Below are 57437 nucleotides of genomic sequence, written 5' to 3' on the forward strand. Positions count from 1 at the left end.
ACGTTAAAAATCAATTTTGAAGGTAATCCTGCAGAATGTAGGTGTATTAATGATGTATGGTTCAATATTGATCCATTGGATGCCGATATCAAGTATTTGGTATATCAGAATGCTGTTTATGAAGTCGTGGCGGGACCGCTTCCTGTACAGTCTTCTTCGAGTGATTTTTTGACGCCGTCCTCATCTTCAATTGAGGTGGCTTCCTCTTCGGATGTGGCGCAGTCTTCGTCGTCTGAGGTTTCGTCTTCTTCTGCAGCGGAGGATCCGTCCCGTGTGATTGTTACGGATGCAGTGGCGCAGTGCGAAGACCGTCGTACGTTTGATGACCCGATGCTCGATGGTTCTGCGTCTGCAGAGTCGTTTACGCGTGAAAAAAGTGATGCCGCGCTCCCGCCGGTCGCTTACCGCTATGTGTCTACAGAAAATGTTGGTTTTACGATAAAGAATGTTACGATGACTTGCAATGTTTCCATTGACAGCCTTGAAATCACAACGGCTGATAATACAATTTATGTCAATGCGAAATACGACTTCACAAATGCGCAGAGGTGCTTGTGCCGTTCGGAAATTACATTCAGCGTGAAAATTGACCCTCCTTATAATACGGCTGAATATCTTGTTCTAAATGATGGCAGTAGCACCAATTTCGACAATAAAATGGAAGTTGTCGATTTAGATGTTATTCGCGTTGACGATATTTCTAATAGTGATTTTTAAACAAAGATAGCAGTGCTAAAAAGCCTCCCTTCGGGGAGGCTTTCATGCTTTTAAACTTTGGATGAATTTTTGATTTCCATTTTCTTGTGGTACATGATTTCGTCGGCTCGCTTGAATACGTTGTCGACTGTATCGCCGGGCTTGTATTCTGCCATACCAAAAGCGACAGAATAGCGCTCCCACGGCTTTCGTGAATTGTTATTTTGTGCCTTTTTAAATTCCGACTCGATGACTTTGATTAACTTGTCTCTATTCTTGTAATCACTGTTTTGCAGCAGGACTACAAATTCATCGCCACCGACTCTGTAAATGGGGGATTGCTTATAAATGTTGCAGAATATATGGCAGCAACCTAAGATGTATTTGTCTCCGCAGTCGTGGCCATAGTGGTCGTTGACTTCCTTGAGATCGTTGAGGTCAATCATGACAAATCCAAATATGGCGCCACCCTTTTCGATTTGTTCTTGCAAAGATTCCTTCATCTTGTCGTAAGCGACCTTGCTGTTGACGTGGGTCAAGGCATCCTTGAAGGCTAGTTGAGTCATGTCTTCGGCTTGTTCCTGGGCAGAGCGCGCCTGTTCTTCAGCTTCTAGAAGACCTTGGACGTAAGTGCGCATGTCCTGCGACATCTGCGATATAGCGTTCGAGAGCGATTCGACTTCGTTGTTTGTGTGGATGTTTGGGGCGTCGAATATAAGTTCGTCGGGCGACTTTTTGCCGCGGCTCTTTTCGGCAAAATTGCGGGCGCTCTTTTCGAGTTCAAGAATCGGTCCTGTTACGTTGCGGCGCAACCAGGCTAATAGAATCAGTGCGAAGAGTAATCCGAGACCCAGTGTCAGTGTAACGTTGTATAAAACGTAATTGTTGACGGTCTTGTGAAGCTCAGAAATGGATATGTCTGCGCAGATGACGCCGAAATGGACACCCAACGAATTGACGTACGGTTTACAGGCGGTGTAGGCGGGTCCCCATTCGGAATCTTCTTCGAAGTATGAAATTTCATCCTTGGTCATTGCCTTGGCGAATTTTCGAATTTCAGAAAGTTCATACGCGTCTGTGGGTTCCAGTAACTTCATGTCTTCTTCGCCACGTTCGCGTTCTGCCTTGCTTGTGGCGGAGCAGATATTGTACATGGAATCGTTACGCACGAAAAGGGAGTAGAGGTAGAACAGCTCGAAATCGTCGACCATGCCGTTGAGCAACTGTTGCACGTCGTTGTACTTTTCAGTCTTTTGGCCCGTTATGGTGTTCTGGTAAAGGTCGTCCATGTCTATGCGGTTGGTGGCATAGTTTAGGATGTTGCTGAGCTTGTCGTCGTAGCGTTTATAAAGCGACTGGGAGTAGGTGAGGTACGCCTGGATCGAAAGTAGAAAGCACATGAATGCGATAAAGACGGCGCTACCCAGAATAAGACTTCTATGAATCGTTTTCTTATGAGTCATTTCGTTCTCCTTCAAGGTAAAAATAAATCTTTAGGGACGAAATGTAAATCTTATTGTACAAAAACGGCGCTTTTTACAGGAAATGTAAACTATAGTGTGATTTTTGTCGTTCTCGACCGGTGTAACCCTATTTTTGTGAATTTTCGACAGGCGTGTTTATACGACTTTATTTGTCGCGTGCGCTTTCTATATATGAGTCATCGAAAGATTGATTTAATCTCTTTACATATTTAGTGTAGAAAACGATATATAATTGCGGCTTAAAATGAGATTGCCGTTTGAAAGGAGGTTTTATGAGAGATAATTACTTCGGTCGTGTCTTAAATTCCCTGAATACCGAATGCACCCGCAAAAACTTTGAACTCGATTTCGTGACGCTCAAGAGCTATGAATACTGGATTCGCATGATGCGAATTTGCAAAAGCTACCCGGATGCCGACGACTGCATTGCAATCATCTCCAAAGAACGCGCCTCCCGCGTGCTGAAAGACCTCTCGGAACATTTCGAAAAGCTTAACGCCGAAGAAGACCGCCTCCCGCTTCATGCAAAAAAGCGCTTTATCAAGGAATCGAACGGGAATTATGCCGGCAAGAGGCTCCGCTGCAACGAAGAGAGCGAAGAAATGAGCGTTGCCTACCAGCGCCGCCAAATGGCTGTCGTGCGTTTCAACGACGTCATTGACCGTTCCTGCTCTGTCCGCGAAATTACGGATTTCGTGCGCAATTACCTGTGCGGCGAAGGCATTTTCGACCAGCAGTCGCAAAAGGTTTTCTACGATAGCATTGTCCGTGAACTGCTCGGTTTTCTGGAAGAGAACAGAGACGTGCATGACGCTTATTACAAGCGCCTTGAAATCGTGCAGAAGTCGTTCAATTTGACCGATGACGAAATGGAAATCATGATGTTCTCGTGGATTTTCTTCAACAAGGAACAGTGCAGTTCGCTTTTGGAGATGATCGGCTCCCGCAGGTTCAGAGGTGCAGTGCTTCCGGACATTTTCCCGCAGCTTTATCCAGACGTGGACTTCGAAAACGCTGTTTCGAACAAGGGTACGCTCAAGCAGATGGGCATTCTTGACGAAGACCTCGATATTTCCAAGCGCATCGGCATGTTCCTGGACGGTCATTCCGGTAACGATTTGGACAGCCTCTATTTTAGAGTCTATGAAGGCGATGCTGTTCCGTTCAAGAAACTCTGCAACGGCAATCCGAAAGTGGAACTGGCATTTAACATGCTCAAACATGCCAATGTTGGTGAAGGCTTGAACCTTTTCTTCTATGGTGTCGAAGGTACGGGCAAAACTGAACTTGCCAAAGCTATCGCGAAAAAACTCAATCGCCCGCTCGTGCTTACGAACATTAGCATTGTCGGTGAACATCGCGAAAGCAAGGAAAACTCTGTCGTCCGCAGTCGCATGGGGAGTATTCTTTATGCTGCCACAAAGTTCCAGAAAAAGAAGGCGATTCTCCTCGTGGATGAATCTGACGTCATTCTCAACTGTTGCGAAAAAGGTAGTCTCAACTTTTTCCTCGAACAGATCAAGGTTCCCGTCATCTGGATTTCGAATACCACGCGCTGGATTGAAAACAGCACGCTCCGCAGGTTTAATTACTCCATCCATTTCGACCGCCCCGATGCCGAAAAGCGTTTACAGGTTTGGGAATCTGTGGTAAGCGAACATGGTGCATCGTCCATCATTCCGCAAGATGTTGTGAAGCGATTCTCCGAAGAATTACAAATTACCGCAGGCGGCATCACGCAAGCCATTGTCGGTGCTAAAAAACTCGTAGAATCTGGTTGCAAGATTGATCCCATCAAGGCAATCCGTACCATTGCCGAAGCGCAATCGGAGCTGTTGGACTTGGACATGGTTTATGCCAACCGCGACAAGGAAAGCCGTTCGCCCACGTACCTGCTCGATGCGCTGAACATCGATGCAGACATGAAGAACGTGCTGAAAGTCATGAGCGCGTTTGACGAAAAGTGGAAACAGATGCAAGATGGTGACCGCCCGGATAGTCTTAACATGCTCCTCTACGGCGCTCCTGGCACCGGCAAGACGGAATTCGCCAAGCACATCGCTCGTACGCTCGGTCGCAAGCTCATCATCAAGCGCACAAGCGACTTGCTGAACAGCTACGTCGGTGAAACCGAAAAAGCCATCCGCAAGATGTTCAAGGAAGCCGAAGAAGCTAAGGCAATCCTCTTCCTCGATGAAGCCGATAGCTTGATTCGTGACCGCAGCGGTGCATCGCGCAATTGGGAAGTGACCCAGGTGAACGAAATGCTCACGCAAATGGAAAATTTCAAGGGAATCTTCATTGCCGCCACCAACTTCGAAGGCGAACTCGACACTGCATCGCGCAGACGCTTTGCGCTCAAAGTCAAGTTCGGCTACCTCAAGCCGGAAGGCATTGAATCGTTGTGGAGCGGATTCTTCCCGAGCGTACAAATGCCTGAAGCAGCCCGCAACTTGCGCATGCTCACTCCGGGTGATTTCAACGCTGTCTACAGCACGCTCCGTTTCTACGACGAAAGCGAACTCACTGCAGACCGCATCATGGACGCTCTAAAGGCGGAAATCGCCTACAAGGACAGTCGCGAAGGTCGAACGATGGGACTGTAGAAAAAATGGGGGACATTCATTACCGTGAATGTCCCCACAAATTTATAGTTGCCGTTCGTTATGATTCAAGTCCAAGCTCTTCCATAAGTTTCTTGGTTATCTGCGAAATCATGTATTTGCCCATATTATTCCGCCCTTCCCAAGAATCAAGGCAAAGCTGCATTGTTCTCTTTAATTCGTCATTGTCCTTAAAATGCAATGGCGTGCTCGACTGGCTAAATGTTTGCTGCAAAATTTCAGTCAGCGGAATGTTTTCCACAAAACGACCGACTGATTCTCGTTGCTTGTTGTCAATATCGACATGTTCCCTGAACGCATTTTGCGAAGCAGCTTCCTTGACGATAATAGATTTTTGATTAAACGCCTTGGCGAGTTTCTGTACATTCTTGAAGAAGTCAGGCTTACTGTTTGTATTGATAAATACATAGCAGTCATTGCATGTTGCTATGACATAACGCAACTTGAGTGCCACCGCATAGAGCTTGCGATCCCAATAGCGCCGGTACATCAGCGGGACAAAACCGATATTTTTGTATTCTTCGCTCTCTGCGTACTCTCGAATTTTGCTAAAAATACCGTCGTTTACGCTTTCAATGTTTTGGGGGAATCTGCTGATAATAGCGCATTCGAATGGTTCGAAATATTTTGAGATATTATCGACAGCGGCGCCATCGATGGCAATTGGGATTTGCTTCTGCGGCTGGTCTTGAATGCTTACTAAATAATGCTTGTGCTGATTCAAGTCGTTGACCAAAAGTTCCTTATCACGGGTTTGACCTCGTTGATTGTCAAGAATACATTTTGCCAGGGTGAGGAGTTCTTTCGACGAAAGTTCGTTTATTTCTAAAGTTGCGGAATGGTTGTCGTACATTTCGCCCGATTCTTGGTTTATAAAATGCCCCTTGAAAATACCATCGTTGCTGAAATCGTTGTAGTCTATAACGACTTCATCACGTTTCTTGCCGAAGAGTCGCGCCCAGAAACTGCGATGAAAAATCTGTGCTCGGTTGTATCTCAAGAAACTTGATACAACGGACAAATCTGGCTTGAATTGCAAATCCGCCGGGTAGGTAATCACTCCGCCAAGATTGTCGATTTGTTGACGTTCAGTCTCTGGATGAATGGTTTTATCGAATTCGTAGGCGTTAGCTGCGCCTATTCCCTTGATTTCTTTGATGACGAACTTTTTCGGTTTTAAATCTATTTTTAGCGTGTATCTCATATTAGCTCCTTACTTTTTCGCTGATCTTATAAACTTTTTGAGCTGTTTATCACTTATTTTGAGAAAATCTGGCACAGGGATCGGAGCTAACCTTAGTTCTATCACAGGCTCCTGAAGTAAATTTTCCCCCATTTCGATTAGCCATTTTTCTTCAGATTCCCTTTCGAGAATCGGAACGGCTTTTTCAAGTACGGCCTTCCACTGCGGCAGCAGCTCGTTTGAAAATCCGTAATAGATATTCTCGTCTATTTCCGCGATACAGCTCCGAAACCAATCAGCTTTACCGCTCTGTTCATCGGTTACATCCCACTTTTTTACAACATTCTCAAATTCTTCTCTGGAATCGAATCCAAAGATTCGCATCGAAGATGGCTCTTCAAGATATTCGTAAATCCGCTTGTAGTGGAAGACGTCTACGTCAAGCGACTCATTTTTCTGCGAAATAAAATCCATCGCACAAATATTTGGAATCGGGAATGCTCCACTTTTTACGAAAAACTTTTCGGAACCGCTCACCTCGACCCAATAGGGTTTGCCACATTTTTCAATTAATTCGTGAGGGCTTAGATTTTTCAGTTCTATTTTCAGTTGTTCACGTTCATTTTTCAAAGGCTCAAGATGCTCGTCAATTTGCCTTTTCAACAACGTAGCCTGATCTTTGAACAGCTTTGTTAAAGCGCGCCTGAGTTCCTGCACATCGTGACTAGCTGTTGCTCTATCTGCTTCCATCAATAAATTTGTCAGTTTGGTTCTGCCATCGGCGGCAAAGCCTAACCATAGAGTACACTCGACACCGACTGCGGGAAAGATATCCCGAATCTTCTGGAAACCCTTGAGGGCTTGATGTCTTTTTTCCTCAGAATCGTTTTCGTTTTTCGTGAAGGATTCGAGTTCTTCTTGCTTGTTGGCAAAAGTCTTTTCATAATCATCCGAAGCCATGTGTTGCAGGCGTTCCATGATTCCGATTGTCCGATTAATCATATCAATAGCGATTATCGCTGCCTTGACTTTGTTATCAATACTATCAAGATTCGGGCTGGTCGTTGGCTCAGAATCGTGATCAAATTCCATCCCATCGAACCAACAAAAAGAAACCAGCTCAAGGTGCGCCTTGTGTAACATCGCGCGCTTGTCTTCAAAAAACGCCAGTTCTTTCTGAACGGCTATGATGTCATTTTTTATTTGCTGTAGCGTTCTCATTGAAAACCTCATTCCTTAATGGAATCTATTGAGCTTTTACCGTAAATCCGCTTTTGTGCGTGAAGTGCAGAGGAATCTTTTTTGTGGAATTGTCTGCAATTTTGATGATTGTTAGGAAGGCTCGGTCGAGCAACCAAACGTTATTTGATTCTTGTGCAATTCCTGTGACTTCATTAAGGTCGGACTGTTGAACGGGGGACTGTTCGGCAGATTTTATGCGGCTTAGCGGGCAAAGAAGTAAAATGGAAATGTTCAATTCCATAGCGAGATTTTTCAGCGCCCAAGTCGCCATCTTTAATGATTCCGCCTTGTTTGAACCAGAACGAATTTTCAGCAAATGCAGGTAATCTATGATTAACACATCTAATGATTTTAGTTGTTTATAGAGTCTTGCTTTCTGGGCAAGTTCTGTAAGGCTCATATCGGTAGCGTCTTCAATTCGTAGATGCGAATGCATAATTTTACCCACCGCCGTCACGAGCATTTGAGTCTCGGTTTTATCAAGGGCTTCTTCGCAAATTTTACAATAGTCTACATTGGCGTACTGGCAAAGGAGCTGATCGCCACGCCGCATTCCACAGTTATCCAAGTTGAAATAGACAACGCCTTTGCCGTCATCCAGTGCCGCGCTCGCTGCAACGTTCAATGCGAATGTCCTGATTCCGACACCTGGGCGCGATGCCAGAATCGTCAATTCACCCTTGCGAAGACGATTTGCCCAATCTGCCTTACCCGTGTAAGAGCGTTCCATTTCGGCTTGCAACTTTTTCAGATTATCGATTTTTTGCGGCAGAATTTTTTCGAGGCATTTCTTTTGCTTCACAAAAATTTTATGAATTGCATCTTCGAGCGAAAGCGGCTCCAACAGCAATGCGGCGCATTGTGCGTTACCCGAATATTCGTTTAGTTGTTTTTGTGCAGGCTCGTCAAATTCACGCCAAATGCTAGGATTCGGGAACCACTGTGCAATACTTGTAAGCGCGAACTTGTGCGTGTCCTGTAGCATTCCTCGATTTTTTGCAGCATTTTCTATGCAATCTTTGTCGAATGCACCAACGATTGTCTGCATTGTTTCGTAGGCGCGAATAGCTCGCGTCATCTTGTCTAGCGATTTAGCTTTGTCAGTGGAGCTTTCGTCAATTCCGTCGGCGGACGGAAATTCCTTTTCGGCTGGGGCGTATGCCGGGTCGAATTCATTGCAATCGTCTTCAAAGACCAAGTCCAGCGAATCGCATAGATAACCGTAAAATTCTCGCACGTAATTGTAGTAGCGGAAAGCTTTGTTGATTTCATTTTCTGCTAACGATTCAAAACTATCTGTCATCTTGTCTTCGAACATAAAAACTCCTTTGCTTGCTTGTAAATATATTATGCCTATACGACAATTGCTGACGTATGAAACGGGCGGACAATTACCCACTCGTAGGAATATATGTGACGCGATTCCGTTTTAACTTCTTAATCCACTTGGAGTTTTCTTCGTAACTTCTTTTTCCGCTGAGCACCCAGAGTACATCGATTGGGCGCTTGGTGTTGAATTTGGGCGGCGCGGCGTAACCATCGCTAAAGTAGATGACTCCGTCATATTCGGGGTGTGCGCAGTAATAATCAGCTGCAGGCTGAAAACTTGTTCCTCCTCGGCCCCTGATTTTTATGGACTTGCGCGCCTTTTTTAATGGTTCGGGTTCGCCTTGAATTTTCGCATCGAATTGCAAAACGTCGAGCTTTTCGATGCCGTATTTGAAGAGCCTATTTATTACCGAGAAAAAGTTTTGCAAGCTCTTATCGGTGACGGATCCGCTTACGTCAACTGCAATCAGCAGGTTTGTCGAAAGCTCGTATCGGCTGCCCATGGCGTTAAAGCTGAAACGTCGATTGGGGCGCATGCGGGTAAGGCGTCGCTTGCTAGAAATTACCGAAGTCTTAAACAGGCTCAGCATTTTGCGGTAGTCCATATCGACTTTCATGCTTGCCTTGATAATGCCTTGCATCTTTCCGGAAATTGAACCCCAGTTGTTGCTGGCTTCGGCGACTTCAATAAATCCGTTTATGTCGCAACAGGCTTCCTCATTTTCTTCCCAAAGTTCCGAAATTTGCGCATCTAGTTTTTCTTGCGTGCCGCAAGAATCGCCGCCATTTTCACTTGGCTCTCCAGATATGCTGTTGCCCTGCGCGGAACTGATTGCATTACACTCTTCGCCCTGCTTACCTGAATCTCCGCCATCGTACTGTTTTCCATCGCCGTTGTTTGGCTCCCCGCAAATTCCCGAAAATGGCACTGCAGTTTCCTTAAGCAAGTTGTAATACTCTTCGAAACATAGTCCGCGAGGCAAATTCAATTCCGTTCCACTCATTTGTTTTTTGAGTATCGGCGGGATTTCATAGACATCGGCGATAGTGATATCGCTTGCTCGAGTGAGTAGGGGCTTCGATGCAAACGGAGGCTGTCGCTGGTAGGGGTGCTTCAGCAAAATGCGGAACATTTCAATTTTCAAAAATTCCGCTAGCGTGGCATTCTGCACACTTTTTAAAAGCTTCGGAGCGAATTCGACCTTTCTATTGCCGGTTCGCATGGCCACATCTAACGAATCATTCTCGTAGAATTCGTGACTGCAGTACACCGCAAACAAGAGCGGCTCAGTCAAGAACCACCGTTCGCCAATTTTCTTTATTCTATCCAGTACTGTCATATTATATTAACATTTTGGCGCGCACTCTGCCTTTAAATCGACTTGACGAATGCCGTTATCTTCTTATACAATTCAGGGCATTGCACTATGATGAACATCATTGTTGACGGGTACAGCGAAGACGAATACAAGTTTGCGAAATGAGCCTGCGCTTCACGGAATTTTTCGCCTGAAAGAAACTCAAAATATGCGGCAAAGTTCGTCGCCACTTTATTCACCTTTGCGGTATCTTTCTCATCGTAGTTTTTCGTTTCTATAAAGCGGAAAACGGATTCGTTCACGGCGGCAAGTTCCGGTGTAGAGCATTTTTTGAGTGTGGTCTTTTGCTTTGCAAAATCATCAAGCAAAATTTCCTTCGCGCTTGGCAAGCGTTTTTGGTTGATTGTCGCAAAGAACTTGGTTGCGGCAGGCATGCCGATGATGCCTGCAATGATGGTTCTCAAAAGCGGAGAGACCTCGTTCGTCTGCAATATCTTCGAAACACGTTCCCATCCGCGACGGTCTGGCGACTTTTCGAGTCCTTGATCCTCGCGAGTAAACGCAGCACCGTCAAGCATTTCTGGATTTTCAGAGATGAAATCAATCACGCGGCTGTCGAGCCCTACCTTCGAAGCCCACAATAGCCATTCCTGTGCGGTTGGCTTAAATTCGTAGATGTTGAATCTGCTCACAAGCGCCGGATCCAAATCCGTCAACTGGTATTCTTCGCCGTCGTTCACCGCGCTAATCACACGCGAACCCTCTGGCAACTTGCGACCCGCAAGCGTTCGATTCAGAGTCAAGTCCATAATGGTCTGCAGCACTTCAGGGCGGGCGCGGTTCAGTTCATCTAAAAACAGCACTACAGGTTTGCCATCGGTCGGGAACCAATACGGCGGCATAAAAATCGTTTTGCCCGTAGCTTCGTCAAGTCGCGGGAGTCCGATTAAATCGCCAGGATCGCTCATTTGCCCCAAAAACAGAATTACCACACGTTCGCCACGTGCCGTAAAGAATTTCTCTAGAATCTGCGATTTTCCGATACCATGCTTGCCTGTGAGCATGATATTCTGCGATGTGGGCGTCGCCGCCAATAAATTTTCCAATTCTTGTGCATTTATACGTACTGACATGCTTACCTCTATTTTTTTAAGAATTCCTTTGTCATCGAAATGTCTATTGGGAACGGTAGCGTATTAAGCAAATTTTCGATATTCTTGAGTATCTCGGGTATAACAGGAATTCTTTTAGTGAAATTTTTTTCGTTTAGCGATATTTCAATTATTCTCTTTTCGCTAATTTTAATTTGGAGTGAAAAATATTTTCCTTTGTCTGTTAAATTCCATTCATAGCCCAATGGCGATAGCATCTGCGAAACGCACGCTTTTAAGCTTGATTTTGCCATTTCCTTAAGCTTGATTTTTTTTGCAAATTCAACTTTTTTAGTTTCGAGAGCGGCAAAATATGCGGAAAAATTGTTGATAAAATTCTCAATGTTCTTCATGGTCAGCGACAAATCACAAGTGTCGATCCTGTGAGTATATGGGTCAATTCCTTCGGTGCTAAAATGCATATAGTACAGCGAATCCGACAAAATGAATTCAACGGACGCTGATGCGTCAAGCGTAAAGATAACCCTGATGCCACATATTTTATCGCCTTGCTGGAACATATCCCGTTGGAGCGCATTACCTTGACTTCTGCCCGACCTTACTATATTGCATTTGCATTCTGGAAAGCGGTTTTTCATCTCATTGTACGCGCAAAGGATCTCGCCTTCAGAAGGCGCACACCCACGCTCTCCAGAAACAAGAAGCCCGCAAACCAGTTTTTCCCAATACTTGCGGGCAAACTGTTCAAAACTTTCTTTTTTGATAATCTTGCTACTCATACGTTTATCCAACGTATAATATAGAACTCGTATGCGTCAAATATTGACGTATTTGAAAGTGTTAAGAATGTTCACCGGCATTGCTGCCGACTTCTTTTAACTTTAATTCTTGTATCAGCGTTTCTATGCGGCAGGGGGCATCATCGTCACGAAGCATATTCACCGGTTGAGTACGAGGGTTACGGTTTTCGTTTTTAAGGTTTTCCTGATACTTTTCGTTCGCGACCTTCCACTTGTCTAAAAAATTTTCAACGAATCTTTTGGCATCTGCGGTAAAGGCGTCGGTAACGATGTGGTAATACCTCCAGGGGGGACGATTCTTGATGTTGTGGATTTCTTGCTTGCAATGGGGGCAGAATGCCGATGCGTAGCTCATTCCCGAGCCGTGCGAACCTCCGAATCTGTAGATGTACGCTGTTGCGCCACAGCCGCACTCGACTTGGAACTGTTCTTCCTCCCAAATTTTCAGGAGTGAGGCTAGCCTCAAGTTTATTGTCACTCGGGCACTACCGAAATTCAGATCCTTCCAGGTCAACGCCTTGGCAAAACCCACGAAACCACTCAACGCGTAATGGACATCGATATCCGCATATCGGGGCGTCGCGAGAATTTTATTCTTGTGGCGAAGAATTAGGTCAAGTTCCTGGTACAGCAACTTGCGCTTACGATTTTGCCGCCTTTCGAGCCACTCGGAGTAAAACTTCTGCTCCGATTCCTCTTGGTTAACGGCATCCGTCACAAGTGAGACGCCTTTTTGCTGGCGTCTGCTGAACTGTGTGAACCCTTCTTTGATGGTTTGGGACATAAAAATCTCCTTTTTGCCGTCTTTAGCATTTTGTGCGTGTTTTGATGTTATGCATGTATTTGAATGTATGCATGATTGTTATCGTGAAACAAGGAGATTTTGTAAAAAGATTGTCTTAGATTTTTTTGACAATCCTAATCATTTTTGTGAAAGAGCAGTCTATTCTTTAATAAAAGAATTAGATTACTTGTTAAATAATTAACAGAACTTAGAATGGATTTCTGCTTATGAACATCTTTAAGATTTTATCATCCAATGATGGAACATTAAAAGAGCCGAACGTTTCGTCTTTTTTGGCCTATCTATTGGATCCCAATGAAGACCATGGTTTAGGAGATTCCCTTTTAAAAAGTATTCTTTCCGACTTCGAATCTTTAAAGGATAAAGATTTTTCAGATTACGATGTGGAAGTAAATCCAGAATACAAAGTGGACATTGATGATGCTGTCCTCAAAACAGATAAAGAATCGAATAAAAAACATCGAGATATAGATATAGTCATTCTTTTTTGGAAAAAAGAAAAAAAATCAAAAACTGAACAAAAAAACAAGCTCAATGCTCCCGAATTAATTTTATGTCTCGAAAACAAAATCAAGGATGCGTCTATTGAAAAAAATCAACTAAATGATGAATCAAAAGGAATAACAAAACAGTTTCAAAAGGGGACTGATATATACTTTTGTTATCTAACACTCCAAAAAACAGAAGCTTCAGATAACGTTTTTGAAAATTTTGTTTATGACCAACAAAGAAAAATTCATCTGTATTGGAAAAATGACAATACCAATGAAAAAAATTCAATATTAGAAAAAATCCTTGCTATTTTGGAGCTGGAACGCAATGGCGAAATAGATCCCATATCTGAAGAATCCATATTCCTTTTAAAATCATTCATTGGTTTTATTCGAGCCAATTTTAGCAGTTTTATCGAAAAGAAAAATGCCAATCATGAACGCAGAATATACGGTAAACCCGTTATTGATTTTTTCCGAGATTTCTATAATAAAATGGAGATAAATAAAGATTATAGTGATAAAGAAATCAAACAATCCATAAAGGAAGCAATATTCAAAGAATCTGGAGTAGAGCCAAACTCAGGAACGATTCAATGCCATTTATATCAGACAACTGTGAATGACGACAATCGATTGCATTATTCTGTAAGTGAAAAGAACCATAAGGACAGGGATTTTTTCTATATGATAAATCCAAAATCCAAAAATAAAGTCCTGCGAAAGTACATTTCAGGTATGCCCGAAATTGAAGTAAAATTCAATAAATAACTGTCACGAGTATTGCTTCAACGATTCGCTTGGAGCTGTCGCTGAACAAATGATTTTGTTTAAACTTTTTTTATACGTAAGAAATACTGCAGGATTCTAGTGTATTCGGTCTTTTACAAAAATTACTCGCCGTAATTTTCAAGCAGGTATTTAGCGTAGTCCCTGAGACTATTCCGCAGTGACGCTGGCTTTATGACGCGGGCGGCTGTCGTGTAAGATGTAATCCAGTTTACTAAGAGCTGGTTGACATCCGCTTTCATTGTCACCAAGATTTTGGCATTGCGCAATACTCGCATGTGCATGGATTGGTTGAACTTGTTTTCCATAAGGTAGTTGCGTACCCGCCATTCAAATTCGATTTCGATATCTTCGAGATGCGGTTCCTGTTCGCTCATGAACGCAGCTCCCGATGCGACTTGTCTACGCAATTTGTCTATGACTTTTGGATTTTCGACAAACGTTTCCTTTGAAAGCTTGACTTGGAGAATTCGGCGGAATTTTAGCGTGTAGGTGGCGCCCTTGACTTTTTCCGATTCGCAGGCCACATAAATTTCGTTTTGATAGACGATAATCATCAAGGGAATGCGCGTAGATTTTCTTTCGGACGTAGAAGGACCCATAAACGTCGTCGCGCCCATATAAAAAACATCTATTTTGCGGTGCTCGTGAATTGCTTGTAGAATGATTCGCAGTTTTTCGCTGGAGTCTTCCTCGAAATCTGGCGGCGTACCCATGAACAAAATCTTCGAGTTGAGTTCGTCACCGAGATGTCTGAGAGTTTTTTGTTCGCTGTTCGGCAGGCTTTTTTCGATACGCTCTAGGAGCTGTGTAATGGTTTCGCTTGTCGCTGGGTAAATATTCGCGATGCGCTTGAGGAACACGAAGTGGAGCATCGTGTTTTCGAAATTCGGGAACAGGAGCCTTTCTGCATTGCGGAGCGCCGAGGTGTAATACGACGTGCGTCCAACAGTATCGACGGCGATGTAGCGACCACCATCCATCTCCGAAAGGAATCGCATGTCGCGCTGCACATTGCGGCGTTCTTCTGCGGGTATGTTGAACGATTCCATCAAATCGTTGATAGTGAATTTCTTTTCCGGGTTAGAAATCACTTTTGCAAAAAGTTGCACAGTCCGTTCGCCACGCGTCATGTCCGCCATAAAAACTCCTGAGGTTGTTCAATTCAAAATATAATCAAAATGGAAAGCTCAGGAGAATGTACATCCTGTGTGCGACAAATGCGGTCGCATGGGGGAGGGCAAAAAAACAGGTGCTCCGCTTGGAACACCTGTTTAAAGTTTATGGATGCAAAAACGTAGCTTACAAGTAATTGCATTAATCCGTAAGAGAATAAGTCGCTAAGCGAACAATTCGCAGCCGAAGGCGAGGACCTGTGAGCGTGCGAGCTTATTCTCTGCAGCTTGCTTTTTACTTGTAGAGCAATGCGAACACCATACCCGGACGGAAGTACTTACCAGCGGTGTACTTCAATGCCGTGCTGTGGAGGAGCGTGAAGAGCTCGTTCACATCGACCTTATTGCTCTTGGCAATGGCGCCGAAAGCCTTCGTGAAGGCGGCGAGATTGCGCGGGAGCTTCGGGCTGATGCGGGAGTCGGCGAGGAGTGCGCCCTTCTTCAGGAGTTCCTTGAGCATCTTGTCGGCGGCAGTTGCGCTGAGGCCGAATTTTGCGACGAGTGCTTCCGGGTGGAGGCGGCAAGAACCGTTGAATCCTTCCGGTGCAGCGAACGGAACGCGTGCTTCGTCATAGAGGTTTCCGATCATGGAATCAGCGAGCACGGAGGCTTCCTTTTCCAAACCGTGGAACATCATGGCGGTCATGATGCTGTACTGAATACCAATCCAAACGTCGTGAGCCTGGAAGTTGAATTCGTCGAGCGGAGAACCGTCCTTACGGACAAGGTTTGCAGCACCGATGAGCGGGCTGTTGGCCTTATAGTTCGTATTGAAAATTCTGAGCAAATTAGACTTTGCCTTTGCGCTGTCGGTAATCGGTTCGAGGTCGAGCAAGCGGAGGTAAGTGTCTGCAAGCATCGTATCGGCGAACACGTCGTCGCAGTCGTTGGCTATCTTTGCTTCCCAGCTCTTGGTGAAAGCTTCCTTGCACTGAGCCGTAATCCAAGCCTTCTTGAGGCCGCGGAGTTCGTTCTTGGAGAGGTCTTCGCCGTCCGGGATTTCGCCTGCGCAGAGCCATTCGTTGATGGCCTTCACGCCAGCGTTCGGATCTTCCGGGAGTTCGAGCGATACCTTCACGGCTTCGCGGAGTTCGGCATACTTTTCAACGTTCAAGTCCTTCATTTCCATCGGGGTCACGAAGAAGCGGAAATAGCCTTCGTTTTCGTCCCAGAGGGAATCCGTGAATTCCTTGTTGGCAGCTTCGGACTTGGCGTTCCACTTGGCTGCCTGATCGTTATCGCCGAGAAGCTCTGCAATCTTGGCTGCAGCGCGGAGGCCTGCAATCCAGAGGGAACCGCAGTAAACGGAGATGCCGTAGCTGCAGAGGTTGTCGAACGTGTCGTCAGTACCGTGCGTGAGCGGGAAGTTTTCGCCCGGGTTCACCATCTTTTCGAGGTATTCCATGGCGGCGTAAACGGCTTCCTTGCAATCGGCGAGGCACTGCATGTCCTTCGTCTTGTGGTAGTGACGGTAGACCATGAGCACGTATTTCGGAGCGAGGTCCTTCCATTCCTTAACGTTGTGCCAGTCGTAGGCATCCGGTTCGGCGTCGAAGGGGCTACCGAGATCGTGGATCACTGCGCCACGCACTGCACGCGGGCCTTCGAGCTTCGGGTCCGGGAGGTCGGCGTAGGGGAGGTTCACAAATTCGTGGTGGCGGCGACGGTTTTCGTTCACGGCGAGGATTGCATCGCCAAAGCGCTTCATCACAACGCCATCGAGACGCGGCATGAGGGCGAGCAAGCTAAAGCTGCCGTAGAAGTAAACGTCGAGAGAGTTGAAGAACGGATAGTCGGCACATTCGCGAACGAGGAAGCGGTCTTCCTTGTCCCACACGGTGGCTTCAGCGAGGAAGCTGAGCGTGTTGATGGCTAGGCTCTTGAATTCAGCCTGCTTGGCGGCAGTCTTGTAGAGCTTGGCAACCGGCTTCTTCGGAACAAGGTTTTCAAATGCCTTGAGGCGATCATCGAAAGTCTTGTCGGCAGCGAGAGCTTCCGTAAGGAGGGCGACCACGCGGCCATATGCTTCCGGGTAGAATGCGGTGTATTTCTTCGCGGAGGTGAGCTTGTTCAGCTTGATTTCCGGGAAGTCGAGCACCATGTTGAACTGGAAACTGACCTTCTGCTTCGGCTTGAGCACGGCGGTAACGGCTATGGCGCCGGCAATCGTTTCACGACCGCTGTAAACGTTCTTGACCCAGGAGCTTGCAACGCGACCGCTCTGGAGAGCAGCCTTCAAGACGGACTTGGCGTCGTCCTGGTAGAACATCGGCTTCACGGAAACGTTGAGGTTGTCCTTCTTGTTCCAAGCTACGCTCACGCCCATGCAACCGTTGAAGTCACTTTCGACGAGAGCCTTTTCGTTATAAAATTCGATACCGCGAACAGAGCGGCCATCTTCGAGTTCCTTGTCGAACTGCACACCCTTCGGGAAACGTGCTGCCGGAACGAGCACAAAGCTAGAGTCCTGAACACCCTGGCGGTCCTTCTTGGCCATGTAGCCCGTGATGCTGTCCTGAATCTGGACAATCGTCACTTCGCGGGTTTCCTTGGTGTTGTTTTCGAGTGTAAAGACGGTGGCGTTCACCGGGAGGCTGGAGAGGCGTTCGTCGCCCGGAGTCACGTAGCTGGACTGCGTCTTGGTGATGGCGACACCCTTGCCTTCGTAAACGGTTTCGCTGACCGGATAGAGGGCGGTGTACTTCATCTTGGCGGCGTCGTAGCCCGGCTGGCCGAGGAATTCGCTGTCGTTTGCCCAAGCGGCGGTGAGGGCGCCTTCGCGGGCTGCCTTTTCGCCAACCATGCCGTCGAAAAAGTCTATGAGCACGGCGCGGTTGATGGCGGCAGAGTCCTTGCCTGCGGCGATCAAAGCCTGGGTGCGGTCGCTGAACTGGATGTGCCAGCGTTCAAAAGCGGCCTTGTTCGTTTCGAAGAAAGTCTTGTCGGCGAGAACCTTGTTGAGCTTGGCTTCGGCCTTCTTCTGGTCCTTCATGTCGGCGTCGCCGAAAACGCGTGCGCCATTAGCATCGAGGAGTGGGAAGTTGTTGTTGTAGATGCCGAATGCGGCGAAGTTGCCAATCACAAGCGCAGCCTTTGCGCTGAGGACGGCTTCCTTGAAGAAGAAGTTGTTGAAGCGGAGGTCAGAAGCCTTTTCGGTGCGAACCTGGACGCCCGGCATCACGTTCATCACGGGAGTCGTGCCTGCTGGCGTTGCGGTAAACGTAGAACCGATACCGCCCACGGCAATACCCGTGGTGGAAGGAGTTGTAGAAAGCGGGGTGTACCACGGCTGAATGAATTCCACAGCGAGACCCGGGGTCATCAGCTTCTGGACGGAGCCGGACATTTTTGCACCGGCAAGATATTCTTTAATGCTCATAATGAGGTCCGATATTTAAAGGTTTATACGGGTGGAAAGATAGTAAATGAGTAGACGGTAGGAAGTAGGCAGTAGGCTGTAGACGGTGGGCTGAATTGTCATCCTGAGCGAAGGGCGTAGCCCGAAGTCGAAGGATCTAGTAAAGTCTTGTATTTTGCAGTCTTTTTACATGAAACGTTTTTGATTTGAATTATCTTTAGGGTATGACTAAGTTGATTGCACATATGCTCCCCGGCGTTTTCCTCATCGTCGTGTTTTCCCTGTTGAAAGCTTACGTTATCCCAGCCCACGTGACTTTTGAATCGTGGTTTGTTTACGTCAATTTTTTAGTCTGGGTTGTCTGCATAACGGTCCCGTGCGTCATCTATTATCTCCGCACCCCGCCCGGAATCGACCACAAATAGTTATATTTGGCCCATGTTTAAAATTGGCGTCATGGCTTCCGGCGGTGGAAGCAACTTCAAAGCGATTATTGATCACATTGGTTCGGGTGACCTCGAAGCCCAGTGCAAGTTTTTGATTACGAACAACGCAGGTTGTGGTGCTGTGCATCATGCCGAGGAATACGGAATTCCTGTTTACCACATTTCGGGTAAGACTCATCCGGATCAGGCTGCATACGAAGCAGCCATGCTTGAAGTTCTCGACAAGTACGATGTGGACCTTTTGATTTTGGCGGGTTATATGAAGGCGCTCCCGCTTTGCATGCTCCAGCGTATGCCGGACCGCATTTTGAACATTCACCCGTCGCTGTTGCCGAAGTTTGGCGGTAAAGGTTTCTTTGGACATCACGTTCATGAGGCTGTGCTTGCTGCGCATGAAACGGAATCTGGCCCGACGGTGCATCTTGTGAGTGAAGAAATTGACCGCGGTCGCGTCTTGGCGCAGACCAAAGTTCCTGTGATGCCTGACGATACGCCCGACACGCTTGCCGCCCGCGTCCTCGTGCAAGAACACGCTTTGTACTGGAAGACTATTAAGGAATACGCGGCCTCGCTGGGTCTATGAAATTTAAACTGCCCGCATTTTTGGAAAACATTGAATCCCCGGTAGAAGGGGAGGTGGCGCTGCGCAAGTTCGCGGCTAATCCTCTCGCATTTGGTGGTGACTTGGATTTGTTTTCTGCGGGTGCGAATGGCGCACATTCTGAAAGTGCTGCGGAAAATTCCGCAATTGTCGTGGGCATTGACGAAGTCGGGCGTGGACCGCTTGCGGGTCCTGTTGTTGCTTGTGCTGCGGTGCTCAAGTCGCCTGATGCGCTTCTGACGTTGAACGATTCCAAAAAGCTTTCTCGCCCTAAGCGCGAAGCGATGTTTGATGCGGTTAAGGACGCCTGTGCATGCTATGCGATTGCAAGTGCTAGCGTCGAAGAAATTGACGAAATCAACATTCTTGAAGCGGACTTCTTGGCGATGCGCCGTGCCTTGCAAGCGCTTGGGTTCCCGGGCTTGAACGAAACTGCCCCCGAAATCCCCATCGAAGTCAAAGGCTCTTTCGCCGAAGTGTTGGGAACGCCATCTTGTCCTAAAATCCTCATTGCAGTTGATGGTAATCTCAAAATTGACAAGATGCCGCAGAACATCCAGATGCCTATTGTTAAAGGCGATGGCCGCATTGCAAGTATCTCGGCTGCGTCAATCCTCGCGAAAGTCTTCCGTGATCGCTATATGGATAAATTAGAAGAACTTTATCCGGGTTATGGTTTTGACAAGCATGCCGGTTACGGCACTAAGGCTCACCTTGATGCCATCCGCCGTCAAGGCTTCACGCCGGCCCACCGCAAAAGCTTCCACCCAAAAAGCTTGTAACAACTTTTAACTCGCGCTTTCTCGGCGCGCTTTTTTTTGCTGTTCGTGCGTTTTTGCAAACAAAAAGAAAAGAGACTCAGCTTTCGCCAAGTCTCTTTTTCTGCGGGTGCCAGGACTCGAACCTGGAGCCTTTTGGTTCGTAGCCAAACGCTCTATCCAGTTGGGCTACATCCGCGTTTTGTTTTTGTTGTCTTCTCTCGTCGACGGGCACAAATATAGAATAATCGAGATTTATGTCAAGGGTAAAAGGCAAAAAAAATGATTTTTTTTGAAAAAAGTTTCGAAAGTTCTGTTTTTGGCCATTATAACGGTCTTTTTGACTATTTGTACGTCTGAATTACCCCCATTTAACCCCTAATTACGTTCCCGTATAATTGAATAGATTGCCTCGTTTAGCTATTTTTGTCCCCAAACTTTTTTAGTGTGACTTAAAATGGATAAGTTCAAATCATTCATGAAGATTTTAGGCGCGGCCATTGTCAAATATGGTTCGATCGTTTGGCAGAAAATTTGGAGCTTGGTAAAGATTGCGTTTGCCAACAAGATTTTCCGCTGGTTCTTTATATTTATGTGCCCGATTTTCGTGGCGTTTATCGCTGCGCTAGTCGTCTATATCCATTACTCGCCGGAACTGCCGTCGCTTTCGCAGCTCGAGCAGATCAATCCGCGACTCGTGACGAACATTTACGACAAGGATGGTCAAATTGCGCATGAATACTTCGTGGAACGCCGCGAATGGACATCCATTGACTCAATCCCTGTGAATGCGATTCATGCGGTGATGGCGACCGAAGACCGAGCTTTCTACAAGCACTGGGGCATGAACGTTTGGGCTATTCCGTCTGCGCTTCTTGAAAGTGCCATCTCGGGCAACAAGCTCCGCGGTGCATCGACTTTGACGCAGCAGCTCACCAAGCTCTTGTTCCTCACGCCGGAACGCTCGCTTTCTCGTAAGATCAAGGAAATGATGACGGCTATCCGCATTGAACAGACTTACACGAAGGAAGAAATTCTCGAATTCTACATGAACGAAGTTTACCTTGCTGGCGGTAACTACGGTTTCCAGGCGGCAGGCAAGTACTATTTCGGCAAGCCTCTCGATAGCCTTTCTATCCCGGAATACGCTGTGCTCGCTGGTATGTTGCAGCGCCCTGAAACGTACCGTCCGGACCGTCATCCGAAGGCTTCCAAGCGCCGTCGTAATACGGTGCTCTATGCGATGCGCGATGCAGGCTATATCACGAACGAAGAATATCGCAAGTATATCGAAGAACCGATTGTGCTTGCCAAGAAAGAAGACGTGACTGGAACGGGCTTGTATTTCTTCGAAGAAATACGCAAGTACATGGAAAAGAAGTACGGTGAAAATTCGCTCTATGCCGATGGCGTGTCCGTCTATAGTACGATTGATCCGGAAATCCAGGCGTTCCTTGACAGTGTCGCCTATGCACAGGTTGAACGTGTCCGTCGCCGCATCAAGTATCGCGCTACTCGCAGACTCCAGCTCACTAAGAAGTACGACATGCCAGAAGACAGCGTTGTTGCGCACTTCGATAGCGTCTATACGCTTTTCAAGAAGGAATACCTTTCTGCTGATACGGTCCGCAACAAGCGTGGCCAGTTTGCTCGCTTCCCGGACAGTATCCGTTACCATCACGCCGAAGTGGCTGCAATTATTATTGAAAATGAAACCGGTGCTATCCGCGCTATGGTGGGTGGTAGTGACTTCAACAAGTCCAAGTGGAACCGTGCTGTGCAGTCCTTGCGCCAGCCGGGTTCTTCGTTCAAGCCGATTGTCTATTCGACCGCCATGGACAATGGTGCAAGCCCCTGCGACTCTGTGAACGACCAACCGGTGACGATTCCGGATCCGGATGACAAGAACCCGAACAAGGTTTGGCGCCCGGGTAACTTCGAACATGACTTCGAAGGCATGATGACGCTCCGTCGTGCTTTGTACAAGTCCAAGAACCTTCCTGCTATTTTGACCGGTATGAAATACGGTCTCAGCAACGTGGTGAACTACGCTCGCAAGTTCGGCATCAAGCGCGCTCCGTTGCAGGCGGTCCCGAGCTTGGCTCTCGGTTCCGTGGGTGCAACGCTTATGGAAATGACGTCTGCTTACACGGTGTTCCCGAACGGTGGTAACCGCATCGAGCCGTACATGATTGAATCCATCGTGGACCGCAATGGTGAAGTGGTGGAGAAGAATTCCAAGGTCGAACACGAAGTCTTGCGCCCGGCATCGGCTTACTTGATGGTCGATATGCTCAAGGACGTGAACGTTCGCGGTACGGCTGGCCGTGTGTGGGCTTCTGGTTTCCGCCACCCGAGCGGTGGTAAGACGGGAACGACGAACGATTACACGGATACGTGGTACATCGGTTTCACGAAGCAGTACACGATGGGTGTGTGGGTAGGTTCCGATACGCCGGGGACCATGGGTGCCGGTCATACGGGTACCGAAGACGCTCTCCCGATCTGGATGGCGACGATGGCTAAGCTGCACAAGGATTTGCCGAAGCTTCCGTTCCCGGTTCCGCCTGGCGTGATTAGCCGTGGCATCTGCAACCACACGGGTCTTATTGCTGGCGAGTTCTGCTCTGAAAAGACTTACTGCCTCTACACGGCGGGCTACGGCCCGACGGAACGTTGCGATGGCAACCATTTCTCGTCGCAGACAAAGTCTGCTGATAACGCAACGTTGTTCAGCAACAAGAGCGTTGTCGAGAACAACCGCTACGAAGCCCCGCAGCCCAAGAAGAAAGGCAAGGGCAAGGACGCCGCTCCGCCGCCTAAGCGCAATACGAGAAAGATGTTCTAATGATGGTTTTTAGTCATTAGTCTTTGGTTATTAGTTTTTAGATAATATTTAAAGGAGCCTGCGCGGCTCCTTTTTTCGTGTAGTCGTGCTTTGTTTCTTCATTTTTACTTATTTTATAAGTATGAATTTAAAGCATGCTCTTTTCTCGCTATTCTGTTCTTTGTTTGCCCTAGTCTCTACAGGGTGTATCAATACGCATTTCCAAAAGTTGCACACGACGGCATCGGAAGCGCCCGAAGTCCATGGAGGAAATACTTCTCTGCAACCTCATTCCGCTTCGTGGCGTGTTACTGGCAAAATTAACAGCGCTACGCGAAAAGACGTAGAGATTACTCCTCAAGTTTCTAAGTCCAGAGATAAGTCAAAAGAAGGGGTCGAAGCGGATTGGCTTTATAAAATGGGCGGTGTCGAGTTTACTGGCAAAGCGGATTTCCTGTACAAGGCTAATGGCACCATTTTGGGCACGGGTGTAGGGTACAATAATGGTATATACCATCACTTCTTATTTGGTGCAAACTTTTCGCATGTTGAATATGGGTTATTCATAGGACTTTACCACCACTACTCCGATGTCGAATATGATGGTGAACGTTGCGAACTCTTTATCTTTAGCGATGATAAATGTGATTCGTTTTCGAATGAAAGTCATGGCCTTTATACGACTGTATTTGGCGGTGGATTTGCCGGCTTGATACTTGGCGATTTCTTTTTAAACTATAGCTTGAGCATCTACGTGCCAAGTCCTACTATTGAAGACTCGAGTCCGGGACTTTCTGGAATTTATTCGAACTATTTTACGATGGGGTACAGGTTCCATTTTGTTGAATTGAGTGCTGGAGTTGTAGCGACGTTTGTTGATGAAGGCTTTGCAAATTACGGCTTTACTGGCGGTTTAAGTTTTTATTTGAACTAAGCATATAAATCAAGATTATGCAAAAAAATCCCGACTCTGCAGAGTCGGGATTTTTAGTGGAGTTAGAATATGAAATTCTAGCAGCCTAGATGCGCGCTGTTCGCGCGCATTCAGCGGTTGATTACATCATGCCGCCCATGCCCATGGACGGATCCATAGCCGGAGCTGCCGGAGCCTTCGGTTCCTTCTTTTCGGTGATCACGCAGTCAGTCGTAAGGATCATCGAAGCGATGGAGGAGGCGTTCTTGAGAGCCGTGCGAGTCACCTTAGCCGGGTCGATAACGCCAGCCTTGATGAGGTCTTCGTAAGTGTCGGTCTTAGCGTTGTAGCCAAAGCCGTCCTTGCCTTCCTTGACCTTGTTCACGACCACGGAACCTTCGAGGCCAGCGTTCTGGACGATCTGGCGGAGCGGTTCTTCGATAGCGCGGCGGATGATTGCAGCACCAGTCTTCTGGTCGGCATTGTCGAACTTGAGAGCGTCGATAGCCTTTTCTGCGCGGATGAGAGCAACGCCACCACCCGGAACGATACCTTCTTCGACAGCGGCGCGAGTTGCGTGCATAGCGTCGTCGACGCGGTCCTTCTTTTCCTTCATTTCAACTTCGGTAGCAGCACCGACCTTGATCACAGCAACGCCACCGGCGAGCTTTGCCAAGCGTTCCTGGAGCTTTTCACGGTCGTAGTCGCTCGTGGTAGCTTCGATCTGCTTCTTGATCTGAGCGATACGGCCCTTGATAGAAGCGGCGTCGCCAGCACCTTCGACGATCGTGGTGTTGTCCTTAGTGATGGTGATGGACTTTGCCTTACCGAGAACGGTAACCGGAGCATCTTCGAGCTTTGCACCCGTGTCTTCGGAGACGAGCATACCGCCAGTGAGGATTGCGATATCTTCGAGCATGGCCTTACGACGGTCGCCAAAGCCCGGAGCCTTAACGGCAGCAACCTTCAAAGTGCCGCGCATCTTGTTCACAACGAGCGTTGCGAGAGCTTCGCCATCGACGTCTTCGGCGATGATGAGGAGAGACTTGCCCTGCTTAGCAACATGTTCGAGCATCGGGAGCAAATCTTTCATGGTAGAAATCTTCTTGTCGTACAAGAGGATGTACGGATTTTCGAGAGCGACTTCCATGCTGTCCGTGTTCGTAACGAAGTACGGAGAGAGGTAGCCACGGTCGAACTGCATACCTTCGACAACGTCGAGGACGGTTTCAGCAGTCTTGGATTCTTCGATGGTGATGACGCCATCGTTACCGACCTTTTCCATAGCGTTGGCGAGGAGTTCGCCAATTTCCGGGTCGTTGTTAGCAGAAATCGTTGCGACCTGGGCGATGTGTTCCTTGCCGTTAATCTTGACGGCCATCTTGCCGACTTCCTTGATCACAGCTTCGACAGCAGCGTCCATACCGCGCTTGATGTCCATCGGGTTTGCACCGGCAGCGACGTTCTTGAGGCCTTCGCGAGTGATTGCCTGTGCGAGAACGGTTGCTGTCGTGGTACCGTCACCAGCAGCGTCAGAAGTCTTGTTAGCGACTTCCTTAGCCATCTGAGCACCGAGATTTTCGTATGCGTCTTCGAGTTCGACTTCCTTAGCGACAGAAACGCCGTCCTTAGTGACGTTCGGAGCACCGAAAGAACGTGCGATCATGACGTTACGGCCCTTAGGACCGAGAGTGACCTTAACTGCATTGGCGAGCTTGTCAACGCCCTTCATGAGGGATTCGCGAGCTGCTACATCAAACTTCAATTGCTTTGCCATTTTTGATTTTCCTTTTTAAAATTCTTTTTGTATTAGAGCGTTGCGATAACGTCGGATTCCTTGACGATGAGGTAGTTTTCGCCATCGACATTGACTTCTGTACCGCTGTACTTGCCATAAAGCACCACGTCGCCAACCTTGACTTCCATAGCGACGAGTTCGCCCTTGTCGTTCTTGCGACCCGGACCTACGGCCACGACCTTACCCTGCATCGGCTTTTCCTTTGCATTATCCGGAATGAAGAGACCGGAGGAGGTCTTCTGTTCAGCTTCTGCCGGCTTGACAACGATTCGATCTGCTAAAGGCTTGATCATCTTACTTATCCTCTTTTGGGCAGTGCCCAGTTAAATTGATTGATCCGACTGGATGTTGGAGTTGTTCCAAATTGGACCATATTTTTGTTTCGACCCTTTTAAAGCAATTTCCGTGCCAAATCATAAATAAACCAATCTTAGCTAGGTTTATGTGTTGACTTTGCTATGTGTGTTTAATTTTGAAACTTGTCCGCTCGTGCTAGTCCTCTATTGCTAAAAAGAGTGTTTCAATGTGAAATTGATCAACATGTGATATAAAAGTGGTACAAAATAACGATAAAAGACAAAATAAGTTGCTTTTTTATTACATTTTTTTTATCTTTTGCCTCACTTGTGGGTGTTTTGCTACACTATAATAAAAAGGGTTTTTGAATGAAAATAGTCCTCCCTGTTGCTGGAAACGGTGTCCGTCTCCGCCCATATACAGAAAATGTGCCTAAGTGCTTGCTTCCTGTTGCTGGTAAGACAATCTTGGATTGGATCGTCGAAAATACCATGTTCTTGAAACCTTCTGAAACGGTTTTCATTACGGGGTATAAAGCTTCGGTTGTGGACGAATTCTTGAAGCAGAGACCGGAATGGGGCGCTGTCCGTACGGTGGTTCAGTCCAATCCTCAGGGCTTAGGTGAAGCTATTAGTCTTGCGCTCCCGTATGTCAGTGATGACGAACCGCTTTTGATTATCCTCGGTGATACTCTGTTCGAAGCCGACCTTTCCATTTTGAAAAATGAGAATGAAAACGTTCTTTACACGTTCAAGGTTGAAGACCCGAAGCGTTTCGGTGTCGCTGTTACGGACAAGGATGGTCATATCGAACGCCTTGTCGAAAAACCGCAGGAATTTGTTTCGGACGAAGCTATTGTCGGTATTTATTATATCAAGGACGTCAAGGCTCTCAAGGAGGCTTTGAACTACCTCATGCAGAACGACATTCGCACGAAGGGTGAGTATCAATTGACGGATGCTCTTGAACGCATGATCCAGCACGGTTGCAAGTTCCACACGGCTCCGGTCGAAAAGTGGTTGGACTGTGGTCTTGTCGAAACGCTGCTTGCAACAAATGCTCACGTGCTGCAGCGCAATGAAAAATCTGCACCGAAGGCTTTTGAAGGTTCCGAAGTGATTATGCCTTGCCATATTGGCGAGAACGTGGTCATCAAGAATTCCAAGGTTGGTCCTAACGTGTCGGTAGGCGATGGCTGCGTGATTGAAAACTCCGAAGTTAGCGATGCTATCCTTTGGGCAGGCGTGAAGGTTGCAAACCAGAAAGTTGCGGACGCTGTGATTCACCAGTAGTTTTTGAAGGGCGTAGCGCAGAAAAACGCGGCACTCTTGATGCGTATTAAAAAAAGGACATCGCTTAGCGATGTCCTTTTTGCTTTATTGCACGTCTACATTGACTTTATACATCGGCTTGTCCTTGTAGCCGCGGAGCGCGTCTCTCGGTGCCGTGATGACCTTCAGGTTCTTCTTTGTGACTCCCGGCTGTGCGCGCAAGACCTTGAGGAGATCGTTGTTGCGCTTGGTTGCCATTTGCGGGAGAACCTTCATCATGTAGTTCTTGTCGATTTCGGCGGAATGTTCCTTGACGTAGGCTTGGAACTCCTTGTCCTTATCCTTGATTTCTTCGATGGCCCTGTAGTCGAGCTCGTTCAGTTCCGTCTTGTTGTTCTTTTGTTTGTAGAAGTCAATCTTGAGCTGCTTGACCTTGTATTCCTTGGCTGTCTTTCTCGGGTTGTAGTACTGCGTGAAGGTCAGCATTAACTTCGGATCCTTCTGGAGCATTTCCGTCATCTTGATTGCTTTCGCGTACTGTTCGCTAGTGAACGTTTCGGTGTTGGCATCAATCAGCACTTCGTTGTTCTTGCCGAGGTCAAAGCCGAGGGCGTTGGCGCCTGCCATGGCGAGGTTTCCGACGAGTCTGAACGGAGAGATGGCAACCTTCACGAGCAGGTTCACGACGGTCTTCCAAATAATCTTGCCGTAAGAGAATTCCGGGTCATCCAAATTGCCCTTGACCGGGACGTCGAACTGAATCTTGTCGTCCTTGTCCTTCAAGATGTAGAGACCAATCTTCATCGGGACGGTGTATTCCGGATCAATGTCGTCTACCTTGTCACCGACGGTGATGTTGTAAATGTCGATAGTGTTCTTGCTGTCGAGGTTGCGGTCTACAATCTTGTTTTCGCTAGCGAAAGCGAGCGTGCCTGCCTTGAGCGGGTAGGCGGTGTAGTGCAACGAGTAATTCGAGAAGTGCTTAAGTACGAGGTTCTTGATGCTGATGTAGATGTCCATCGTCTTGAGGTTGCTGAGTGCACCATGGTACTTGAGCGAGAGGCTACCGCCTTCGGGGAATGCTGCGGAAACGGTCACGTCGCAAGGCGTGTCGTAGTTGATGTTCTGACCGCTAACGGTAATGGCGCTTACCTTGTAATTGAACGGGCGGATGATGGTGTGGTCCGTTGCAGTTACGACGGTATTCTTGACGAGGAGCTTGTTGATCTTGGCTTTGAGCTTCTTTGCGGCGGCGGACTTTTCTGCGGTGGCTGCGCTAGTTGTATCTGCGGCGACCTTTGTCGTGTCGGCGGATTCTTGTTTGGTGTTTTCTGCTGTTTCTGCGACCGGTTCTGCAGGCGTGGATTCGGCTGCGGTTGAATCAGTTGCGCTTTCTTCGACTTTGCCCTTCGGGGAGAGGAGAATATCAAAATTGTTTTTGCCGTTCTTGAACAAGTCGATATGGGCAAATGCGCCATCCACGATGACGGAGTCGATGAGGAATTCGTTATCTACGATGTTTGCCTTGTTGATGCCGACCGTGACGTTTTCTGCGCCGAGCTTGCTTCCGCTGACTTCGGTGAGGTCAATCTTGTCAAGCGAAACCTTGCCCTTGACGTTCGAGGCGAGGATGCTGTTGATGTTTCCGCTGATAGCGATGTTGGCGGAGAGGTAACCGGAGAAGTCCTTGTAGTTGATGGAATCGTTCAGGTACGGCTTGATGCAGCTGAGGGCAAAACGGTTCAGGTTCAGGAAAATATTGAAGTCGTATGTTGCCATGTTGGCGTCGACCTTGACGCTGAGGTCACCGCCGTCTGCGAACTTGAGGCTCACGTCGACACCGGTCGAGTTGTCTTCGAGGTAAATGGCGGGGATGTTAATCGAGAAATCCTTGAGGTGGAACTTGGAGCCGACCTTTGTGTCCTGATATATAATATTGCCTTTGTCAAATACGATGTTGCGGAGGCTGAGCTTGACGGGGAGGCCTGCCGCAATTTCTGCAGCGCTCTTGCTGCTGTCCGATTCGACTTTCTTTTCTTCGGGGTGCTCGGCGTAGTAGAGGCTATCCTTTTGGGCTAGAAAATCCAGAATGTCGCTAAAGTTGAAGCGCTCGCCATGCTGTTTGACTCGAACGTAAAGCGCCTTCATGTAGATGTCGCTGATGTCGAGCGTTCTCGTGAAGAGCTTTAGCGGGTTGATGTTCATGCTGAACTTGTCGAACGCGACAAAGCGGGTCTTGTCGTCCGCTTCCATGACCGCGAGCGTATCTACGTCCAAAACGTAGGTGAACGGGTTCAGGCTGATGTCCTTGATGGTGATGCTTCGGCCAATCATTTCCTTGGAGTGCTCTTCGATGTAGCTACGTGCAATCTTGGGCGCTACGAGTAGTGTGACGAAGTAGAGGAGGATCAGAGATCCTAATACAATGAGGGTAATTTTGAGTGGCTTTTTCATAGTATAAAATCTAAATATAATTGTGACGAAAATGTTATGTTCCCTATAGTAAACACGTCTGTCGCGATTTGTTTTCCGTCTTTGTCCGAAAAAAGTTATTCTTAGGGTATGAACGCGAAAATCCATTATTGTCATCCCGGTTACGTTCCCTCGGCTTCCAAGACTTTTTTGGTGGCTTTTTCGGAGGACGTTTATTTGCCTTCGGTCAAGTTCAAAATTTTGGACAGCGATTCTCGCGAAGTCTATAAGGGCGAGACTGAAAAAATTTCCCGTTGCGCATATACGGGCGAGTGTTTGTACAAAGGCTTTTTTACTGCAGTAACGGCACCGGGGCGATATCAGATTGTCCTGGAAGACTTTGATGTGAAGTCGCATTTTTTTGAAGTCTCGGATGAATGGCTCGTTCGCGAACTCAAGGCAAATATCAAGTCGTTTTATTACCAACGGAGCGGTGTCGAATTGCCGGAACGCTTGGCAGGGATTTGGGCTCGCCCGGCGGCGCACTTGGATGACAAGCTGGAATTCCACCCGACGATGGAACGTGCTGGGCTTTGGAACGCTCATGGTGGCTGGTATGATGCTGGAGATTACGGCAAGTACATTGTGAATGGTGGGGTGAGCGTGGCGACGCTGATGCTTGGCTGCGAACTCATGCAGGCTCATTCTCAAAAGTCTTCGATTGTTGGTGGGGCGGCGTTCAAGGAAACGTACGAACTGCCGGTAAGCTTGCTTGATGAAATCCGTTTTGAACTGGAATTTTTCTTGCGCATGCAAGACGAAGATGGTGGCGTATTTTTCAAGGTAACGCCTTACCGTTGGGATGGCTTTGTGACTCCGTTGGAATCGGATGCTTCTCAAAAGCGCTACATTCTTGGCAAGTCTACATCTTCGGCTTTGAATTTTGCGGGCGCGCTTGCACAGGCGCATCACGTTTACGCAAATGTCGATAGCGAATTTGCAGAAAAATGTTTGTTTGCTAGTATCCGGGCTTTCCTTTGGGCTGAGAAAAATCCCGAAGTTGATTGGCCGCACAATACGGAAGGCAGCGGCGGCTATGGCGATTCTGATTTAGGCGATGACTTTTTCTGGGCGCGAGCCATGCTGTACCGCGAACTGAAAAATGTTGAAAGTATCGCTGATGTGGGCGTTGCCGGGATGCTTGAACGCCTGAAAAGTCAATTATTGGTGGATATGGATACGTACTTGCCGACGTATGGTTTGCAATGGCGTTCGACTCAGAACTTGGCTTGGTTTGCTTTGGCAACGACTGATTGCAAGTGGAAAGACCGTGCTCGAATGGCGTTCAAGTACACAGCCGATGAAATTTTGCATTTGCAAAATGAAGACCCGTATGAACTTTCGATCCGCAAGTTTATTTGGGGGAGCAATGGCGATATTGCGAACCATGCGCTGACTTTGTATTTGGCGTATGAATGGCTTGATGAATTGAAGTATCGCAATGCGGCGATGGAACAAATTGAATTTATTTACGGCAAGAATCCTGTGGACGTGAGCTTTGTAACAGGCTCGGCGTGGAGTTCTCCGAAGTTCCCGCACCATCGCATTAGCCATTCTGATGGCGTTGATGAACCTGTGCCGGGACTTGTCGTTGGTGGCATTAACGAAGACCGCCAAGATACTCATCGAAATCCGCATTATTTGGGCGAAGCTCGTGGCATGTCCTATGCTGACGAACAATGCTCTTTTGCGAGTAATGAAGTCGCTATTAACTGGAGTGCACCGTTGACCGCTGTACTTTTATTGCTAAGCGCTTAATTGCTGCTTGCGTGAAATGCGCGGCTAAATAGTCTTGCTCAGTGACGTTGTCATGCCCGCCGGAGCCTGTCCTGAGCGTAGCCGAAGGATGCGGGCATCTCCATTTAGTTATTTCTTGCCTTGCTTTGCTGGCGTCTTGTTAGGCGCTTTAGCATCAGTCTTCTTTTCCGCAGCCTTATCCTTCGGCGTTTCTTTAGCCGTGGCTTTGGGCGTTTCCTTGGCTTGTGCTTTTTCAGGAGCTTTTTCCTGCGTCTTGCTTGATTCTGTCACAGACGTTTTCACGGAATCCTTAACGGTTTCTTTCTCCGATTCTGTCTTTATCTTGTCTTCAATCTTTGGTAGGAGCTTTTGCAAGTTGACGTTCGAACGAAACTCGCGCTTGTATTCTGCGTAAGATTTAATGGGCTTGTAATAAGAGGAATCGACTGCTTCAAGCGTGTCTGTGTTGAACAGGTCAAGGTATGAAGCAAAGAGTGCTGCCCAGCCACGGAGCCAGGTTTTGCGCGACTCGCGATTGCTGTACCAGCAGTTGGGATTGTATGTCACGTGATGGATGTCTTTGGTCACGTAAACAGGGCTATTGCCCGAAAGTTTTTGGAAAATTCTCTTGACGCGATACGTCGATGCTGCATCAGTCAGCAAGAGAACTGTATCGATATTATGCTTTTTTAACCAAGGAATAATAGAGTAGGCTTCGCTAATGGTGGAGGGGTCGTTGTGCGGAACAAGGAAAACGGCATTGCTATCAAATGCACCGAGCTTCATAAAGTCTTCGGCGTAGAATTCGGAATTGCTGCGTTCTCGGTAGACACGGCGACCAAGGAGCAATACGGAATCGGCTTTGCCTTCTTTGACGAGATTTGCCGCATAATCGCTACGTTCAAGATCTGCGGTTTGTCCGTCGAGTACTGCAACCCATTTGACGTGGTCGACTTCATCATTTTGGACAAGCCAGTGACCGCTCTTTTCAAAAATGGCGTATGTGAGGACTGCAATAACAAATAAAATCAGCAGCGCTATGCCCACGCTGAAGTTCTTTTTCTTTCGATCGTTCTTGTCGGATTTGCGAATTATTGACAAAATAATTACCTGCTGAATTTGTACAATGCGGCGTCTTCGCCATCGGAATAATATTTCTTGCGAACGCTATACAGCTTGAATCCGTGCTTCTCGTAAAAGGCGCGAGCCTTGGCGTTGCCATCGCGAACTTCTAAAAAGCATTGGTCTCCACTTTCGGTGAGTTTGTCCAAGCCCGCTTTCAAAAGCTGGCTCCCGATGCCCTTGCGCTGTTCAGATGTGCGTGTCGCAATACTTAACAGTTCGGAATCGGGACCGAGCAAATGGAATATTGCGTAGCCTAAAAGCTTGTCGGCTTCTTCACAAACAACGCAGTACGCGTAACTTGCACGGATTTCCGACGAAAATTGCTTTTCGTTCCAATCCTGAAACGCAAGTTCCCGTTGCAATTCGAGAACTTGTGGCAAATCGGATTCTGTCATATTTCGCAACTGCATTTGTGATTCCAGCTTTTCTCTTCCTACTGTCTACTTCCTACCGCCTACTAAGTTTTCAGCTTCTCGAAGTAAGAGGGCTGGATGTAGTTCGCTTCTTGAATGAGCGAAGGCTTCACTGTATCAAAAAGCGGAGTCCACATGTTGAGCTTCTTATCGGTGTCGAGAGTCGTTGCGATTCCCTTGTCCTTGAACACGGCGACGAGCGCTTCGTCTGCAAGTGCAGCTGCATCGACAACGGCGTTCTTCACAGAACTTGCCTGGAGTCGTGCAACGACATCTGCAGTTTCGATAAAGCTCTCTTCGTTGTTCAAGCGCAAGTACCAGAATCCATTGCGTGCACGAATTACGACTGCTACAGATTCATCGGAAACGCCGGCAAAGCAGGCGAGTGCTTGCAATGTCGTCACACCATACAAATTGCGTTTGCCGCTGAAGCAAAGCCCCTGGCAGAATGCAACGCCCGTGCGCAGTCCGCTGAACGAACCCGGTCCGACAGTCACCATGACGCGCTTCACGTCATCGAGAGTGGCGCCGACCTTAGCCAAAAGGTTATCCAAGCTTGCGCTCAGAATTTCGCCCTTGGCAGACGGATCGACCATTTCTTCGTACACGGAGTCCGCGCACAGCGCCATTGCAATACCCTTTCGGGATGTGTCTACAAAAAGATCGTAGTTCATGACTAACGCTTAATCTCCAAGCTCTTGTCGATGATGAGGTCGATGAGCTGGCTGTAGGTGATGCCAACGCAAGCTGCCTGTTGCGGCAACAGCGATGTCGGGGTCATGCCCGGGAGCGTGTTCGTTTCAATTGCAAAGAGTTCGCCGTCCTTCGTGATGCGGACGTCCGTGCGGCTATAGCCAGCGCCGCCCAAAGCGTAGTGGGCGTTCTTCACAAGTTCCTGGATGCGAGCGGTAAGTTCCGGTGCAAATTCAGCCGGAGTGACTTCCTGGCATTCGCCGTTGTACTTCGCTTCGAAGTCAAAGTATTCACGGGTCGTCATGCGCATTTCAGTCGGCGGGAGCGGCTTTTCACCTTCGATGTAACCGCAGCTCGCTTCGCCACCGGCGATGAACTTTTCGCAGAGCAAACGGTTAGAATCCTTGAACAAGTCCTGTGCAATCTTGCCGGCTTCGTCGAGATTCTTGGCGATGCCAATGCCGATGGAAGAGCCTCCCAGCGGGTCCTTGATCACGAGCGGGTATCCGAGTTCGTCGGCAACGCTTACGAGTGTGTCACCGGTAAAGTCGTGCTTCCAGATCACGCGGTAAGGCGGAGTCAGGATGCCATTTGCACGGTAAATTTCTTTGGACTTGATCTTGTCCATGGCGAGTGCCGATGCCAAAAGGCCGCAACCCGTGTACGGAATGTTCCAGTTTTCGAGCATTGCCTGGATGTGGCCGTCTTCGCCCCACTTGCCGTGGAGGGCGAGGAATGCGATGTCAGCTGACGGGAGTTCCGAAAGTGCCGGAGACTTCTTCTTGTTGGCGGCTGAACCTTCGAGGCTGTGGAAATAGTTTGCCGAGAAATTTGCTTTCTGGTATGGAGAAAGTTCACGGGAAGACCAGTGCCAGGTGCCGTCCTTGTCGATGAGCACCGGGTGGATATTGTACTTTTCCGGATCCATGGCGCGCACAACGCCAGTACCGCTAACGACAGAAACATCATGTTCAGTAGATGGACCGCCCATCAATACCAAAACGCGTAAACGGGACATAAAAACCTCACTAGAAATTTCGAGATTTAATCTAGTAATTTCACGTAAACTCTTGCCGGATTGAACTGACATAATCTATATTGAAAAAGATAGGTGTTGAAAAAGGAGTTCTTATGCGAGTTTTTGTAACGGGTGGAACTGGTTTTATTGGCCATTACGTGGTCAAGGCGCTTTTGGAGAAAGGTCACGAAGTTGTTGTCGCAACGCGCCACCCGAACAAGGTGCCGACATTAAGAGCTAATCCGAACGTCTCGTTTGTCGAGGCTGCTCTTACGGATTTTGAAAAAATGGGCGAAGGCCTGATTGGTTGCGACGCTTGCATCCATGTGGCTCTTGGCTGGGGCGATTCCCCGAGCGCTATGCTCATGAACGATACCCGTGCAACGGTGGCTCTTTTGGAAATGTCCGCTCGTGCAGGCTGTGAAAAGTTTATCATGACGAGTAGTACTTCGGCTATGGGCCGTGTGCGTTCCGAAATGCGCGAAACCACAAGCAATATGCCGATTGACTTGTACGGCGCCACCAAGGCGGCGGGCGAAGCTTTTGTACTTGGCTTTAGCCACGGTTACGGAAGCCAGTTCCCCGAAGTCAAGATGAAGCGCAACATCATTCGTCCGGGATATACGTTTGGCAATCCGGCGTTCCCCGATGGCTGTTCGCAGCCGGACCGTCGCTTCTTTGAAATGGCTTACGCCGTCAAGGAAAACCGCGATATCAACATCATCAAGAACGATGGCACGCAGTTTATCCATGCTTCCCAGCAGGCTCAAATTTATATGAAATTGCTGGAATCCGACTACAATGAAGAAATCTTCTTGGGACTCGGATCCGAATGGATTAGCTGGAAGGAAATTGCGCAGAAGATGATTGCCCTCAAGCCGGGTTGTACTTCTAAGATTGTGGAAACTGACATGGGCTGGAGCGACGATCCGATGCTCTATGATGTTCAGAAAATCAAGGATTGCTTCGGTCTTGCGTTTGACGCTCACGACTTCTTAGACGAACACATCCGCTGGACTTTCGAAAACGCATAAGCGATAGTTGTTAGTTATTGATCCTTGGTCAATAGAAAAAGGCGGGCTTTAGCCCGCCTCTCTCGTCTTTCTGTCATGCCCGCCACCTTGCTTTTTCGTCACCCTGAGCAACGCGAAGGGTCCAGTTAAATTACCCGCATCTCGTCTTTTCGGCGTGGGCGCCGATGTAGTCGGGGTAGCAGTTATCAAAGCATGCGGCGCAGTAGTTTTCGCCTTCACCAGTGCAATTCTTCATGCCTTCGACGCTCAGGTAGCCGAGGCTTTCGACGCCGAGCATCTTAGCGATTTCATCGGGAGTCATGGAGCTTGCGGCAAGTTCGCCCTGGCTCGGGAAGTCCATCCCGAAGAAGCACGGGTGCGCGACTGGAGGCGATGCGATGCGGATGTGCACTTCGAGGGCGCCTGCATCACGGAGCATTCTAGAGAGAATGCGGAGTGTTGTGCCGCGAACGATGGAGTCTTCGACGACGCAAACTCGTTTGTTCTTAAGCACACCTTCAATCGGGTTGAACTTTAAGCGGACTTTCTGTTCGCGGACGTTCTGCGTCGGGTCGATGAATGTACGGCCCACGTAATGGTTTCTCAAAAGTCCAATTTCAAAACAGATGCCGCTAGCTTGTGCGTAACCGAGCGCGGCTGTGGTGGCGCTATCCGGCACAGAAATAACGATATCGGCATCGACCGGGCATTCCTTGGCGAGTTGCTTGCCCATCTTACGGCGAATCTTGTCGCAGCTTTGTTCGAAAATCTTGGAGTCCGGACGGCTGAAGTAAATGTATTCGAAAATGCAGTGGGCGAGGCGGTCTTTTTGCGTAAAGCGTTCGGAATGGAGACCGTTCTTGGTAATGGTCAAGAATTCGCCGGGCTGGATGTCGCGAACGTAGTTTGCACCGAGCAAGTCGAAAGCGCAAGTTTCGCTAGCGACGCACCAGGATTTACCCATGCGGGCAATCGAAAGAGGTCTAAAACCGTAACCGTCGCGGGCGACGTACATTGTGTCTTTGCTTAAGAATACGAGGCAGAAGCTGCCGGTAAATTTGGTAATGGCAATCTTGATGGCTTCGCCTAAAGTGTCCGCCTTGGTGCGGGCGATTTCGTGCAGGAGAATTTCAGAATCGGATGTGGTCTGGAAAATATGACCGTCGGCTTCCATCTCGGCGCGGAGTTCGGGAGCGTTTGTGATGTTCCCGTTGTGGGCGACTGCGATTTGTCCCCATTTGCAGCTGATCAAAATCGGCTGAGCGTTCGCGAGGGTGGAGGCACCTGTTGTGCTGTAACGCACGTGTCCGATACCTGCAAAACCTTGCAGTTCGTCGATGTTGTAATCTCTTAAAAGGGTGGAAACCAGACCCATGGACTTGCGGACTCGGACTTTGTCTCCGTCAGAAACAGCGAACCCGGCACTTTCTTGACCGCGGTGCTGCAATGCGTAAAGTCCCATGGCTACATTGCGGGCCACATTATCACCGTTATAGATACCGATGACGCCGCATTCTTCATGCAATTCTTCGAGCATAACGCCTCTTTGAAGTGGAGCCTCCCTTGCCTCGAGGGCCTTAGCTCACCCATACGGGTGCAAGCGGGGAAGCGGACGCCGCGGATTAGCAAAATGCGTGCCATAAACGTAAAACGCGCTTTCTACGAATGATATTACGTAAATTGTAAAACACAAAATGTAAAACATTACACAAAATGAAAATCTCCTCGGAAATGAGGAGATTCATGGAAATCGTTAATAGCGCGGATTGTTATTGGACTATTGAGCAAAATAGGAGTGAAATGAGCCCGAGTAACATTGCAAATTTTGTGAATGTCTGTGCACGACGGTAATTTTGGCTGCTTGCACTCATGATGACGATGAAGAAACAAGGGGTTAGTGTCGCTGCTGTCATGGCGAGGAAAATCGGCGGATAATTGTGGTCGAAAAGTTTGTCTAAAAAGAAAACCGGGAGTGGGAGCGAAATCCACGTGAAAATGATGATATCGCCAGCAAGTCTTCTTGCTACTTTGTCTCCAACAACGAGCGGGAATGTCATAATGCCAGCCTTGAGGTCTCCCGTTTTGTCTTCCAAGTCCTTGTAGATTTCACGGGCGATGGTCAGCAAAAACGCAAATGGAATCGCGGGGATGATGGCCCACATGTGTTCTTCAGGAAAGTCGTGGTTCGAAAAGTTAAAGAAATGTTGAACGGCATACAGTAGCGGAGTTGTGCAAAGGAACGCGACTGTGATGTTCTTGAGTGCTGGAGAACGCTTGAGCGTGCGGTTGTATGCAACGAGTAGTGCGCAAAGCAATGCAAAGAACCACATCGGGAAAGACAAGATGAGTGCGCCCATCCAGCCGAAATCAAGAGCGTGTTCTGGGTCTTTAACAATATCAATGAATCTGATATTTTGTATGACGCTATCGCCAATTCCGCAAAGAAGTGTTATAGCTGCCAAGGTATAGCATGTTATGCGGGCTGCCTTGACCGAAACTTCGCCGGTAGCAAGGGGGCGTTCCGGGTGGCTCAGCTTGTCGCACTCCAAATCGAGAATGTCGTTTTGGATGTTGGCGAATCCGATGGCGGTGGCAAAACCGAGCATTTGCAGGATTAAAACAGGGAGGGTGGGGTTGTGCTGTAGTAAAGTGTAGCCCACGAGAAGTGTGATTATGGCAATCACGATATTCACGGGACGAGTCATCTTAAAAAGCTTATAGATCGTAGAAATCATTGATTTTCCCTTCGATTATAGCAGAATAATAGACAAAAAATACCTCTGTGAAAAGAGTCATGTCTTTAAAATTGCCTTAAATGTGCGAAAAAATAGTTCAGTACGACTATACTGCTACGTCATCCAGAGCGAAGCGATGGATCCAGTAAAGTCTAGTTATCAAGAAATAACTGGATGTTTCGTTCTTTGAACTCAACATGACGTCTATAGGGGCTAAGCTCTAAGTTCTAATTTCTATCTTTACACTATGCCTTTTTTTACGAAGAGTAATTTGGAAGATTTGAGAAAGGAAGCGGAACAGCTTTCTATTTGTGTTGAGCATTTTCTGTACGCCTCGGAACATATTCCCGAAAGTGACTGGAAAACGAAAGGTTTTTATGACAATTGCATCGAAAAGTGCAATGGCCGCCTGAAGGCGATTCATTTTTTGATGGAATCAATTCGCCGTGGACGCCCGGTGACTGAAGAGGAATTGGAAGAAGCGCGGGAGCTTGAAGACGAAAAACTTTCTAAATTGAAGAAAGATGCGAAATAACGATTTTGATTCCGACGAAAATGAAGCCCCATTGAAGAGTGTTCGCACGTCCAGGCGCGAACACAGAAGCCGCCGTATCGACGTGATGCGTGAATTGGAATCGGGAGTTGTTGATGAACGTCCGATCAAGGAACGTTTCAGTCGCGAATTTAAAAAGGCGAAAATCAAGCGCATCAAGAATCCGGTCGAAAACATCGGTGAAGAAAATTGCGTGGAAGGGCTTGTGCTCGAAGTCCACCGCCGCACCTGTGAAGTGAGATTAAACGAGAAGGAGGTGCCCGCTCAAGGCGGGCATGACAACCTTCCTACTTCCGACTTCCTACCGTCTACTGTTACCGCCATGTACCGTGCGACGACGTCCAAAACGCTCGGGGAATTCCCTGCCGTGGGCGACCGTGTTTTGCTCGGACTCGTGAATGATGCTGATGATGAAGGCGATGGTGTCGGTTCGCAGAAGTATTGCGTTGTGCGAGTGCTCCCGCGAAAGAGCGAACTCAAGCGCCCGGGTCCGCGCGATAGCTTCTACAAGCAGCAGACGCTTGCCGCGAATATCGATCAGGTTGTGATTGTCGCAAGCGTGACGCAGCCGGAATTCAACTACGGGTTCATGGACCGCTTTTTGCTTGCCGCAAACTTGAACGATTTGCCGTTTGTGCTGGTGCTTACCAAGATGGATTTGCTGCCGAATGGCGAAGCGGACCTATCGACGGATATCCGTGATTTTATGAAAATCGTGGACAAGGTGATTCCCGTGAGCGTTAAAAGCGGGGATGGTCTCGAAGTCCTGCGCAATGAACTCGTCGGTAAATCTTCGGTCTTTAGTGGCATGAGCGGTGTCGGCAAGTCTACGCTCATCAATGAGCTTGTTCCGCATGCCGAACTGCGCACGGGAGATGTCCGCGAACGTGACGGCAAGGGTCGTCATACGACGACCTCTTCGAGCTTGTTCGATTTCCCGGGTGGCGGTTACGTGATTGATACGCCGGGTATCCGTAGCATAGGTCTTATGGACATGGAACCCGAAACGCTCGCTAAGATTTTTCCGGGATTCTTTGAAGATGACTTGTTTACGTGCAAGTTTAGCAACTGCAAACATCTCAAGGAACCGGGTTGCGCTGTGCGTGAGGCTGTGGAATCGGGCAAAATCTCCGAAGCCCGTTATGCAAGCTATGTACGAATTTTGAATTCAGGAAAGTAATTCAATGTCTGATTATGTTGTAAAAATTGCGCTCATCGCTTCGATTATTCTGATGGGCTATAATATTTCGGAATTTGTGGCTAGCTATAAGGTCGTTTCTGAAAAAGCAAGCCAGTTTTTGCAAATGGCAAAAGACAATGCCGCCTCTGATGCCGATTTGCGCAGGTCCAATCTTTTGCTGTCTAGTGTGTTATCTATCGGCTATTCGGTGCTGATTTATTTTTCGGATATTGTGATTTGGCTTGTGGCTGTTGTGGTCGGCAAGTTGTTAATCACGTTGCTTATTTCGGATAAGGTCTTGATTCAAGTCTTACAAGACAGAACGCTTTCTCAAAAGAATTTTCTTGTCTCAAAGTACGATGCTCTTTTGAATGCGGTAATGGGGCTTGTCTTTGCTTTAGCTTTGGTATTGTAATATGAAACGTTTGAATGAAAATTTGTGGGCTTGGGCAAAGTGCGTTATTGTTGCTTTTGCCATTGCTTTTGTTGGAGCGACCTCTTCTTTTGCCCAGGGAACTTCGATGGGATCGACTCCGGCTGTCTCTAGTCCTTTTGGAAGTGCCTCTACAGGAAACGGAACTAACATGCGCTGGCCTCTGTTCTTGGGAGGCTCTTTTGGACTGGGTTCTGGAACGGGCGTAGGCGAGGGGCACGGTGTTGGCATTTGTCAAATTAAGCCGATGATTGGCGCTTGGATGCCAGGGCTTGCCTTTGTCCGTTTTGGTTACGGTTTTTCAAACTATGAAGAAAAGGATGATGATAACCATAAAAGCGAAGTCAAGTCTTCGGACTTTAGCGTTGATGTGGGCGCTCATCTTTTCAGTGAATTTTATGTAATGGGTTCATATTCCAGAGCTAGTGCTCTCAGTGAAAATGGCGACATTGCGTGGAACGAATGGAGCTTAGGCTTTGGTACGTTTTGGATTGTTTTCTCGAGAACGTTCTTGACGTTGGATATCGGTTATCATTGGGTGCGCGAACATTATGACCCCATCATTGATAGGGATGTCACTGGTGGACGTTGGCAGATGAATCTTGGGTTCTCTGTGTTTGTCTATTAATTTGTAATTATTGGTGAGTTTTGTAATGAAGAATGTTGCTGTTTTGGGTGGTGCTTTTGATCCGGTCCATAAAGACCACATGCGTGTGGCTAGAACTTGTCTGGATCGTGGTTTTTGTGATGAAGTCTGGTTTATGCCGAGTCCCGACCGCTGGGACAAGCAACTGAACGCTTCGCCAGAAGACCGCTTTGCGATGCTCGAACTTGCATTCTCGGGCGATAAGCGTTTGTTCCTTTCTGATCTGGAAATCCAGCAGGGCGATTATCGCGGCTCGTACGTGTTCTTGATGAGCCTCAAGGAAAAATTCCCAGATATCAATTTCCGCTTGCTCACGGGTGCCGATACTTACGAAGGCATCCCGCATTGGCGTGACCCCTTGAATTTTTACGGCACGAACTACAACGGCCATTTGCTGCTCCGCGATATTGAATTGATTGTCTTTGCCCGCAATGGTTATCCACAGCCGGATATGGAACAACATAAACGCAACGGCTATGCTCCGCTTTACTGGCTTGGACCGGAACAGGGCTTTAACGGCGTTTATTCGAGCACTGCCATCCGCAGGTCGCTTTTGCTGAACCGGGGTGTTTGCCCGCAGGGGTTGGAACAGTCCGTTTACGATTACATCATCAAGCACGATTTGTACAGGGAATAAAATGGGCAAGGCTCCGTCAGATATGTTCTTTGAAAGTGAAGTGCGCCCGGAATACGAAGGCCGCCTTTTGCTCGATTCCCTTTGTGACCGCTTCACGTACCACAGCCGCGAAGACTGGGTGGATCGCCTGACGCGCGGACTCGTGACGATTAATGGTGCAACAGCCAATGTAGAGACTGTAGCGCATCGTGGCGACAAGGTCGTTTACCATGTCGAAAATTACAGCGAGCCTGAAGTCCCGACTGATTTTGAAACAGTCTTTGAAGATGATGAATTTATTCTAGTCGCAAAGCCTGCAGGTGTCCCTGTACACCATACGGGCCGCATTTTCTACAACACGTTTGCCGCAATCATCCGTCGTGAATTCGATTCTGAGACGGCAACGCCGATGCATCGCCTCGACCGCGATACGGGCGGACTTATCTTGTTTGCAAGGTATGGCGAAACGGCTGCACGTTTCCAGAAAAATTTGGACCGCATTTTGCTCCGCAAGTTCTACCTCGCGGTCGTGCGTGGAAAGTTCCCGGAAGGCGAAGTGGAATGCCACATGCCTTTGCGTGAAGACCCGGAGGACCCGATCCGCTTGCGCATGCACCACCGCGCCGATGGCAAGGAATGCTTTACGCGTTTTAAACTTGTGCGCCATTTGGATTGCCCTGAAGTTGCACCGGAGCTTTCGCTAGTCGAGGCTGAACTCATCACGGGGCGTAAACACCAGATTCGCGCTCACCTCGCTGAGATGGGTTACCCGATCGTGGGGGACCGCCTGTATTACCGCGATAGTGAATTTTACCAGAAGCTCGCGCAGGGTGGTGAACTCACTGACGAAGATATCAAGGTTCTTGGCGCCCACAACCAGATGCTTTTTGCGTACAAGGTTGAACTCCAGCTCCCGTATTGGAAAGAACCCCGTGTGTTCGAAAGTCGCGCATACCCTGCTGATATGGCAAAACTCCTCGCAGAATAACGCAAAAACGCGAAAAAATGCGTTTTTTGCTCCGTTTTTACATAAAAATTGAATCAGTGCGTGAATTTTTGGCGCACTTCTTTGTATTTTATGCACATGAAATTTTCATTCCTTCCTAAAGTATTGTTGTGTCTGGGGCTTTCTGGCGTTTTTGCCGTTGCCCAAGAAACGGTAGAAAGCGTTCGTCGCCAAATTAAGACGGTCGAGGCCGAAACCGCTCGCGAAAAATCTATGCACGAAGCCGAAAAGAAGCGCCATGCCGAATTCGTTGAAGTCGGTCGCAAAAAGGTGCAGAACCTCTCGGCCCAGAACAAGTCCTTGAAAGCCGAAATCGATTCGCTCAAGGTCGAACTCAAGAAAATTTCAGCAGCTCGCTCCAAGACGAACGGCTCGATCCGCTACTTCGAAAACCGCAAGACGAAGTACGCCGATTCTCTTGCAACGGTCATCGATTCTCTCGTGCCGTTCTTTGAATCGGATTTCCCGTACCGCACGGACGAAGCAGTCAAGAACATCCAGGAAATCGCAAGCATGTTGCACAAGGGCTTGATCGAAACGGACGACGCCTTGAACCGCACGATGGAAGTCTTTTACGACCGCATCCGCCTGGGTTACACCACCGAAGTTTGGAAGGGCTTTTTGCAGGTGGACGCTCGCAACGTGGCAGGAACGTATTTGCGCTACGGTGCAGTCGCTTCGATCTTTGTCAGCAATGACGGTAACGATGTCTTGTTCCTCACTCGTAACGGTCTCGGCTACTCCTGGAAGAACGTCTCCGAAGACCTCACGATGCGCACAGTCCTTAAGGACGTGATGAAGGTCGCCGAAGGCAAGACCGCTCCAAGACTTGTGACTATCCCAGTATCTTTCCCGAAGGAGGCTAACTAATGAGCTTCCGTAATTTTACCGCATTTGTATTTGCCGCAAGCCTCGTGGCGCTCACGCCGACTGCATCTCTTGCTCAGCAGAACGTGACTGTCGATGCAGTCAAGAAACGCGCCGAACTCAACAGCGCAAAGGCTGACCTCGAAGAAGCCCGCCGCAAGCGCGACATGGCTGTCGCCGCCCGATGGAAGGACCGCGAAACGTTCAACAAGGAACGTGAACTCTTCAATGAAAAGTATCAGCTCGGCAAGGAACGCGTGGACGCCTTGATGTCCGAACGCACCCGCTTGCTTGAAGACGTGCGCGTGGCTCGCGAAGACTTGGCACAGGTCAAGCTCCAGGCCGAAAAGGCCCGTGCCGAATACCTCTCGCTCGCTGCAGGTCCGGAACGCTTGGAAATGCTTGCCAAGTTCCAGGAACAGGGCGTGCCGTTCAAGGTTGCCGATCGCGTCGAAGCGCAGAACAAGGTCAAGAAAGAGATGGGCCTCTACCGTGATGACCCGCTCCGCATTGCCCGCGCGATGCTCGACGTTGCCAAGAAAGAAATGAAGTTTACGCGTGAAGTCCGCACCGAAAAGGCTGACCTCATGTTCGGTAGCTCGGTTGCCGAAGGCGACCGCATGCGCTTGGGTGGCCTCTTTGCCATGCAGATGGCGAAGGTCACAGACATCAACGGTTTCCATCCGTCGGCTTTGATGCTCCCGGTTGCAGGCGAAAAGAAGCGCGTCTATAGCTGGCAAGAAAATCTCTCTCCCGAAACGCGCAAGGACGTGGCAAAGGCTTTTGCTGGTGCGAATGATTCCGCTTTCGTGATGGTGCCGGTCGATGTGCTCCTCAGTACCGAACTTTCGAGCGAACTGGCTAACCACCAGGAAACCACGTGGAAAGAAGACTTTGCTGAATTCTTCCATAACGGCGGCATCCTGATGTACCCGATTGCAACGCTCTTTATCCTCGGTCTTATCATCTTCCTCGTGCGCCTCGTTTGGCTCCTCGTCCTTGGCTTTGGTGGTCGTGGTGCCCGCAATGCGGCAAAGGCTCTCGCGAATCGCGACTTGAAACTTGCAACCGCTGAATCTGAAAAGGCTCATGGCGAAGTGGGCAAGGTGTTGCGCTCTGTGCTTGGCAAGAATTTCAAGGACCGCGCGAGTGCCGAAAAGTCTCTCGAAGTCTTGTTCGCAGGCGAAGTGCCAAAGCTCGAAATGGGCCTCAGCTGGATTTCCGTGTTTGCCTCGACGGCTCCGCTCCTCGGTCTTTTGGGTACCGTTATGGGTATGATTGAACTTTTCAATGTCATTACTATGCACGGTACGAGTGACCCGAAGCTTTTGGCTGGCGGTATTTCCATCGCCCTCGTGACGACGGAAGCAGGTCTTATCGTGGCTATCCCGCTCCAGCTCTTGCATACGCTCCTCGTGAACATCTCGGATTCTGTCCGTACACGCATGGAAAAGACGGGCCTTGCCGTCCTCAACGCTATCTGGATTAAGGAAAAGTAATGGACGAATATTCCGTCATCGAAGCGACCATGAGCATCCTGCTGCGCGGCGGCTGGGTGTTGCTCCCGCTATTCCTGATTGGGTGGCTGGGCTGGTTCTTGATGTTTGAACGATACGGCTATTATTTTATGCTGAAAGGCACTTCGACTTCGAAGTTCTTCAAGGATTTGGACACGGTGGGCGAGGAGGCTGCTTTTGCAAAACTCCGCAAGCGCCGCTTTGGCTACTTCTTGGCTCTGGTCGAAAACGTTCGAAAATACCGTAAAGATGGTCCTGTGGCTGTACGCAATGCGATGCTCGCGACGCGTCACGAACTGGACGTGAGCCTTTCCAAGTCGCTCAAGACGATTGTGACGTGCGCCTCGATTGCTCCGCTCCTCGGACTTTTGGGAACAGTCTCAGGCATGGTGCATACGTTCGAGACGATTAAGCAGTTTGGCTTTGGAAACCCGGTGCTCTTGGCCGATGGCATTTCCGAAGCGCTCCTCACGACGCAGGCGGGCTTGCTTGTTGCGTTCCCGTTGATGCTCGTTTATAACTATCTCGAAAGTCGAGTAGATTCTATTGGTGATTTTGCCTGGGGCGAAGCGCTCAAGTTCGAAGAACGTTGCTTTGCCAAGGAGGTTGAATGAGTTTTATCCGTAAACGTTCGAGAAGCGGTGGAGGCATTGATGTCTCTCCGATGCTCGATATGGTGTTCATCCTTTTGATTTTCTTCATCGTGACTTCGACGTTCACGCGCGAAACGGGTGTGGATGTGACGAAGCCGAAGGCGAGTACCGCAAAGGAACTCGCGAAGGAAAGCATTTTGATTGGTGTCACCCGTCAGGGGACCATCCACATCAACGAGACGCAGGTGAACCTCTCGACTTTGCAGACCGTGCTCCGCCAGATGATGGCCGAAGCACCGGACCGTCCGGTGATTATCGTGAGCGACCGTGACGCCCCCAACGGAGTCGTGGTCGACATCCTTGATGAATGTAATTTGGCGAAGGTGAGAAAAGTCTCCATTTCCGCGAATAAGGAGGAGTAGCTCTCGCTCTCATGCTTGACTTTTGTGCGAAATATTTCCGATTCCCGGTGGCGTTTGTGCTTTCGTTTGTCGTGGGCGCAGTGTTCTTTCTTGCGATCCCGGTCATCAACGTTCTGTTCTTCGATAAAGGCGTGAAGTCCGAAAAAGTTCTCGAAGAAGTGACCGAAGTTGAAGTTCTCGTGAGTGAGAAAAAGCCTGAGGTGAAGCAGAAGGTCATCCGTACGGTGGCAACTCCGAACACGTTCAAGGTTTCGGCGCACATGGGCGTATCCCGTAGCCAGAATTTCCAGATGGACTTGTCGCTTGCTCGCGGTGCCGCTGGCGATGGCGTTGCCGTGGATGCAGGTTCGATGGAAAACGTAATTTACGAGGCTGGCGAAGTGGATGAACAGGCGCAAGTGTTGCGTGAAATCCAGCCGAAGTTCCCGGAACGCGCCAAGAAAATGGGCGTTTCGGGTTACGTGAAAGTATTTATTGTGATTGATGTGAACGGTGACGTGGCTCAGGCTCAGGTGCTGACGCAGGACCCGGCAGGCTATGGCTTTGATATCGAAGCGCTCAAGGCTATTCGCCAGTGGAAGTTCTCTCCGGCGCAGTTACGCGGCTTCCCAGTAGCACAAAAAGCTACAAAGGAGTTCCGTTTTGTTAAGTAAGTTTGTCTACTGTTTGCTGCTTTTGCTCCTGCCGTTGAATGTTTTTGCTGCGGATGATTTCTTCTTCAAGGCGAACGAGCTTTACGATCAAGGGCGTTACAAGGAATCGGTGAAGTATTACCGTGCGGCGATTGACGATGGCCGTTACGAGCCGTTTGCGTGGTTCAACTTGGGCAATGCCCTTGTGCAGCTTGGCAAAAAAGAAGTTGCGATGGTTGCTTACAAGCGTACTGTCGAACTCCTTCCGGACTTTGTGAAGGCCTGGATGCTTCTTGGTGATTTGTATTACCTCGCTGAATCTCCGAGCGATGCGATTGTCGCTTATAACCGTGCGATTGAACTCGGGACGGAAACGGACCACATCCATTTTGCCCTTGCGGAATGTTATATGAAGGGTAGCGACTGGACGCTTGCGCAAAAGCATTTTGAACGCGCTTTGGCGTTGAACCCGGACCGCATGGATGCTTGGTACGGCCTTGCCGAAGTCTATGAAAAGCTTGGCGATTACGAATATGCAGTGAAGACGCTCAAGAATGCGCTCCAGATGACAGCGACCGCTGGCGCCGACGTGCATTACACGCTCTCGTATTACTACCGCAGCATGGATTCTACGCGGCTTGCGCTCAATGAAATGGAAAACGGCATCATGATGGATCCCGAAAACGTTTCCGCTCGCCGCTATCTCGCACAGATGTATGTCAAGAATGAATCCCCGTGGATGGCTATTTTCACGCTTGAAGAAGGCCTCCGCCATAAGAAGGGAATTGCGGATTTGAATCTTGATTTAGGACAAATTTACTTTACGCAAAAGCGCTACGATGAAGCATTTGAATGTTACATGAAGGCTTGGCGTGCCGGCAATTCTCAGGGCCGCATCGGTGCTGAAAACGTTGGCCACATCTTCTCGAACGCAGGCGATACCGAAAAAGCCGAAGCCCTCTACGCCCGCATCCGCGATAAGAAATAATTTTTACCCTTTCTTTCTATCTTGCCAGACGCTTTGATTGAACAGCTGGCCTTCGGAGAGTCCGTACTTTTCTTCGACGCCGGCTTTTGAAATGGCTGTGTCGATGTCGAGCTTGCCGCGGATGGCTTGCGTGTAAATGTCGATTTTGCGGCGGACAGATTCGGGTTCTTCGTCCAAGAGTTCCAGGCGGTAGCTGTTCACGTTCTGTGCGATGAGCCTTGGCAATAGCTTGAGGGCGGATTGCGGCTTGCCGACAAAGAGCGTGTTGCGGCATTCGGCATCGGATTGCAAGAAGTGGCGTTCGCCTTTGTGGTCGAGAATTTCGACTTTATGTTGTGTGCAAATCTTTTTGCATTCGGGGAAACGGCGGCCTGTCGTGAGGGCGCGTGCGAAGGCGCAGTATTCCGAGTGGAATGCGGGCATGTACTGGTGTAGGGCGAGTTCGAGCTTGCTTCCGTCTATGTTCTTGAGCAAGTCAAAAAGCTGGGTGCTGTTGAGGTCCCACGACGGATGCAATTTTTCGAGGCCTTGTGCCAAAAGCCAATCGTAGCTGGCGCTGTTGGTGGCGTTCAGGCTGTAGTCGCCAACCATCGGAATTCCGGAATCCTTGAGGAGCGCGAGCGAACCGAGGTTACGCACGAGTGCAAATTCCGGCATGAGCATGAGAATTTGTTTGATGTAATGGTTCTCGCCGGGCTTATGGATGCGGAGGGTCGCGATGCCTGCTTCAAAACCGAGCTTATGGATGCGTTCGAGCGGTTCGTCGTATTTGACGCCCCAGTCAAAGTCCATGACGACTTTGTCGATGTCGAACCCTTGAAGTGCGTCGATTTGTTCGGGACGTCGAACGAGAACGGTAATTGTGCGACGATTCTTGGAAGTGCTCGTGGTGCTGCCGGGAGTGCCCGCGACCGTGCTTGTGCTGCTTACGATGCTGTGTAGGAATGCGCGACCGTTGTCTGCAGAAGGAGCAAGTTCTTTCCACTGCAAGCGTTTCTCGTCAAATGCTTGTACCGCTTCTTGGCGGAGCGTGCGCAAGACTTTGCCGGGGAGGAATGCGTTTTGCGGGAGCTTGATTTCGAGCTTGTCGAGAACGTAGGCGGTCGCGCTCAATCCGGAAAGTTCTTTCTTTGCGATGGCTTGGAGTGCATCGGGTGCGACTTCGTTGCGGGCTGCTTCGAGAATGGCGCCTTCGACGGTGACCGCGTGCGTCTCGTTTGCGGTGCGTGTTTCCGAAATCGTGAGTTTGAGTGGTTCGCCAATTTTGCCTTCGAGTGTCATGCAAATGGGGATGTGCTTGGCGAAGCTCTTGTCGGTAAAAGTCTTGTGCAGTTCTTTTTCGAGAGCGGGGGAGTCGTTGCGGTAGGCTTTCATGCCGTAGCTGACTTTGCGCAAGTTGAATTCTCGACCGAATTCCAGACGAACTTGCGACTTCCCGGCGCGATTGGCGAATGTCGCTTTGTACAGTCGACTTCCCGTTTGGCGCGGTTCGGGCTCAGCCCTATATTCCTCAAATAAAATCCCGTCGCCCGGCAATAAAGTGCAAGGAACTGGCTTGTCTTCAAGTTCTACAATCACGCCGTTGCGGTCTACCTGAACGACGGTTCCGATAAATTCACCGTGATGGTTCGAGAACGATCCGTCGACGAGTTCCTGGTGGTTTACGCCATCGAGCCAGCCTGTATTGAGTCCGCGAGAGAACAGGACTTCCAGCGGTTCCAAGTCCTGCGCAGTAAGCTCGGCGGCATTTCCATTCGCACACTCGGCATTTTCTTTATAACCTTTTTCGCTCAGTATTTCCAGCGCCTTGCGGTAGGCGTGCGAAACGGCGGCCACATATTCTGGGCTCTTCAAACGCCCTTCGACCTTGAGCGATTCCACGCCGATTTCCCTAAGTTCTTCAAGCTTTGGGAGTGCACACAAGTCTCGCGTGCTGAACAAGTAACGGGCCTTAGGGTCTTTCCATTCCTTGCCGTCCACAAAAATGCGGTAGGGAAGGCGGCAGCTTTGGGCGCACTGCCCGCGGTTTGCCGAGCGCCCGCCAAAGTTTTCGCTGGTGAGGCACTGGCCCGAGTACGAGACGCAAAGCGCCCCGTGGATGAAAACTTCCAGTTCTAGGTCGGTGAGGCTCTTGATTTGCGCAATTTGCTTAGCCGAAAGTTCGCGTGCCAAGACCGCTCTTGAAAATCCGATGTCCTTGACCAAGTTCACGGCTTCGGAACTCGCGAGCGTCATTTGCGTACTTGCGTGGATTTCCTGTTCCGGACTAATCGCCTTGATGAGCCTTGCAAGCCCGATGTCCTGAATGATGAACGCGTCCGGCTTTAACGCAATCAAGCGTTCCAAAAATTCCGGCAACTCCTGAATTTCGCGCTCGAAGATGAGGATGTTCATCGCGAGGTACGTCTTTACGCCACGAAGCCTTGCGTAGCGGATCATCTCTTCGACATCTTCAAATGAAAAATCTTCGGTTCGACCGCGTGCGTTCCAGTGGGGCACACCATAGTAAACCGCATCCGCCCCGTTGTTGATGGCGGATTCCAGCATGTCGCGCGTACCGACAGGCAAAAGCAGTTCAGGATTGTTCATACCCGCAAAAATAGAATTTACACTTCGTCTAAATTGTAGCCGAATTGCACAATGGCGCCGGTATTGGCTTCACGGAAAATGCGCAAGTGGGCGAGCCCATCGAGGATGGCGTTGTCGAGCGAGTCCTGATTTTGCGCCGCATCGTACCCAAGTTCAATGGTGGGTATGTCCTGCGAACCTTTGTAACCCTCGTGGATGACCTTCACGTAAGTGTATTCCGGATCCATCTCAAGGATTGCTTCGTGGATATGCTTGTCGTTATAGCCCGGATCGCTCTCGAATGATTGTTCGGAACGGCTGCGGATTGTAAGTGAACCGCAATAGCCATCCTGTTTAAATTTCAACCATTTTTGTCCGACTGTCATAATTCCCTCAAAAAATAATCTAATTTTGCGTTATGTTCAAGAAATCCCTTATTTTGTCGTCTTTAGTTTGCATTTCAATGTTTGGATTCTCGGGCTGCTCCAACCAGGAGGCTGAGTACAAAATTGCAACTCTTACCGAAGAAAATGCCCGTCTGGCACGTCAAGTCCTTGTTCTCAAGGCTACTTTGGATTCATTGAACGCCCACAACAAGGCTGTGGATCACTCGCTCAAGTCCCTGGACATGAAATAAGAGAAACTTTGGGCTCATGTGCTCAAAAAAACATACAATTTTCTCTCATTTTCTTACAATAAACCGATTTTCTGCACGAAAAATTTGTTAAATTTGCGCTCGTGACTGGCCCCGGTTTGTCGCCACGGCGAAAACCATTTTTGCTTCCCACGTGAAGCCCCCGCGACCGTCAAGTCTCCAAGGAGGCGCTAGTAAGATGGTCTTTAATTAACCCACACATTCCAGTCACCCCGCTTGCAGGTTATTTTCCAGCCTGCTCGTGTGGTTCAACCCTTACTTTATGAGGTGCCCACATGGAAATAATCGCTCTCGCACTTTCACTCCTCGCAGTGATTCTGTGCATTGTTATCCTTGTTAAGGTTAATAAGCTTCTCACGATGCTTCGTACCCCGATTTTCAAGAAGCTCACCCCGGACATGAACTTGAAGCCGTCCGCCCGTCGCCCGATCAGCGCACAGGAAATGGCTCAGCGTGGTGGCAACAATAAGGAAAATCGCCAGAACAAGGAACGTCCGAACAACAATAATAAGGACAACCGCAATCAGCAGCAGGCTCAGGCTCATGCCCCTGCAACGCGTGATCGCAATGAACAACAACAGCGTCCGGAACGTGGCCCGCGCCGCGAACGCCGCCCGGAACGCCCGCATCGTGAAGCTAACGCTGAAGCTCCTGTTGCTGCTGCAGAACAGGCCGCTCCGGTTGCACCGGCTGCTGAAGCTCCGGTCGCCGAAGCTCGTCGCCCGCTCGCTCCGCGCATTCCGGTTGAAACTCCGGCCGCTCCGGCTGTCGAAGCTGCCCCGGTCGCTCCGGTTGCTGAAGCCCCGGCTGAAGCTGCTGCAGAAACCGCTTTTGATCCGTCCAAGGTCCGCTATGGCCGCCGCAACGTGATCAAGAAGGCTCCGGAACTCTCCGAAGAAGCTTAATTCTCACGAGAATTTGCAAAAAATCCCAGTCCAACCGGACTGGGATTTTTTTTGTTTAAGGTTCGATAAACTTGGATGAATGATTGCTATTTTTGCAAATGACCTAATTTCAAAGACGCGTGCTATTATTATGAAACTCTCAAAACTCCCGTGGTTGTCTGTATTGACTTTGTCGGCTTTGTGCCTTGTTGCTTGTAAGGAACTCGATACTCATAATGAGTATAGGGGTAAGGTCCTTACGCATAATTTTACCGATCCAAGGGACAATCAGTCGTATCCGGTTGTTAACATTGGTTTGCAAGTTTGGATGGCGGCGAATTTGAACTATGAAATGAGCGGTAGCTATTGTAGTAAGAATCGCTTAGAAACATATTGCGCTAAATATGGTCGCATTTACTCATGGGAGGCTGCGCAAAATGCCTGCCCTGCAGGCTGGCACCTTCCGAGCAAGGCTGAATTGGAAACTTTGATAACTACTGTTGGTGGAGATTCGATTGCAGGCAGGGTGCTGAAGAGTAAAACCGGCTGGCGCAATGATGAAAATGGTACAGACGACGTCGGCTTTAATGCACTCCCTGGCGGCTTTGGAAGTTCTTATCCGGATTTTGGTTATCATATTATTCTTGATGGTCTTATAGGATCATTTTGGAGTTCCACCGTGTCTGATTCTGACAAGGTGTACTTCATGCACTTGGACTATCAGGATGTGGCTACTATACAGAACCCTAAGAAAAATTGGGGGCATTCTGTTCGTTGCGTAAAAGACTAGGTTTGATTTCGTTCGAAAATGGCGTTTTTGCGTAAAAATAGCATTATTCCGTTGAAACGTAATCAACGGTTTCTTGATACTGAAGCGAGCATCAAGGCTTTGCGTGGCGGTCTCTCGAAGTATGCGAATCCCGAATTGCGTTCGCAGGAAAGTTCTGCTTGGGCTTCTGCCGTAGAGGAAAAGTTTGCAAAACGTTGATGTAGCCTTTGATAAGGCTTTGAAAAAAGCATCTTCGTTAGAAAAGCCTTTATACTCGTTATGAAAATTTTTTCTACTGTATTTTTTTATTGGCAAATATTGCGTATTAAGTTATTTTTGCTGTACGATGTTGGGGAATGCTCAATTTATATGTTTAAACAGGTTGGTCAATTTGCACGCCTGTAAAACGCATTTTCCCGTTTTTCTAAACTTACATTGTCAAATTTATGCACTCCGTATTGGCGAGGTGCTTTTCTGTATTTATAAATCGAGGAAAACAGCATGAAAAGATGTTCCATAAATCGTTATGCAGTTGGTGCCGTTGTTCTTGCAATGGTGAACATCTTGCTTATCGCTTGCGGAGGCGACTCCGGTAGTTCCACGAAACCCGCCGACGATGGTCGTGAGGTGGCAACTGTTGTTGACATGGGACGCTGCACTAATGAACGTGAAGGCGATACTGTTTATGTCGCAGAAAAAATGACGGACTACCTTTGCAAGAATCGTACATGGGTGGATTTGAGTACGGTCTCTGACGACGAGAAAACGCTTTCCTCGTCAAGCGTTGCAAAGGGCACATTGTCTGCAGCTTCCGGTAATTCCTCCGCCGTTCAGGGGACATCTTCTGCTACTTCTGTTTCGGGAACTTCGGCAGGCAAAGAATCGGATCCGGCTCAGGGATTCATTCGGGAGAATATTTCTGTGACAGGTGTTGCTCAGAAGGGACCGTTCAAATTCGGTTCGCCGCTAAACTTGTATGAATTGAAAAAAAATTTGAATCCCTCTGGTCGTGTGTACAACGATGAAATCAACAGTAACAAGGGTGATTTCGTCATACCGAAGGTGAGCTTTGCTTACCCATACGCAAAACTTGAAGTCACTGGCCTCTACAGAAACGAGGTGACTGGCGAATGGTCCAAGGAACCTATGACGCTTTTTGCTTTGACCGATTTTTCGGATAAGAGAGCACAAACGAATTCAGATGAGCGTGTGCAGGTCAATATAAATTTGCTTACCCATTTGGAATATGACCGAGCCCTTTATTTGGTGCAAGAAAAGGGCTACAGCGTCTATGCCGCGAAAAAACAGGCCGCTCAGGAGATCATGACGGCTTTTGAATTTGCGACCGCTGTGACTTATTCCGAAGACTTTGCCATCTTCCAGAACGATGGTGTAGGCTCGGGAACTATTGCGGGCAACGGAACTCTTCTCGCTATTTCTGCACTTGTTATGGGGAACCGTAGCGACGCTGAAATTCAAAGCGTCATCGACCAATTCCGTGAAGACGTCAAGACGGACGGCGAATGGAACGATTTGCAAACGAAAACCAACATGGCGGACTGGGCCCGCGATTTTAAATACGGCACCATTCGTGCTGCTGTAAAGAGCTGGAACATTTTGGATATCCCGGATTACGAAACTTACTTGGATGTCTATTGGAACAATGTTTATGGCTTAGGCGGATGCTCTGAAATCCGTAAGGGGACTGTTGCCCCGAATAGCAATAAGTTGAGTAAATATTATAACGAATATTTTATTTGTAAAGTAGATGGCTCGAAATATAGCTGGGTGTCTGCAACTACAATAGAAAAAGACACTTACGAATGGGCCTCTGGGAAATCTGGCGAATTCAAGAAAGGTAATGTGACTGATACCATATATACTTATAACGGCACCAAGTGGGAGGTTGCTGCGAGGGAAACTACCATTGGCGTTTGCGGATCAAAGAACGCTGGTGAGGTGAGTAAGTTTAACGGAATATATTACATCTGCAAGAGTAATGCTTGGGGAACAGCGACTGTGCTGGAATATGATACTTATGGCTGGAAAGCTGGAAGCGAAGGCTCTGTGAAAGCCGGTAATGTGAATTCTGATAAATATTATGTGTATGAAAATGGCGCTTGGCGGGCATCGGGTGGAGAGATTGAAAATAATCTTGGTGCGTGTGTTACGAGTCGTGAAGGCGAAGTAGGTGAGTCTGGGAATGCTTATTATGTCTGCAAGTCAAGCGTGTGGACAACCGCAACTGGTATCGAAAAAAATTTAGGTGGGTGTACTGCTAAACGAGAAGGTGAAATTGACTTGTATGGAAACACCTATTACATCTGCAAGAATAAAACTTGGACAATAACATCGTCTTCCTCTAGCTCGGCAAAAATGTCTAGTAGCAGTTCTTCTCAAAATGCCGTAGATCCATCGACTGTTGTTAAGGGGACTATGACGGATTCACGAGACGGTCAAATTTACAAAACTGTGAAAATAGGTAATCAGACTTGGATGGCTGAAAACTTAAACTACAAAACAGCAAATAGCTATTGTTATAATGACAGCTCGTCTTACTGTTCCAAATACGGTCGCCTTTACACTTGGGCCGCTGCAATGGATAGTGCTGGTACATGGGGTGCGAATGGCAAAGGCTGCGGATACAATAAGACTTGCTCGCCGACCTACCCGGTGCGAGGAGTTTGTCCCGAAGGCTGGCATTTGCCGACTCAAACGGAATGGAAAACCCTGTTCACGGCGGTGGGTGGACATTCTGCTGAGGGCAGGGTGCTCAAGTTCACGTCCGGATGGTATAGTAATGGCAACGGCACGGACGCGTTCTCGTTCTCGGCGTTGCCTGCTGGCAACAGGCTCGACGATGGAAGTTACAACCGCAAGGGCTACGAAGCGTACTTCTGGAGTTCTACAGGGGACGATAGCGACCTCGCGTACCGCATGCGCTTGGTCTGCAACTACGACAATGCGTTCCTGAACTACAACAACTTCAAGTACGACGGGTATTCAGTTCGTTGTCTCCAGGACTAGGTTGCCTGTGGCAAAGTTTTTCCACAAAAAGATTTTTATTATAACCAAGAGGTTTAAAAATGAGTGACGAGAAAAAACATCTTACTAAGCTAGATTTATATGAACGATTCTGGATGTGCCGTGATTTTGAATTGACGACATTGTGGCAGAAAGCCGTATTTTTAGGACCTATATTGGCTCTGGTTTTTACCGGATATGGTGCTTTTTTTGCAACATGTTTTATTGATGGGTCTGAAGTAAAGTTCATTGAATCGGGCTTTTGCGCGAAACATGTGGTTGCAATGGCTATAGCTATTATGGGTGTGTTGTTCTCTATATTATGGATTCGCATGATGAAGGGGTCTAAGGCGTGGTATGAAGTGTATGAACGCGCCATCGCTGCGATGGATACACAAAAGGATTGGATTTTTGACAGGGAACTTTTGGAATGCGGTGCGGGTTTTAAGTTACATAGACTTCCGGGGTATAAGCGTGTTAGCAAAACAGATAATCCACAATTTTGTGATTGCTTGTTTTCTACAAAGGGTGGTTGCTATTCATCTTCAAAAATAAATATTGTCATTGGGCAAATTTCATTGGTGTTTTGGTTGTTAATTGTGGCAAGTCATTTGATTGGTTGCTTTGGTGTTTTTGAAAACAATTCTGATTGGATTGCTGTAATAGTGTTTCTTGTAGAAATGGTTGTATTGCTTGTTGTGTTATTCGCTGTTTTCAAATGTTTATGTGTCGTAATAGAATCTAAATGCAAACGAATGAAATTAATCAAAATATTTGAATGTAGAAGTAGTTCTTTAAAAGAACGTGATCCTGGTGTGTATTCGAAGGAAGGCTCTGAGAAAAGAATTTATACTTTGAGAATTTTTGATTTTGAAGGTAAAATTGAGGAGCTGATTAAAGTTTCAAAGATTCGCTCAACAGGGAATGCCCTAATCACCAAAAAGCCAATAGAAAAGCTCTCGTTGGAAGTTGTTTTAGATAAAGATTTTGAACGCTACGCTGAATATCCTTGTTATGCGAGTTTCAATTTTAAAGTCTGGTGCGATTGTAGAGGCGAAAATCCATCGAACGAGGCTGCTGAGAAATTTTACAAAGAAGAAGTCAATCCTGTTTTTGACAGTTTTAAAAGTGAAGTGTCAAGAGCGTAGTATCTTGAATAACTTATCAAAAACGACCGCTTTGATGCGGTCATTTTGTGTGCAAACGGATTTGCAACTTATTTGTTATCGCCATAGAAACCGTGATCGGAATACTGAGACCACATTTCGAACATCGTTAAGTAATTGTTCTTGATGTATTTTTGTATGGTCGATAGCTCTTTGTCTGAAAGCGTTCCTCTTTTTTGGACTATGGTATCGCCATTCGATTTAATGAATAATTTCGCAGAACCAGTTTCTGTCAGTTTTGTATCGCTAGCATGAGCGTGGATACATTCGACGATACATGCCATCGTGAAATAGAGATAGTAGCCTGCAATTTTGAAGGGAAAATATTTAGGCATTAGTCGTTACCAATCAAGTCTTTGTTTTTAAGGTAATAGGCTTGGACGAGGGCTAGGCG

Annotated in this window: 52 protein-coding genes and 1 tRNA gene (2 of these 53 only partly in view); 29 read left to right on the forward strand and 24 right to left on the reverse strand. The window is 48.3% G+C overall.

Translation table 11 applies throughout. The features are described 5' to 3' along the window. Window positions 1-717, forward strand: the 3' portion of a protein-coding gene (locus B9Y77_RS00795) for a hypothetical protein (protein WP_085490102.1). Its footprint begins 327 nt before the window's first position; the window shows 717 of its 1044 coding nt (coding positions 328-1044); its start codon lies off the left edge, out of view; the stop codon is at window positions 715-717. A 50-nt stretch (window positions 718-767) separates the two neighbouring features. Here the strand turns inward: B9Y77_RS00795 and B9Y77_RS00800 are convergent, their stop codons facing one another. Next, entirely contained in the window at window positions 768-2159 is a 1392-nt protein-coding gene (locus B9Y77_RS00800; RefSeq protein WP_085490103.1) for a sensor domain-containing diguanylate cyclase, read from the reverse strand. Window positions 2160-2452: 293 nt separating this feature from the next. On the opposite strand from B9Y77_RS00800, the gene B9Y77_RS00805 reads away from it, so the two are divergent. Continuing rightward, window positions 2453-4786 carry an AAA family ATPase gene (locus B9Y77_RS00805; RefSeq protein ID WP_085490104.1) on the forward strand — a complete coding sequence of 778 codons (2334 nt, stop codon included), beginning with the start codon at window positions 2453-2455 and terminating at the stop codon, window positions 4784-4786. A gap of 58 nt (window positions 4787-4844) precedes the next feature. Here the strand turns inward: B9Y77_RS00805 and B9Y77_RS00810 are convergent, their stop codons facing one another. From B9Y77_RS00810 to B9Y77_RS00840, 7 genes are all read right to left on the reverse strand, one after another. Beyond that, window positions 4845-6008, reverse strand: coding sequence for a hypothetical protein (locus tag B9Y77_RS00810; RefSeq protein ID WP_085490105.1), 1164 nt, complete (start codon window positions 6006-6008; stop codon window positions 4845-4847). 9 nt (window positions 6009-6017) lie between these two features. After that, on the reverse strand, window positions 6018-7208 hold the full coding sequence (locus B9Y77_RS00815; protein WP_085490106.1) for a hypothetical protein: 1191 nt from the start codon (window positions 7206-7208) through the stop codon (window positions 6018-6020). 25 nt (window positions 7209-7233) lie between these two features. Then, window positions 7234-8547, reverse strand: coding sequence for a DnaB-like helicase C-terminal domain-containing protein (locus B9Y77_RS00820; RefSeq protein ID WP_085490107.1), 1314 nt, complete (start codon window positions 8545-8547; stop codon window positions 7234-7236). Between the two features lie 73 nt (window positions 8548-8620). Continuing rightward, the gene (locus tag B9Y77_RS00825) at window positions 8621-9898 is read right to left on the reverse strand and encodes a VWA-like domain-containing protein (protein WP_085490108.1); all 1278 of its coding nucleotides are present in this window, start codon (window positions 9896-9898) and stop codon (window positions 8621-8623) included. 32 nt (window positions 9899-9930) lie between these two features. Then, window positions 9931-11010, reverse strand: a complete 1080-nt coding sequence (locus B9Y77_RS00830) for an AAA family ATPase (protein WP_085490109.1) — start codon at window positions 11008-11010, stop codon at window positions 9931-9933. A gap of 8 nt (window positions 11011-11018) precedes the next feature. After that, a complete protein-coding gene (locus B9Y77_RS00835; protein WP_085490110.1) occupies window positions 11019-11768 on the reverse strand; it encodes a hypothetical protein in 750 nt (249 codons plus the stop codon). Window positions 11769-11829: 61 nt separating this feature from the next. Further along, complete coding sequence (locus B9Y77_RS00840) at window positions 11830-12573, reverse strand: hypothetical protein (protein ID WP_085490111.1); 744 nt, start codon at window positions 12571-12573, stop codon at window positions 11830-11832. Between the two features lie 227 nt (window positions 12574-12800). Between B9Y77_RS00840 and B9Y77_RS00845 the strand changes: the two genes are divergently transcribed. After that, the gene (locus tag B9Y77_RS00845; protein WP_085490112.1) at window positions 12801-13856 is read left to right on the forward strand and encodes a PD-(D/E)XK nuclease family protein; all 1056 of its coding nucleotides are present in this window, start codon (window positions 12801-12803) and stop codon (window positions 13854-13856) included. Window positions 13857-13978: 122 nt separating this feature from the next. Here B9Y77_RS00845 and B9Y77_RS00850 read toward each other — a convergent pair whose 3' ends face one another. After that, the gene (locus tag B9Y77_RS00850) at window positions 13979-15016 is read right to left on the reverse strand and encodes a helix-turn-helix transcriptional regulator (RefSeq protein WP_073424520.1); all 1038 of its coding nucleotides are present in this window, start codon (window positions 15014-15016) and stop codon (window positions 13979-13981) included. Window positions 15017-15284: 268 nt separating this feature from the next. After that, a complete protein-coding gene (locus B9Y77_RS00855; RefSeq protein WP_085490113.1) occupies window positions 15285-18428 on the reverse strand; it encodes a GH116 family glycosyl hydrolase in 3144 nt (1047 codons plus the stop codon). A 203-nt stretch (window positions 18429-18631) separates the two neighbouring features. Between B9Y77_RS00855 and B9Y77_RS00860 the strand changes: the two genes are divergently transcribed. Genes B9Y77_RS00860 through B9Y77_RS00870 form a run of 3 tightly spaced genes read left to right on the forward strand, consistent with a single transcriptional unit; the run spans window position 18632 to window position 20236 of the window. Continuing rightward, a complete protein-coding gene (locus tag B9Y77_RS00860) occupies window positions 18632-18832 on the forward strand; it encodes a hypothetical protein (RefSeq protein WP_014547299.1) in 201 nt (66 codons plus the stop codon). A 13-nt stretch (window positions 18833-18845) separates the two neighbouring features. After that, complete coding sequence (purN, locus tag B9Y77_RS00865) at window positions 18846-19436, forward strand: phosphoribosylglycinamide formyltransferase (RefSeq protein WP_085490114.1); 591 nt, start codon at window positions 18846-18848, stop codon at window positions 19434-19436. Next, window positions 19433-20236: a ribonuclease HII gene (locus tag B9Y77_RS00870; protein ID WP_085490115.1), complete on the forward strand. Its 804-nt coding sequence runs from the start codon at window positions 19433-19435 to the stop codon at window positions 20234-20236. Before purN ends, B9Y77_RS00870 begins: the two co-directional genes overlap by 4 nt. Window positions 20237-20337: 101 nt before the next feature. On the opposite strand, the gene B9Y77_RS00875 is transcribed toward B9Y77_RS00870, so the two are convergent. After that, window positions 20338-20411 (reverse strand) — tRNA-Arg (locus B9Y77_RS00875). A gap of 258 nt (window positions 20412-20669) precedes the next feature. Between B9Y77_RS00875 and B9Y77_RS00880 the strand changes: the two genes are divergently transcribed. Further along, window positions 20670-23060 (forward strand): penicillin-binding protein 1A, encoded by a 2391-nt coding sequence (locus B9Y77_RS00880; RefSeq protein ID WP_085490116.1) that lies wholly within the window; start codon window positions 20670-20672, stop codon window positions 23058-23060. 121 nt (window positions 23061-23181) lie between these two features. After that, entirely contained in the window at window positions 23182-23973 is a 792-nt protein-coding gene (locus B9Y77_RS00885) for a hypothetical protein (RefSeq protein WP_139829231.1), read from the forward strand. Between the two features lie 121 nt (window positions 23974-24094). Here B9Y77_RS00885 and groL read toward each other — a convergent pair whose 3' ends face one another. Both groL and groES read right to left on the reverse strand, forming a co-directional pair. Beyond that, the gene (gene groL, locus B9Y77_RS00890) at window positions 24095-25729 is read right to left on the reverse strand and encodes a chaperonin GroEL (RefSeq protein WP_073424514.1); all 1635 of its coding nucleotides are present in this window, start codon (window positions 25727-25729) and stop codon (window positions 24095-24097) included. Between the two features lie 32 nt (window positions 25730-25761). After that, window positions 25762-26052, reverse strand: a complete 291-nt coding sequence (gene groES / locus B9Y77_RS00895; RefSeq protein ID WP_348536625.1) for a co-chaperone GroES — start codon at window positions 26050-26052, stop codon at window positions 25762-25764. A 363-nt stretch (window positions 26053-26415) separates the two neighbouring features. Here groES and B9Y77_RS00900 point away from each other — a divergent pair, with 363 nt between their 5' ends. Further along, a complete protein-coding gene (locus B9Y77_RS00900) occupies window positions 26416-27339 on the forward strand; it encodes a sugar nucleotidyltransferase (RefSeq protein ID WP_085490118.1) in 924 nt (307 codons plus the stop codon). A gap of 84 nt (window positions 27340-27423) precedes the next feature. On the opposite strand, the gene B9Y77_RS00905 is transcribed toward B9Y77_RS00900, so the two are convergent. Continuing rightward, window positions 27424-29772, reverse strand: a complete 2349-nt coding sequence (locus B9Y77_RS00905) for a DUF748 domain-containing protein (RefSeq protein ID WP_085490119.1) — start codon at window positions 29770-29772, stop codon at window positions 27424-27426. A gap of 108 nt (window positions 29773-29880) precedes the next feature. On the opposite strand from B9Y77_RS00905, the gene B9Y77_RS00910 reads away from it, so the two are divergent. Next, window positions 29881-31548 carry a glycoside hydrolase family 9 protein gene (locus B9Y77_RS00910; protein WP_085490120.1) on the forward strand — a complete coding sequence of 556 codons (1668 nt, stop codon included), beginning with the start codon at window positions 29881-29883 and terminating at the stop codon, window positions 31546-31548. 108 nt (window positions 31549-31656) lie between these two features. Here B9Y77_RS00910 and B9Y77_RS00915 read toward each other — a convergent pair whose 3' ends face one another. Genes B9Y77_RS00915 through B9Y77_RS00930 form a run of 4 tightly spaced genes read right to left on the reverse strand, consistent with a single transcriptional unit; the run spans window position 31657 to window position 34776 of the window. Next, on the reverse strand, window positions 31657-32628 hold the full coding sequence (locus B9Y77_RS00915) for a YdcF family protein (protein ID WP_176221693.1): 972 nt from the start codon (window positions 32626-32628) through the stop codon (window positions 31657-31659). 5 nt (window positions 32629-32633) lie between these two features. Beyond that, entirely contained in the window at window positions 32634-33062 is a 429-nt protein-coding gene (gene rimI, locus B9Y77_RS00920; RefSeq protein ID WP_085490122.1) for a ribosomal protein S18-alanine N-acetyltransferase, read from the reverse strand. 47 nt (window positions 33063-33109) lie between these two features. Further along, entirely contained in the window at window positions 33110-33739 is a 630-nt protein-coding gene (gene tsaB / locus B9Y77_RS00925; RefSeq protein ID WP_085490123.1) for a tRNA (adenosine(37)-N6)-threonylcarbamoyltransferase complex dimerization subunit type 1 TsaB, read from the reverse strand. Between the two features lie 2 nt (window positions 33740-33741). Continuing rightward, window positions 33742-34776, reverse strand: a complete 1035-nt coding sequence (locus tag B9Y77_RS00930; RefSeq protein WP_085490124.1) for a D-alanine--D-alanine ligase family protein — start codon at window positions 34774-34776, stop codon at window positions 33742-33744. A 113-nt stretch (window positions 34777-34889) separates the two neighbouring features. Here B9Y77_RS00930 and B9Y77_RS00935 point away from each other — a divergent pair, with 113 nt between their 5' ends. Then, window positions 34890-35810, forward strand: a complete 921-nt coding sequence (locus B9Y77_RS00935) for an NAD-dependent epimerase/dehydratase family protein (RefSeq protein ID WP_085490125.1) — start codon at window positions 34890-34892, stop codon at window positions 35808-35810. A gap of 130 nt (window positions 35811-35940) precedes the next feature. Here B9Y77_RS00935 and purF read toward each other — a convergent pair whose 3' ends face one another. Both purF and B9Y77_RS00945 read right to left on the reverse strand, forming a co-directional pair. Further along, complete coding sequence (gene purF / locus B9Y77_RS00940) at window positions 35941-37326, reverse strand: amidophosphoribosyltransferase (RefSeq protein WP_085490126.1); 1386 nt, start codon at window positions 37324-37326, stop codon at window positions 35941-35943. 232 nt (window positions 37327-37558) lie between these two features. Then, a complete protein-coding gene (locus B9Y77_RS00945) occupies window positions 37559-38524 on the reverse strand; it encodes a UbiA family prenyltransferase (RefSeq protein ID WP_085490127.1) in 966 nt (321 codons plus the stop codon). 247 nt (window positions 38525-38771) lie between these two features. Between B9Y77_RS00945 and B9Y77_RS00950 the strand changes: the two genes are divergently transcribed. The 12 genes from B9Y77_RS00950 (at window position 38772) to B9Y77_RS01005 (ending at window position 47977) form a co-directional block, all read left to right on the forward strand. Next, window positions 38772-39059 (forward strand): hypothetical protein, encoded by a 288-nt coding sequence (locus B9Y77_RS00950; protein ID WP_073424502.1) that lies wholly within the window; start codon window positions 38772-38774, stop codon window positions 39057-39059. Further along, entirely contained in the window at window positions 39049-40257 is a 1209-nt protein-coding gene (gene rsgA / locus B9Y77_RS00955; protein ID WP_085490128.1) for a ribosome small subunit-dependent GTPase A, read from the forward strand. The genes B9Y77_RS00950 and rsgA overlap by 11 nt, the downstream gene beginning before the upstream one ends. A 4-nt stretch (window positions 40258-40261) precedes the next feature. After that, a complete protein-coding gene (locus B9Y77_RS00960) occupies window positions 40262-40672 on the forward strand; it encodes a hypothetical protein (RefSeq protein ID WP_085490129.1) in 411 nt (136 codons plus the stop codon). Window position 40673: 1 nt separating this feature from the next. Then, a complete protein-coding gene (locus B9Y77_RS00965; protein ID WP_073424499.1) occupies window positions 40674-41318 on the forward strand; it encodes a hypothetical protein in 645 nt (214 codons plus the stop codon). Window positions 41319-41343: 25 nt separating this feature from the next. Beyond that, window positions 41344-41973 carry a nicotinate-nicotinamide nucleotide adenylyltransferase gene (locus B9Y77_RS00970; RefSeq protein WP_073424498.1) on the forward strand — a complete coding sequence of 210 codons (630 nt, stop codon included), beginning with the start codon at window positions 41344-41346 and terminating at the stop codon, window positions 41971-41973. Window position 41974: 1 nt separating this feature from the next. After that, complete coding sequence (locus B9Y77_RS00975; protein ID WP_085490130.1) at window positions 41975-42940, forward strand: RluA family pseudouridine synthase; 966 nt, start codon at window positions 41975-41977, stop codon at window positions 42938-42940. A gap of 96 nt (window positions 42941-43036) precedes the next feature. After that, window positions 43037-43828, forward strand: a complete 792-nt coding sequence (locus B9Y77_RS00980) for a DUF3450 family protein (protein ID WP_233138284.1) — start codon at window positions 43037-43039, stop codon at window positions 43826-43828. Continuing rightward, the gene (locus tag B9Y77_RS00985; RefSeq protein ID WP_254899872.1) at window positions 43828-45324 is read left to right on the forward strand and encodes a MotA/TolQ/ExbB proton channel family protein; all 1497 of its coding nucleotides are present in this window, start codon (window positions 43828-43830) and stop codon (window positions 45322-45324) included. Before B9Y77_RS00980 ends, B9Y77_RS00985 begins: the two co-directional genes overlap by 1 nt. Beyond that, complete coding sequence (locus B9Y77_RS00990; protein WP_085490132.1) at window positions 45324-45956, forward strand: MotA/TolQ/ExbB proton channel family protein; 633 nt, start codon at window positions 45324-45326, stop codon at window positions 45954-45956. The genes B9Y77_RS00985 and B9Y77_RS00990 overlap by 1 nt, the downstream gene beginning before the upstream one ends. After that, a complete protein-coding gene (locus B9Y77_RS00995; protein ID WP_012819885.1) occupies window positions 45953-46357 on the forward strand; it encodes an ExbD/TolR family protein in 405 nt (134 codons plus the stop codon). Before B9Y77_RS00990 ends, B9Y77_RS00995 begins: the two co-directional genes overlap by 4 nt. A gap of 11 nt (window positions 46358-46368) precedes the next feature. Further along, window positions 46369-47010 (forward strand): energy transducer TonB, encoded by a 642-nt coding sequence (locus B9Y77_RS01000; RefSeq protein ID WP_012819884.1) that lies wholly within the window; start codon window positions 46369-46371, stop codon window positions 47008-47010. Continuing rightward, window positions 47000-47977: a tetratricopeptide repeat protein gene (locus B9Y77_RS01005; RefSeq protein WP_254899873.1), complete on the forward strand. Its 978-nt coding sequence runs from the start codon at window positions 47000-47002 to the stop codon at window positions 47975-47977. The genes B9Y77_RS01000 and B9Y77_RS01005 overlap by 11 nt, the downstream gene beginning before the upstream one ends. A 3-nt stretch (window positions 47978-47980) precedes the next feature. On the opposite strand, the gene B9Y77_RS01010 is transcribed toward B9Y77_RS01005, so the two are convergent. Continuing rightward, window positions 47981-50566 carry a U32 family peptidase gene (locus B9Y77_RS01010; protein WP_085490133.1) on the reverse strand — a complete coding sequence of 862 codons (2586 nt, stop codon included), beginning with the start codon at window positions 50564-50566 and terminating at the stop codon, window positions 47981-47983. 17 nt (window positions 50567-50583) lie between these two features. Continuing rightward, entirely contained in the window at window positions 50584-50931 is a 348-nt protein-coding gene (locus tag B9Y77_RS01015) for a hypothetical protein (protein WP_085490134.1), read from the reverse strand. 32 nt (window positions 50932-50963) lie between these two features. Here B9Y77_RS01015 and B9Y77_RS01020 point away from each other — a divergent pair, with 32 nt between their 5' ends. The 6 genes from B9Y77_RS01020 (at window position 50964) to B9Y77_RS01045 (ending at window position 57025) form a co-directional block, all read left to right on the forward strand. Next, window positions 50964-51182, forward strand: coding sequence for a hypothetical protein (locus B9Y77_RS01020; protein ID WP_012819879.1), 219 nt, complete (start codon window positions 50964-50966; stop codon window positions 51180-51182). Between the two features lie 293 nt (window positions 51183-51475). Further along, complete coding sequence (locus B9Y77_RS01025) at window positions 51476-52105, forward strand: hypothetical protein (RefSeq protein WP_012819878.1); 630 nt, start codon at window positions 51476-51478, stop codon at window positions 52103-52105. Between the two features lie 79 nt (window positions 52106-52184). After that, complete coding sequence (locus B9Y77_RS01030; RefSeq protein ID WP_085490135.1) at window positions 52185-52874, forward strand: fibrobacter succinogenes major paralogous domain-containing protein; 690 nt, start codon at window positions 52185-52187, stop codon at window positions 52872-52874. A gap of 51 nt (window positions 52875-52925) precedes the next feature. Continuing rightward, a complete protein-coding gene (locus B9Y77_RS15850; RefSeq protein WP_176221694.1) occupies window positions 52926-53072 on the forward strand; it encodes a hypothetical protein in 147 nt (48 codons plus the stop codon). A gap of 282 nt (window positions 53073-53354) precedes the next feature. Continuing rightward, complete coding sequence (locus B9Y77_RS16160; protein WP_254899874.1) at window positions 53355-55880, forward strand: fibrobacter succinogenes major paralogous domain-containing protein; 2526 nt, start codon at window positions 53355-53357, stop codon at window positions 55878-55880. Between the two features lie 59 nt (window positions 55881-55939). Next, complete coding sequence (locus B9Y77_RS01045) at window positions 55940-57025, forward strand: RipA family octameric membrane protein (protein WP_085490137.1); 1086 nt, start codon at window positions 55940-55942, stop codon at window positions 57023-57025. A 68-nt stretch (window positions 57026-57093) separates the two neighbouring features. On the opposite strand, the gene B9Y77_RS01050 is transcribed toward B9Y77_RS01045, so the two are convergent. Both B9Y77_RS01050 and B9Y77_RS01055 read right to left on the reverse strand, forming a co-directional pair. Then, the gene (locus B9Y77_RS01050; protein ID WP_085490138.1) at window positions 57094-57378 is read right to left on the reverse strand and encodes a DUF4160 domain-containing protein; all 285 of its coding nucleotides are present in this window, start codon (window positions 57376-57378) and stop codon (window positions 57094-57096) included. After that, on the reverse strand, window positions 57378-57437 hold the end of the coding sequence (locus B9Y77_RS01055; RefSeq protein ID WP_085490139.1) for a DUF7723 family protein. 174 nt of this gene lie beyond the right edge of the window; 60 of the gene's 234 nt are visible here — the last part of the coding sequence; the start codon falls outside the window, past its right edge; the stop codon is at window positions 57378-57380. The genes B9Y77_RS01050 and B9Y77_RS01055 overlap by 1 nt, the downstream gene beginning before the upstream one ends.

This window comes from Fibrobacter sp. UWB13 (genome assembly GCF_900177805.1).
Lineage (GTDB): Bacteria > Fibrobacterota > Fibrobacteria > Fibrobacterales > Fibrobacteraceae > Fibrobacter.

What these genes read in the sequence shown, in the direction of transcription:
- B9Y77_RS00860 (WP_014547299.1), top strand. Translation starts at nt 18,632, where the DNA reads ATGACTAAGTTGATTGCACATATGCTCCCCGGCGTTTTCCTCATCGTC.
- tsaB (WP_085490123.1), bottom strand. Translation starts at nt 33,739, where the DNA reads ATGAACTACGATCTTTTTGTAGACACATCCCGAAAGGGTATTGCAATG.
- B9Y77_RS00800 (WP_085490103.1), bottom strand. Translation starts at nt 2,159, where the DNA reads ATGACTCATAAGAAAACGATTCATAGAAGTCTTATTCTGGGTAGCGCC.
- purF (WP_085490126.1), bottom strand. Translation starts at nt 37,326, where the DNA reads ATGCTCGAAGAATTGCATGAAGAATGCGGCGTCATCGGTATCTATAAC.
- B9Y77_RS00995 (WP_012819885.1), top strand. Translation starts at nt 45,953, where the DNA reads ATGAGTTTTATCCGTAAACGTTCGAGAAGCGGTGGAGGCATTGATGTC.
- B9Y77_RS00990 (WP_085490132.1), top strand. Translation starts at nt 45,324, where the DNA reads ATGGACGAATATTCCGTCATCGAAGCGACCATGAGCATCCTGCTGCGC.
- B9Y77_RS00930 (WP_085490124.1), bottom strand. Translation starts at nt 34,776, where the DNA reads ATGTCCCGTTTACGCGTTTTGGTATTGATGGGCGGTCCATCTACTGAA.
- B9Y77_RS01015 (WP_085490134.1), bottom strand. Translation starts at nt 50,931, where the DNA reads ATGACAGTCGGACAAAAATGGTTGAAATTTAAACAGGATGGCTATTGC.
- B9Y77_RS00825 (WP_085490108.1), bottom strand. Translation starts at nt 9,898, where the DNA reads ATGACAGTACTGGATAGAATAAAGAAAATTGGCGAACGGTGGTTCTTG.
- B9Y77_RS00945 (WP_085490127.1), bottom strand. Translation starts at nt 38,524, where the DNA reads ATGATTTCTACGATCTATAAGCTTTTTAAGATGACTCGTCCCGTGAAT.
- B9Y77_RS00820 (WP_085490107.1), bottom strand. Translation starts at nt 8,547, where the DNA reads ATGTTCGAAGACAAGATGACAGATAGTTTTGAATCGTTAGCAGAAAAT.
- B9Y77_RS00830 (WP_085490109.1), bottom strand. Translation starts at nt 11,010, where the DNA reads ATGTCAGTACGTATAAATGCACAAGAATTGGAAAATTTATTGGCGGCG.
- B9Y77_RS00840 (WP_085490111.1), bottom strand. Translation starts at nt 12,573, where the DNA reads ATGTCCCAAACCATCAAAGAAGGGTTCACACAGTTCAGCAGACGCCAG.
- B9Y77_RS00910 (WP_085490120.1), top strand. Translation starts at nt 29,881, where the DNA reads ATGAACGCGAAAATCCATTATTGTCATCCCGGTTACGTTCCCTCGGCT.
- B9Y77_RS00885 (WP_139829231.1), top strand. Translation starts at nt 23,182, where the DNA reads ATGAATTTAAAGCATGCTCTTTTCTCGCTATTCTGTTCTTTGTTTGCC.
- B9Y77_RS00835 (WP_085490110.1), bottom strand. Translation starts at nt 11,768, where the DNA reads ATGAGTAGCAAGATTATCAAAAAAGAAAGTTTTGAACAGTTTGCCCGC.
- B9Y77_RS16160 (WP_254899874.1), top strand. Translation starts at nt 53,355, where the DNA reads ATGAAAAGATGTTCCATAAATCGTTATGCAGTTGGTGCCGTTGTTCTT.
- B9Y77_RS00905 (WP_085490119.1), bottom strand. Translation starts at nt 29,772, where the DNA reads ATGAAAAAGCCACTCAAAATTACCCTCATTGTATTAGGATCTCTGATC.
- B9Y77_RS00805 (WP_085490104.1), top strand. Translation starts at nt 2,453, where the DNA reads ATGAGAGATAATTACTTCGGTCGTGTCTTAAATTCCCTGAATACCGAA.
- B9Y77_RS00965 (WP_073424499.1), top strand. Translation starts at nt 40,674, where the DNA reads ATGAAACGTTTGAATGAAAATTTGTGGGCTTGGGCAAAGTGCGTTATT.
- B9Y77_RS00985 (WP_254899872.1), top strand. Translation starts at nt 43,828, where the DNA reads ATGAGCTTCCGTAATTTTACCGCATTTGTATTTGCCGCAAGCCTCGTG.
- B9Y77_RS00960 (WP_085490129.1), top strand. Translation starts at nt 40,262, where the DNA reads ATGTCTGATTATGTTGTAAAAATTGCGCTCATCGCTTCGATTATTCTG.
- B9Y77_RS01045 (WP_085490137.1), top strand. Translation starts at nt 55,940, where the DNA reads ATGAGTGACGAGAAAAAACATCTTACTAAGCTAGATTTATATGAACGA.
- purN (WP_085490114.1), top strand. Translation starts at nt 18,846, where the DNA reads ATGTTTAAAATTGGCGTCATGGCTTCCGGCGGTGGAAGCAACTTCAAA.
- B9Y77_RS01000 (WP_012819884.1), top strand. Translation starts at nt 46,369, where the DNA reads ATGCTTGACTTTTGTGCGAAATATTTCCGATTCCCGGTGGCGTTTGTG.
- B9Y77_RS00810 (WP_085490105.1), bottom strand. Translation starts at nt 6,008, where the DNA reads ATGAGATACACGCTAAAAATAGATTTAAAACCGAAAAAGTTCGTCATC.
- B9Y77_RS00935 (WP_085490125.1), top strand. Translation starts at nt 34,890, where the DNA reads ATGCGAGTTTTTGTAACGGGTGGAACTGGTTTTATTGGCCATTACGTG.
- B9Y77_RS00850 (WP_073424520.1), bottom strand. Translation starts at nt 15,016, where the DNA reads ATGGCGGACATGACGCGTGGCGAACGGACTGTGCAACTTTTTGCAAAA.
- B9Y77_RS00900 (WP_085490118.1), top strand. Translation starts at nt 26,416, where the DNA reads ATGAAAATAGTCCTCCCTGTTGCTGGAAACGGTGTCCGTCTCCGCCCA.
- B9Y77_RS01010 (WP_085490133.1), bottom strand. Translation starts at nt 50,566, where the DNA reads ATGAACAATCCTGAACTGCTTTTGCCTGTCGGTACGCGCGACATGCTG.
- B9Y77_RS00950 (WP_073424502.1), top strand. Translation starts at nt 38,772, where the DNA reads ATGCCTTTTTTTACGAAGAGTAATTTGGAAGATTTGAGAAAGGAAGCG.
- B9Y77_RS01025 (WP_012819878.1), top strand. Translation starts at nt 51,476, where the DNA reads ATGGAAATAATCGCTCTCGCACTTTCACTCCTCGCAGTGATTCTGTGC.
- rsgA (WP_085490128.1), top strand. Translation starts at nt 39,049, where the DNA reads ATGCGAAATAACGATTTTGATTCCGACGAAAATGAAGCCCCATTGAAG.
- groL (WP_073424514.1), bottom strand. Translation starts at nt 25,729, where the DNA reads ATGGCAAAGCAATTGAAGTTTGATGTAGCAGCTCGCGAATCCCTCATG.
- B9Y77_RS00855 (WP_085490113.1), bottom strand. Translation starts at nt 18,428, where the DNA reads ATGAGCATTAAAGAATATCTTGCCGGTGCAAAAATGTCCGGCTCCGTC.
- B9Y77_RS00870 (WP_085490115.1), top strand. Translation starts at nt 19,433, where the DNA reads ATGAAATTTAAACTGCCCGCATTTTTGGAAAACATTGAATCCCCGGTA.
- B9Y77_RS01030 (WP_085490135.1), top strand. Translation starts at nt 52,185, where the DNA reads ATGATTGCTATTTTTGCAAATGACCTAATTTCAAAGACGCGTGCTATT.
- rimI (WP_085490122.1), bottom strand. Translation starts at nt 33,062, where the DNA reads ATGCAGTTGCGAAATATGACAGAATCCGATTTGCCACAAGTTCTCGAA.
- B9Y77_RS01020 (WP_012819879.1), top strand. Translation starts at nt 50,964, where the DNA reads ATGTTCAAGAAATCCCTTATTTTGTCGTCTTTAGTTTGCATTTCAATG.
- B9Y77_RS01050 (WP_085490138.1), bottom strand. Translation starts at nt 57,378, where the DNA reads ATGCCTAAATATTTTCCCTTCAAAATTGCAGGCTACTATCTCTATTTC.
- B9Y77_RS00880 (WP_085490116.1), top strand. Translation starts at nt 20,670, where the DNA reads ATGGATAAGTTCAAATCATTCATGAAGATTTTAGGCGCGGCCATTGTC.
- B9Y77_RS00970 (WP_073424498.1), top strand. Translation starts at nt 41,344, where the DNA reads ATGAAGAATGTTGCTGTTTTGGGTGGTGCTTTTGATCCGGTCCATAAA.
- B9Y77_RS00845 (WP_085490112.1), top strand. Translation starts at nt 12,801, where the DNA reads ATGAACATCTTTAAGATTTTATCATCCAATGATGGAACATTAAAAGAG.
- B9Y77_RS00980 (WP_233138284.1), top strand. Translation starts at nt 43,037, where the DNA reads ATGAAATTTTCATTCCTTCCTAAAGTATTGTTGTGTCTGGGGCTTTCT.
- B9Y77_RS00815 (WP_085490106.1), bottom strand. Translation starts at nt 7,208, where the DNA reads ATGAGAACGCTACAGCAAATAAAAAATGACATCATAGCCGTTCAGAAA.
- B9Y77_RS00975 (WP_085490130.1), top strand. Translation starts at nt 41,975, where the DNA reads ATGGGCAAGGCTCCGTCAGATATGTTCTTTGAAAGTGAAGTGCGCCCG.